The organism is Variovorax sp. P1_H2, from assembly GCF_056405295.1.
In genome coordinates, this window is record NZ_JBFUCJ010000010.1 from 1 (window position 1) to 55,288 (window position 55,288).

Sequence of the window (55,288 nt, forward strand, 5' to 3'; positions counted from 1 at the left end):
GTACAGCACGCCGGCCCAGAGCACCGTGCGGATGCGCCAGCTGAAGTGCGAGGCCTGCCAGCTGCCGGCGGCGTCCTCGCGCTTGACCAGGTCGATGACCAGCGCGATCACCAGCAGGCCGATCGAGGCCTGGGCGCCCGGCAGCACGGCGCCGACCGCCACCGCCAGGTGCAGGATGTAGCTGACCCAGCCCCAGGTCTTGAGCGAGTCGTCGGGCTCGGTGGTCACGATGTCGTTGGGCATGGCAGGCGCTCCTTTCAGTCGTTGGAAGCTTCGCGATCCTGCGCCTTGCGCAGGGCCTTTTCCTCGATGCCGMTGGTGCCTTCGCGGCGCTCGAGTTCGGCCACCACGTCGGCGGGCGAGAACCCGTAGTGCGCGAGCGCCACCATGCTGTGGAACCAGAGGTCGGCGACTTCGTTCACCAGTTTCGTGCGGTCGCCGCCGTGATCGGCATCCTTGGCGGCCATCACGACCTCGGTGGCCTCCTCGCCGATCTTCTTCAGGAAGGTGTCCGGACCGCGTTGCAGCAGGCGGGCGACGTAGCTCTTCTCGGGGTCGCCGCCGCGTGCCGGCAGCCGGCTCTCGATGACGGCGGCCAGGCGCGCCAGGGCGTCTTCGGCGTTGCGGGATTCGGTGCTCATCTCGGTGACGATGTATAGATCGAGGCCGGGTCTTTCAGGACCGGCTCGGTGACGGTCCATTGGCCGTTCACGTACTTGCTGAAGAAGCAGCTGTGGCGCCCCGTGTGGCAGGCGATGCCGGGCTCGTGGCCCTGCTGCGTGACCTTGAGCAGCACCACGTCGTTGTCGCAATCGATCCGGATCTCGTGCACGGTCTGCACATGGCCGGATTCCTCGCCCTTGAACCACAGCTTCTTGCGCGAGCGGCTGAAGTACACGGCGCGGCCGGTCTCGGCCGTCTTGGCAAGCGCCTCGCGGTCCATCCAGGCGAACATCAGCACGTCGTTGCTGCCCTGCTCCTGCGCGATCACCGGCACCAGGCCGTTCGCGTCCCATTTCACTTCGTCGAGCCAGTTCATAGCGGGCTATTGTCGGTCACAGGCGCACCGGGATGCCGCGCGCGGCCATCTGCCGCTTGGCGTCGCCGACCGTGAACTCGCCGAAATGGAAGATGCTGGCCGCCAGCACCGCGTCGGCGCCGCCGGCCTGGATGCCGTCGGCCAGATGCTCGAGACTGCCGACACCGCCGGAGGCGATCACCGGCACGCTGACGGCGTCGCTCACGGCCCGCGTGAGCTCGAGGTCGAAGCCGCTCTTGGTGCCGTCGCGGTCCATGCTGGTCAGGAGGATCTCGCCGGCACCGCGGCGCGCCATCTCGACCGCCCACTGCACGGCGTCGAGGCCGGTGTTCTTGCGCCCACCGTGACTGTAGACGTCCCAGCCGGGCCCGCGCCGCTCGGCGTCCTCGGGCGTGCGCCGCTTGGCGTCGATCGCCACCACGATGCACTGGGCGCCGTACTTCTGGGATGCGTCCTCGATGACCTGGGGATTGGCGATCGCGGCCGAATTGAAGCTGGTCTTGTCGGCCCCGGCATTGAGCAGCCGGCGGACGTCCGCCACCGTGCGCACGCCGCCGCCGACAGTCAGCGGAATGAAAACCTGGGAGGCCACCGCCTCGATGATCGGCAGGATCAGGTCGCGGCCGTCGCTGGTGGCGGTGATGTCGAGGAAGGTCAGCTCGTCGGCGCCCTGGGCGTTGTAGCGGGCCGCGATCTCGACCGGGTCGCCGGCGTCGCGCAGTTCGACGAAGTTGACGCCCTTGACGACGCGGCCGCCGGTGACGTCGAGACAGGGAATGATGCGTTTGGCAAGCATGGTGGAAATTCGGACGGTGAAGGGTTCAGACGACCTTGAGCTGCTGCCAGCCCTGCCACTGGGCGCCGGGCGCCAGCAGCACGGCTTCGTCGATGCGGGCGGCCTCGACGCAGAGCATGTGGCGCCAGCCGTCGTCGGGCAGGTCGTCGAGCTGGGCGGAGAGTGCCGGGCCCGGATTCCAGACCACGGTCTCGGTGCAACTTGCGCTTTGCGAAATCTCGAGTGTGCCCGAAGGCTGCACCAGCCGAAGCGGCCGGGCGGGCGCGGCGTAGACGCTGTCGAATTCGGCGCCGAAACCCAGCGCCGGCGCCATCTCGACATGCTGGTCGTCGCGCACCGCATCCCAGCGGTTGGCGCCCTGCAGGCCCTCGAGCCGAACCCGGGTGACATCGTCGACCCGCAGGTAGCTATGGAGCGCGGCCGCGAAGGGCCAGGGCTCGCCGCCCATGTTGTCGATCGACAGCACGATGCGCAGCGCGTGCGGCGCCAGGGTCACGGCCAGGCGGGCCCGGAACGCGTGCGGCCAGAGGGCGCGGGTGGCCGTATCGTCGCGCAACGCCAGCACGACGGTGTCGCGCCGGTCGTCGGCCTGCGCCTCGGCTGTCCAGGCCAGGTTGCGGGCGAAGCCGTGCTTGGGCAGCAGGCCACGCTGGTTGAACTGCGGCCAGCAGACCGGCACGCCGCCGCGGATCGGGCTGCGGCCGTCGAAGCGGGCCTCGGGGCTCAGGTAGAGCCGTTCGACGCCATCGGCGGTCATCCAGGACAACACGTGGGCGCCATGCAGCGCGACGGTGCAGCTGTCGCCGCCGGGCAGCGCCAGGCGCACGGCCGGCTGGCCGCGATAGGCGAGGGCTTGGAAAGTCATGGCCCGATTCTAGGTTTGGCCGGTGCTTGCGTGCGGGAGCGCCGACACGCGCGCTGGTTTCCGTGCCGGACGCCATCCGGCGCCCGCCTCGACCGGCCCCGGGGCGAGGCTATGCGGCGTCGGCGAGTTCGTCGGCGCGGGCCTGGGCGGCGGCGAAATCCAGGTCGCCCGAATAGATGGCCCGACCACAGATCACGCCCTCGATGCCGTCCGCCTCGACCGCGCAGAGCTTGTCGATGTCGGCCATGTTCGAGAGCCCGCCAGAAGCGATCACGGGGATGGTCAGCGCCTGGGCCAGCCGCACCGTGGCGTCGATGTTGATGCCCGACAGCATGCCGTCGCGGCCGATGTCGGTGTAGATGATCGACTCGACGCCGTAGTCCTCGAACTTCTTGCCGAGATCGGCGACCTCGTGCCCGGTCAGCTTGCTCCAGCCGTCGGTCGCCACCTTGCCGTCCTTGGCATCCAGGCCGACGATGATGTGGCCGCCGAAGGCGCTGCAGGCATCCTTCAGGAAGCCGGGGTTCTTGACTGCGGCGGTGCCGATGATGACGTAGCGCAGGCCGTCGTCGATGTAGCGCTCGATGGTGTCGAGGTCGCGGATGCCGCCACCGAGTTGCACCGGGATGTCGTCGCCGACCGCCTTCAGGATCGCCTTGATCGCCGCATGGTTCTGCGGCTTGCCGGCAAAGGCGCCGTTCAGGTCGACCAGGTGCAGTCGGCGTGCGCCGGCTTCGAGCCACTTGCGTGCCATCGCGGCCGGGTCTTCGCCGAAAGTGGTGGACTGGTCCATATCGCCCTGCTTGAGGCGAACGCAGTGGCCATCTTTGAGGTCGATCGCAGGAATGAGGAGCATGGTGATGCGGGATTGCGTGGCGTACGGAGAGGGATGGGGACGGTGGACGGAATAAAGCGCGATGGTACCCAACCCGGCAAGCCAGCGAACGCGGGCCCGGTCGAAGCGTGGGAGCGTTCAGTGCGTCAGGGATTCCAGTGGAGGAAGTTTCGATAGAGCTGCAACCCGTGGTCCGCACTCTTCTCCGGGTGGAACTGGGTGGCAAAAATGTTATCGCGTGCCAGGGCGGCGGTAAAGCGCCCGCCGTAGTCGGCCTCGCCGGCGCTGTGCGCCGGGTCGGCGGGCTCGGCATAGAAGCTGTGGACGAAATAGAAGTAGCTCTGGTCGGGCACGCCGGCCCAGACCGGGTGCGCCCGCGTCTGCAGCACTTGGTTCCAGCCCATCTGCGGCACCTTGTAACGGCTGCCGTCCGGCTGCAGGCGTCCTTGGAGCTCGAACTTGCGGACGTTGCCGGGGATCAGGCCCAAGCCGTCGGTCGGCCCTTCGTCGCTGTGCGACAGCAGCATCTGCATGCCGACGCAGACGCCGAACAGCGGTTTGCCGGCGGCCGCCTCGAGCACCGACTCGAGCAGGCCCGAGTCGGCCAGCTCGCGCATGCAATCGGGCATCGCGCCCTGCCCCGGCAGCACCACGCGGGTGGCCCGGCGAACCACGTCGGGATCGGAGGTGACGAACACCTCGACGCCGACCTGGTCGGCGGCGTGCTGCACGGCCTGCGACACCGAGCGCAGGTTGCCCATGCCGTAGTCGACGACGGCGACGGTATTGGAGGTCATGAGAGAGTTCGGCGGCTCAGAGCGAGCCCTTCGTCGAGGGAATGACGCCGGCCGAGCGCGGGTCGAGCTCGAGCGCGGCCCGCAGCGCCCGTGCGAAGGCCTTGAACACGGTTTCGCACTGGTGGTGCGCGTTGACGCCCTTGAGGTTGTCGATGTGCAGGGTCACGAAGGCGTGGTTGGCGAAGCCCTGGAAGAACTCGTAAGTCAGCTGGCTGTCGAAGGTGCCGATCATGCCGCTGGTGAAGGGCACGTCCATCACCAGGCCGGGGCGGCCCGAGAAGTCGATCACGACACGGCTCAGCGCCTCGTCGAGCGGCACGTAGGCATGCCCATAGCGTCTGATGCCCTTCTTGTCGCCGACCGCCTTGGCCACCGCCTGGCCCAGCGTGATGCCGACATCCTCGACCGTGTGGTGGCCGTCGATGTGCAGGTCGCCCTGGCAGTCGATGTCGAGGTCGATCAGGCCGTGGCGGGCGATCTGGTCGAGCATGTGGTCGAAAAAACCGATGCCGGTCGACAGTTTCGCGCGGCCGGTGCCGTCGAGGTCGACCTTGACCGTGATCCTGGTTTCGGCCGTGTTGCGCGTGACGCAGGCCGAGCGCGCGCCGGCGGCGACGACGGCTTCGGGTGCCAGAGGGGTGTTCATAGTGAGGCTTCGAGGGCGGCGAGCATCTGCGCGTTCTCGTCGGCGGTGCCGACCGTCAGGCGCAGGCAGTTCGCCAGCAATGTGTGCATTTTAGAAACGTTCTTGACCAGCACGCCGCGAGCCTTCATGCCCTCGAAGGTCTTTGCCGCGTCAGGGACCCGGATCAGGATCATGTTGGCCTCGCTCGGCCAGCTCCGGACCGCCGGCAGCCGGGCCAGCCGCTCGACCAATCCGGCGCGCTGGCTGCGGATCTCGGCCGCCTGGGCGTCGAACACCGCGGCGTGTTCGAGCGCGAACAGCGCGCACTCGCAGTTGAGCACGCTGATGTTGTAGGGCGGGCGCACCTTGTCGATCTCCGCCACCAGCGCCGCCGGCCCCATCAGGTAGCCCAGGCGGGCCCCGGCCAGGCCGAACTTGCTGAGCGTGCGCATCAGCAGCACGTGGCCGTGGCGCGCCACCCGATCGATGTAGCTGCGGCCCGCGAAGGGCTGGTAGGCCTCGTCGATGACCACCAGCCCGCCCTGGGCGCCCTGGGCCTCGACGATCTTCTCGATCACGGCGTCGTCCCAGAGGTTGGCGGTCGGGTTGTTCGGGTAGGCCAGGAAGACGATGGCAGGCTTCTCGCTGGCGATGGCGTCGAGCATCGCGCCCTCGTCGAGCTCGAAATCGGCGGTGAGCGGGACGCCGACGAAGCGCAGGCCCTGCAACTGCGCGCTCATGGCGTACATCACGAAGCCGGGCACCGGCGCCAGGATCGTGGCGCCGGGCAGGTCGCAGGCGATCGCCAGCAGGGAGATCAGCTCGTCCGAGCCGTTGCCGAGCATCAGCGCGAAGCCCTCGGGCATGCCGGCATGGGCAGCCAGGGCCCGCTGCAGATCGGCGCCGCGCTCGCCGGGATAACGGTTCAGCGCCACGGCGCCCAGCCGCTGGCCAAGCGCCGCCTGCAGCGCCGACGACAGGCCGTGGGGGTTCTCCATGGCATCGAGCTTGATCAGGCCGCGGGCATCCTGCACGGCATAGGCATGCATGGATTGCACGTCGGCGCGGATGCGCGCCAGCGCACGGCGGGTGTTGTCGATGGCGGTCATGGCAGGGTCGGTCAGTTGCAGGGGTAGCTGTTGCGCAGCGCGGCCGAGAGCACCAGCTGGACCGGCATGTCCGCCTCGTAGCTTTCGGCGTTGCGCGTCAGTTCGGTTTGATAGAGGGAGCGTGCCATCACCGGTTCGAGGCGGCGCCCGTTGATGCAGAACAGCGGCTTCTGGCCGGCACGCCGCTCAGCCTCGCTGGCTTCGCGCAGGCCTTCCATGACGCCGACCAGGTAGTAGTTGGCGTAGAGCTTGCCGTCCTTCTCGTTGGCCTCGAGCATGCGAATTTCTCGGATCGACATCGCCTGCGCGAATGTCGACAGCGCAAACAGAAAGACGCCGGCCGCCCCGAAGAGGATCAGTCGCGCGGGCGGGGCTTGATCAGCACGCATGGGTTCCCTGCAAAAACCGCCCAGCCTTCGAGATCGCGGGTGACGACCGAGCGGGCCCCCACCACGGCACCGTCGCCGATCGTGACGCCGGGCGCAACGAAGGATTCGGCGGCCAGCCAGACGCCATCGCCGACCTGGATGTCGTCCCAGATCAGCGGAAAGTTGGGCAGCTTGTAGTCGTGCGTGCCGGTGCACAGCCACACCCGCTGCGAGACGCAGCAGTTCTTGCCGATGCGGACCTGGCCGTAGTTGTAGATCTCGACCCCCTCGCCGATGGCCGTGTACTCGCCGATCTCGAGGTTCCAGGGCATCAAGACCTTGACGCCGGTGCTGACCAGCACCCGCTCGCCGATCCGGGCCCCGAAAAGCCGCAGCAGGAACAGCCTCAGCGGCGAGAACGCACGCGGTCCGGCACGGCCCAGCAGGCCCCAGACCAGCATCCAGGCAACGCGGCGCAGCTTCTGGCCCAGGCTCCAGGGATGCCCGCGGCTGGACTTCAGGTCCATGGCGCCCTGTGTCATGGCTTTGCGTCGCGCAACCGCATTTCGGCGGCCCGCGCATGCGCCTGCAGGCCTTCGCCGTGCGCCAGCACCGAGGCCACCTGACCCAGCGTCTGGGCGCCCTCCTCGCTGACTTCGATCAGGCTCGATCGCTTCTGGAAATCGTAGACCCCGAGCGGCGAGCTGAAGCGCGCCGTGCCGCTGGTGGGCAGCACGTGGTTCGGACCGGCGCAGTAGTCGCCGAGGCTTTCGCTCGTGTAGGCGCCCAGGAAGATCGCGCCGGCATGCCTGAGCAGCGGCTCCCAGCGGTGCGGCTCCCGGCTGCTGACTTCGAGGTGCTCGGGGGCGATGCGGTTGCTGATCTCGCAGGCTTCCTCCATGCTGCGGGTGTGGATCAGCGCGCCCCGGCCGTTGAGCGAGGCGGCGATGATTTCGGCCCGCGGCATCGCGGGCAGCAGGCGGTCGATTTCCTGTTGCACGCGCTCGATGTAGCCGGCGTCGGGGCTGAGCAGAATGCTCTGCGCGAGTTCGTCGTGCTCGGCCTGGCTGAACAGGTCCATGGCCACCCAGTCGGGCGGCGTGCTGCCGTCGGCCAGCACCAGGATCTCGCTCGGACCGGCGATCATGTCGATGCCGACGGTGCCGAACACCCGCCGCTTGGCGGCCGCCACGTAGGCGTTGCCGGGGCCGGTGATCTTGTCGACCGCCGGAATCGTCGCCGTGCCGTAGGCCAGCGCCGCCACGGCCTGGGCGCCGCCGATCGTGAAGGCGCGCGTGACGCCCGCGACGTGGGCGGCGGCCAGCACCAGCGGATTCTTCTCGCCACCCGGCGTGGGCACGACCATGATGATTTCGCCGACGCCCGCCACGTGCGCCGGGATCGCGTTCATCAGGACGCTCGACGGATAGGCGGCCTTGCCGCCTGGGACGTAGATGCCGACACGGTCCAGCGGCGTCACCTTCTGGCCCAGCAGCGTGCCGTCGGCATCGCGGTAGCTCCAGCTCTCGCCACTGGCCTTCTTCTGGGCCTCGTGGTAACTGCGGACGCGGCGCGCCGCGGCCTCGAGCGCATCCTTTTGCTGCGCCGGCAGCGACTCGAAGGCGGCGCGCAACTCGACGGCCGTGAGTTCCAGCGCCGGCATGCCGTCGACGTCGAGGCGGTCGAAGCGCCGCGTGTAGTCGAGCACCGCCTCGTCGCCCCGGCGCTGCACGTCGGCCAGGATGTCGGCCACCACCTGCTCGATGGCCGCATCCGCTTCGGCGGACCAATGCAGGCGCGCCTTGAACTCGGCCTCGAAGGCGGCCGAAACGGTGGACAGGCGGGCGGGTGCGGCTTTCAGGTTCATTTCGATGTCGGAATGGCCGATGCGAAGGCATCGACGATGCGGCGGATGGCCTCCTGCTTGAGCTTGAGCGCCGCCTGGTTGACCACCAGCCGGGCGCTGATGTCCATGATGCGCTCGACCTCGACCAGCTGGTTGGCCTTGAGGGTGTTGCCGGTCGAGACCAGGTCRACGATCGCGTCGGCCAGGCCGGTGAGCGGCGCCAGCTCCATGCTGCCATAGAGCTTGATCAGGTCCACATGCACGCCCTTGCTGGCGAAGAACTCGCGCGCCAGGCCGACGTACTTGGTCGCCACCTTGAGGCGCGAACCCTGCTTCACGGCCGAGGCGTAGTCGTAGTCGGCGCGCACCGCCACGCTCAGGCGGCAGGCCGCGATGCGCAGGTCGAGCGGCTGGTAGAGCCCCTGGTTGCCGTGCTCGAGCAACACGTCGAGCCCGGTCACGCCGAGATCGGCGCCGCCGTACTGCACGTAGGTCGGCACGTCCGAGGCGCGCACCAGCACCACACGGACATCGGGCCGGGTCGTCCCGAGGATCAGCTTGCGCGACTTCTCGGGGTCCTCGGTCACCTCGATGCCGGCCGCGGCCAGCAGCGGCAGGGTCTCCTCGAAGATGCGGCCCTTCGACAGCGCCAGCGTGATCACGGCTGCACCTCGGCCGGTCCGGCGACCCGCTCGATGTCGGCGCCGAGGCCGCGCAGCTTGCCTTCCATGCGGTCGTAGCCGCGGTCGAGGTGGTAGATGCGGTCGACCAGCGTCTCGCCGTCGGCCACCAGGCCGGCGATCACGAGGCTGGCCGAAGCGCGCAGGTCGGTCGCCATCACGGTGGCGCCGGAGAGCTGCGCGACACCCTCGATCACCGCCACCTTGCCGTCGGTCTGGATCTTGGCGCCCAGGCGCAGCATCTCGTCGACGTGCATGAAGCGGTTCTCGAAGATCGTCTCGGTCACGGTCGAGGTGCCCTCGGCAATCGCGTTGAGCGCCATGAACTGGGCCTGCATGTCGGTCGGGAAGCCCGGGTATTCGGTGGTGCGGAAGCTCTGCGCCTTGAGCCGGACCTGGCTCTGCACGCGGATGCCGCCGTCGACCGCCGACACCTGGGCGCCGGCTTCGCGCAGCTTCTCGATCACGGCGTCGAGATGGTCGGCCCGGCCATGCTTCAGGAACACGTCGCCGCCGGCCGCGGCCACGGCGCACAGGAAGGTGCCGGCCTCGATCCGGTCGGCCACCACCTGGTGCGTGCAGCCGTCGAGCCGCGCCACCCCCTGGATGCGGATGCGGCTGGTGCCATGGCCTTCGATCTTCGCGCCCATGGCGATCAGCATCTCGGCCAGGTCGGCGATCTCGGGCTCCTGGGCGGCATTCTCGAGAACGGTCTCGCCCTCGGCCAGCGCCGCGGCCATGAGGAAGTTCTCGGTGCCGGTGACGGTCACCATGTCGGTCGTGATGCGGGCGCCATGCAGGCGCTCGCGGCCGCCGCCGATGCGCGCCACCATGTAGCCGTGCTCGACCACGATCTCGGCACCCATGGCCTGCAGGCCCTTGATGTGCTGGTCGACCGGACGCGAACCGATCGCGCAGCCGCCCGGCAGCGAGACCTTGGCCCGGCCGAAGCGCGCCAGCAGCGGACCGAGCGCGAGCACCGAGGCCCGCATCGTCTTGACCAGCTCGTACGGTGCCTCGGGCACCTCGAGTAATCGCGCATCGATGCGCACCGTGCCGTTGTCGTCGCGGTCGGCGCTGACGCCCATGTTGTGGACCAGCTTGAGCATGGTCGCGACATCCTTCAGGCGCGGCACGTTGTGCAGCGTCACCGGACGGTCGGTCAGCAGGGCTGCGCACAACTCGGGCAGCGCGGCGTTCTTGGCGCCGGAAATGAGTACCTCGCCGCGGAGCTTGCGCCCGCCGCGAATCAGGAGTTTGTCCATGAGGAATCCAGCGAAAATCTAGCGGTTCTGGCCTGCCCACTCGGCAGGCGTGAAGGTTTTCATCGAAAGCGCATGCACTTCGTCGGTGTGCATTTTGGCACCCAGGGTGGCATAGACCCGCTGATGCCGCTGGATGGGGCGCTTGCCCTCGAACTCGGGCGAGACGATGGTCGCATACCAGTGGCGGCCATCGCCCTCGAGCGTGATGTGGTCGCAGGCCAGGCCGGCCTCGATGATCGATTGAAGTTCTTCTGCAGTCATGTCAGTGTTCCAGCGCGCGATTGCGTGACCCGCGACGCATGAAGCCGGCCCGGCGCAAGGCCAGGGATACCGCGGAACCGGCTTTGCCGGGCCGCTGGTATCGCCCCCTTGAGGGGGAGGCGCCGCAGGCGCTTCGGGGGTGTTTCATTTCATCCACGAATTTTGTAGCCGATGCGCAGCAGGTGGACCGCAATGGCGCTCACCACCAGCCAGGCACCGCCGACGATCGCCAGGCTCAGCCAGGGCGACGTATCGCTGACGCCGAAGAAGCCGTAGCGGAAGCCATMGATCATGTAGAAGAAAGGGTTCAGGTGGCTCACGGCCTGCCAGAAGGGCGGCAGCGAGCCGATCGAATAGAACACGCCGGACAGGAAGGTCATCGGCATGATCAGGAAGTTCTGGAACACCGCCATCTGGTCGAACTTCTCGGCCCAGAGGCCGGCGATCAGGCCCAGCGTGCCCAGGATGGCGGCGCCCAGGAAGGCGAAGACCAGGATCCAGAGCGGCGCCACGAAGCCCGGCATGGCGAAGAAGGCAGTCACGACGAACACGCCGAGGCCCACTGCCAGTCCGCGCACGATGGACGATCCGACGTAGGCCAAGAACCAGCCCCAGTGGGACAGCGGCGTCAGCAGCACGAACACCAGGCTGCCCATGATCTTGCTCTGGATGATCGACGACGAGCTGTTGGCGAAGGCGTTCTGCAGCACGCTCATCATCACGAGGCCGGGCACCAGGAAGGCGGTGTAGCTCACTGTGCCGAAGACCTTGACGTGGTCCTCGAGCACGTGGCCGAAGACCATCAGGTAGAGCACCGCGGTCAGCACCGGGGCGCCGACGGTCTGGAAGCCGACCTTCCAGAAGCGCAGCGTTTCCTTGTAGAGCAAGGCGCGCCAACCCAGCGCGTTGATCATCATGCGAGCCTCCATGCCCGGCCCGGCGCGGCGCTCATCTCGCGACCTCCAGCGGCGTCTGCTCGCCCGCCATCAGATCGATGAAGACGTCCTCGAGGTCGGCCTTGCGCATCTCGACGTCCTCGACGTCGAGGCCGGCTTCGCGGATCGCGGCCAGCAGCTGCTCGACCTCGTGGGCGTTCTGCGCGGGCAGCTGCACGATGCGGCCGGTGATGCGGGCGTGCTGGGCGATCGACCAGGGCAGCAGGCCGTCGGTCTTGAAGCGCAGCACGTTGCTGGCGGCCGAGCGCAGCAGTTCGCTGGTGCGATCGAGCGCGATCACGCGGCCCTGCTTGAGCATCGCGATCCGATGGCAAAGCGCCTCGGCTTCCTCGAGGTAGTGGGTGGTCAGCAGCACCGTGCTGCCCTGCTTGTTGAGCTTGGCCACGAACTGCCACAGTGTCTGGYGCAGCTCGACGTCGACGCCCGCGGTGGGCTCGTCCAGCACGATCACCGGCGGCTTGTGGACCAGCGCCTGCGCAACCAGGACGCGCCGCTTCATGCCGCCCGAGAGCTGGCGCATGTTGGCGTTCGCCTTGTCGGCCAGGCCCAGGCTTTGCAGCAGTTCGTCGATCCAGGCGTCGTTGTTCCGGATGCCGAAATAGCCCGACTGGATGCGCAGCGCCTCGCGGACATTGAAGAAGGGGTCGAAGACCAGCTCTTGCGGCACCACGCCGAGATGGCGGCGCGCCTGCGCGTAGTCCTTCTGGACGTCGAATCCATGGACCCGGATGGTGCCGCTGGTCGGCCGGGACAGGCCAGCGAGCATGCTGATCAGGGTGGTCTTGCCGGCGCCGTTCGGGCCCAGCAGGCCGAAGAACTCGCCTTCCTCGATCTGGAAGCTCACGTCATCGACGGCACGAAGCCCGGGCTTGCCCTGGTTTCGTTGTTGGCGTGAGGGGGGATAGGTCTTGGAGACCGACTGGAAGGAGATCGCGGGCATGACAGCCCGCCATTTTAAGCGGCCGCCGGTTTTCTAGGGGGCAGCGGGCAAAAGGCCTGCGATTCCGTAGAGCGCGGCCAATTCGCGCAGGCGCGCCGGGAGGCCCTTCACCGCGAAGCCGCGACCGAGGGCGCTGGACTCGCGCCGGCACTCGAGCAGTACCGCCAGCGCCGAGGAGTCGAACTCGACCAGGGCGCTGGCATCGACCACGGTGCCGGTGTCGGTCTGCCCGGCCAGCCCCTGCTGGAGCATGTAGGCGCAGGCAGGCGCTTCGTCGTGCGTCAACTTGGGGGGCAGCACCAGCATCGCCGACTCAGCTCTTGCCGTTGTTCTTGTTGCGCGCTTCCAGGACGGCGATCAAGCCGTCGATGCCCTTGCTGTTGATCTGCTGCGCGAACTGGGTGCGGTAGGTATCCACCAGCCACACGCCCAGCACGTTGATGTTGTAGATCTTCCAGCCGCCGGCCTCCCCCGGGGTCTTCTCGAGCCGATAGTCGAGTTGCACCGGATCGCCGCTGCCTTTGACTTCGGTGCGCACCAGCACTTCCTTGTCGTCGGGCGAGCCACGGAAGGGGCGCACGCTCACCGTCTGGTCGCTGACCTGGTCGAGCGCACCCGCGTAGGTGCGCACCAGCAAGGTCTTGAACTCTTCCTCGAGGCGCTTCTGCTGCTCCGGCGTGGCCTGGCGCCAGGCCGGGCCGACGGCCGAAGACGTCATCCGCAGGAAATTCACGTTCGGCATGATCTTGCTGTCGACCAGCTGCATGATCTTGCCGATGTCGCCGGCCTTGATCGACTTGTCGGCCTTGATGGTGTCCAGCACGTCCGAAGACAGGCGCTTGATCAGGACATCGGGCGCCTCGTCGGCGGCCTGGGCCGCCGGCACGAATCCGACCGCGGCGCCGACCAGCAGCAGGCCGGCGAGCGCCAGGCGTCCCAATGCACGGCGTTGAAGATTCTGGTTCATCGAGTCAATCCCTTGTATCAAAAGTCGGGCAAACGCCCTGACGGGTTGGAGCCCTGCGACACCGGCGGGGTTCCACGGCGCGCACCAGGTGCTGCGACCGAATGCAACGAAGCCGGGTCGGGCGCGACCGCCCCTAGTTGCCGTCGTCGGGCGGATTTCCATCGTGAACTTCACTGCGTCGGCGCTGCAGGAAGGCATCACGGGTGAAGGTGTATCGGTCGAGCGCCGCGTCCTCGAGCAACTGCCCCACCCGCAGCAGGTTGGCGCGGATGTCGATCAGGCGCAGAGCGTACATCGAATTGCGCACCGGGATGTCGGCGATCTGGCTGACCAGATCGCCTTGCACATCGACCGGCAGCGCGACGGTGTCGCGCAGGGTCGACGGGCCCAGGAGCGGCAGCACCAGGTACGGGCCCGCCGGAACACGCCAGCGGCCCAGCGTCTGGCCGAAGTCCTCGCTGTGGCGGTCGATGCCGAGCTCGGTGGCCACGTCCAGCACGCCGCCGAGGCCGAAGACCGTGTTGACGTTCACGCGCATGAAGGTCTGGGCACTGTCCTGGAGCTTCAGCTGCGCCACGCTGTTGGCAAAACTCCAGACGTCCGACAGATTGCCGAAGAAGTTGTTCACGCCGGTGCGGATCGGCGAGGGCAGAACCTTGACATAGGCCGTCGCGGCCGGCTTCAGCAGCGCGTCGTCGAGCGCGTTGTTGAAGCGATAGACCTGTCGATTGAGCGGCTCAAGGGGGTCCGCGGGGTTGGCGTTCGGACCGGTCGCACAACCCGTGGCGAGAACGAGGACGCCAGCGGCGAATGTCGCGCGCACGCCGGTGGCGAAGCGGGCACGCGCGGCCGAGCCGGCGAAAGAAGATCGTGGTTTCATTTCTTGTTGTTGGCGGGAGCGGGACCGGATGGAGTGCTTCCTTCTGCCGCCTTGCTGTAGAGGAACTGGCTGATCAGATTTTCCAGCACGACGGCTGATTGGGTATCGGTCACGACATCGCCGGCTTGAAGGGTCTTTTCGTCGGCGCCGGCTTCGATCCCGATGTACTGCTCGCCGAGCAGGCCGCTGGTCAGGATCTTGAAGGAGCTGTCCTTGGGGAAACTGTAGCGGTTCTGCAGCGCCAGCGTCACGGCCGCCTGGAAGTTCTTGTCGTCGAACGTGATGGCTTCGACGCGTCCGACCACCACCCCGGCGCTCTTGACTGCGGTCTGCGGCTTGAGGCCGCCGATGTTGTCGAAGCGCGCGGTCACGTTGTAGGTCTTCTGGAAGTTCAGGCCCAGAAGGTTGGCCGACTGCAGCGCCAGGAAGAGCAGCGCGGCGCCGCCGATCAGCACGAACAGGCCGACCCAGATGTCATTGTTGGAACGTTGCATGTGTTGCACTCTCTCTGAACGATTGGCCTAGGGCCGCCTAAATGCTGAACATCATGGCGGTCAGCATGAAATCGAGCCCGAGCACGCTGAGCGAGGCGACCACCACCGTGCGCGTGGTGGCGCGCGACACGCCCTCGGGCGTCGGCTGCGACTGGTAGCCCTGCAGCAGCGCGATGAAGGTCACGGCGACGCCGAAGACGATGCTCTTGACGACGCCGTTGCCGACGTCGCGCCAGACATCGACGCCACCCTGCATCTGGCCCCAGAAGGCCCCGGAGTCGACGCCCAGCATCAGCACGCCCACCACGTAGCCGCCGATCACGCCGACCGCGCTGAACACCGCCGCCAGCAAGGGCATGGTGATCACGCCGCCCCAGAAGCGCGGCGCCAGGATGCGCTGCACCGGATCGACCGCCATCATCTCCATGGCGCTGAGTTGCTCGCCCGCCTTCATGAGGCCGATCTCGGCGGTGAGCGAGGTGCCGGCGCGGCCCGCGAACAGCAGCGCCGCCACCACCGGGCCGAGCTCGCGCACCAGGCTCAGTGCAACCAGCAGGCCCAGCGCCTCCGACGAGCCGTAGCGCTGCAGCGTGTAGTACCCCTGCAGCCCCAGCACGAAGCCGACGAACAGTCCCGAGACGGCGATGATCGCCAGCGAATAGTTGCCCAGGAAGTGGACCTGGTCGCGCACCAGCCCGAAACGGCGCAGGCTGTGCGCACCACGCAGCAGGAGCTGCAGGAACAGGCGCGCGCCGAGCCCGAGGTCGGCCAGTTTGCTTCGCACGGCGAAGCCCACGTCGGCCGGCTTGTACCAGCTCATTCGCGTCCCCCCTGCGCATTGCCGAAATCGGCCTCGACGCCGACCGCGGGATAGTGGAAGTGCACCGGCCCCTCGGGCAGCGCATTGACGAACTGGTGGACCAGCGGATCGGTGCTGACGCGCACCTCTTGCGGCTTGCCCTGCGCGGCAATGCCGCCATTGGCCAGGATGATCACGTGGTCGGCGATGTGGAAGGTCTCGTCGAGGTCGTGCGACACGACCACGCTGGTGAGGCCCAGCGTGTCGTTGAGCTGCCGGATCAGCCGCGCCGCGGTGCCGAGCGAGATCGGGTCGAGGCCGGCGAAAGGTTCGTCGTACATGACGAGGTCGGGGTCGAGCGCGATCGCGCGCGCCAGCGCCACGCGCCGCGCCATGCCGCCCGACACCTCGCTGGGCATCAGTTCGCGCGCGCCGCGCAGGCCGACCGCGTCGAGCTTCATCAGCACGATGTCGCGGACCAGCCCTTCGGACAGGCGCGTGTGCTCGCGCAGCGGAAAAGCCACGTTGTCGAACACGCTCATGTCGGTGAAGAGCGCGCCGAACTGGAACAGCATGCCCATGCGGCGCCGGGCCGCATAGAGCGCTTCGGGTGCCAACTGGCCCACATCCTCGCCGTTGACCAGCACCTGGCCGCGGCGCGCACGCACCTGGCCGCCGATCAAGCGCAGCACGGTGGTCTTGCCGCCGCCCGAAGCGCCCATCAATGCCGTCACCTTGCCGCGCGGCACCGAGAACGAGACGCCGTCGAGGATCGCGCGATCGCCGTAGCCGAAGGCGACGTCGCGGAATTCAACGAGGGAAGAGGAAGGTGCAGGATTCATGACAATGAAAAAGCCGGGGCACCCCTGAGGACATCCCGGCTCGCGGTAACGCTCAATGATAAGGGAAGCACGAAGCTTGCCCGCGCCGACCGCCCCAAGGCAGGCACGCGCCCCCTCGAGAGGCAGCGAACCACACGAAGCGGGGAGCGTGGGGGCCCAGGCCGGCGCCGGGCCGCCCCAAGGCGGCCTGCGCCCCCTCGGGGGGCAGCGACCACACGCAGTGAGGGAGCGTGGGGGTCAGTTCAGCGCGGCAGGTCGCTGAAGCCCATGAGGAATTCGTCGACCGAGCGCGCAGCCTGGCGGCCTTCGCGGATCGCCCACACCACCAGCGACTGGCCACGGCGGATGTCGCCGGCGGCGAAGACCTTCGGCACGTTGGTCGCATAGCCGCCGATGAAGTCGACGCTCGCCTTGGCATTGCCGCGGGCGTCCTTCTCGACGCCGAAGGCATCCAGCACGCTGGCGACCGGGCTCACGAAGCCCATGGCCAGCAGCACCAGGTCGGCCTTGAGCACCTGCTCGCTGCCGGCGACCTCGACCATCTTGCCGTCCTTCCACTCGACGCGGACCGTCTTGAGGCCGGTGAGCTTGCCCTTCTCGCCGATGAATTCCTTGGTCGAGATCGCGAACTCGCGCTCGCAGCCCTCTTCGTGACTCGAACTGGTGCGCAGCTTGTACGGCCAGTAGGGCCAGGTCAGCGGGCGGTTCTCTTCCTCGGGCGGCTGCGGCATCAGCTCGAACTGGGTCACGCTGGCCGCGCCATGGCGGTTGCTGGTGCCCACGCAGTCGGAGCCGGTGTCGCCGCCGCCGATCACGATCACGTGCTTGCCGTCGGCGCGCAACTGGCCCTTGACCTTGTCGCCGGCGTTGACCTTGTTCTGCTGCGGCAGGAACTCCATCGCGAAATGGATGCCGTCGAGGTCGCGGCCGGGCACCGGCAGGTCGCGCGACTGCTCGGCACCGCCGGTCAGCAGCACCGCATCGAATTCCTTGCCGAGCTGTTCGGGCGTGACGGTTTCCTTGGCCCAGTTGGTGACCTTGGAGCCTTTGCCCAGCGGATCCTTGGCCGCGCCGACCATCACGCCGGTGCGGAAGCTCACGCCTTCGGCCTTCATCTGCTCGACGCGGCGATCGATGTGCACCTTCTCCATCTTGAAATCGGGAATGCCATAGCGCAGCAGGCCGCCGATGCGGTCGTTCTTCTCGAACAGCGTGACGTCGTGGCCGACGCGCGCCAGCTGCTGCGCCGCCGCCATGCCGGCCGGGCCGGAGCCGACCACCGCGACCTTCTTGCCGGTCTTGTGCTTGGCCRGCCGGGCCGCGACCCAGCCTTCGTCCCAGGCACGATCGATGATCGCGTGCTCGATCGACTTGATGCCGACCGGATCGTCATTGACGTTCAGGACGCAGGCGGCCTCGCAGGGTGCAGGACAGATGCGGCCGGTGAACTCGGGAAAGTTGTTGGTCGAATCGAGCACCACGAAGGCGCTTTCCCAGTCGCTGCGATACACCAGATCGTTGAAGTCCGGAATRATGTTGTTGACCGGGCAGCCGCTGTTGCAGAACGGCGTGCCGCAGTCCATGCAGCGCGCGCCCTGCACCTTGGCCTGCGCCTCGTCGAGGCCGACCACGAATTCCTTGTAATGCTTGACCCGCTCCTCGACGGGCTTGTAGCCCTCCTCGATGCGCTCGTGCTCCATGAAGCCGGTGATTTTTCCCATCGTGCTTTCCTGTTCTATTCGTTGTCGCTGCTCAGACCGCCGCCACCGGCTTGGCGGCCGCATGCGGCTCCATGCCCGCATGCGCGTTGTTGCCGCTGCTGGTGAGCTCGACCTCGCGGTCGTGGATCTCGGCCAGCGCGCGCTTGTATTCGTTCGGGAAGACTTTGACGAACTTGGTCCGCGAGACGGCCCAGTTGTCGAGCAGTTCGCGCGCGCGCTTGCTGCCGGTCCAGCGGTGGTGCTCCTCGAGCAGCTTGCGCAGCTGCGCCTCGTCGGTCTCGCCTTCGTGCCAGACCTTGCGATGCACGCTGGCGGTCTGCTCGGCCGAGGTCAGCACCTTGTCGAGCGACACCATCGAGAGGTTGCAGCGCGAGGCGAACTGGCCGTCCTCGTCGTAGACGAAGGCGACGCCGCCGCTCATGCCGGCCGCAAAGTTGCGCCCGGTCTTGCCGAGCACCGCGACCGTGCCGCCGGTCATGTACTCGCAGCCATGGTCGCCGGTGCCTTCGACCACCGCGGTGGCCCCCGACAACCGCACCGCGAAGCGCTCGCCGGCGACGCCGCAGAGGTAGGCCTCGCCGGTCGTCGCGCCGTACAGCGCCGTGTTGCCGACGATGGTGTTGCGCGCCGCCTCGCCGCGGAAGTCCAGGCTCGGACGCACCACCACGCGGCCGCCCGACAGGCCCTTGCCGGTGTAGTCGTTGGCGTCGCCGATCAGGTACAGCGTGATGCCGCGCGCCAGGAAGGCGCCGAAGGACTGGCCGCCCGTGCCTTCGAGCTGGATCCGGATCGAGTCGTCGGGCAGGCCCTGCGGATGCACCTTGGTCAGCGCGCCCGAAAGCATGGCGCCGACCGAGCGGTTGACGTTGCGCGCCACCTCGATGAACTGCACCTTCTCGCCCTTGTCGATGGCCGGGCGCGAGCGCTCGATCAGCTTGACGTCGAGGCTCTTCTCGAGGCCGTGGTCCTGGTTCTCGACATGGAAGCGCGGCACGTCGGCCGGCACGTTGGGCTGCGCGAACAGACGGCTGAAGTCGAGGCCGCGGGCCTTCCAGTGCTCGATGCCGGTCTTGGTGTCGAGCAGGTCGGAACGGCCGATCAGGTCGTCGAACTTGCGGATGCCGAGCTGGGCCATGATCTGGCGCACTTCCTCGGCCACGAAGAAGAAGAAGTTCACCACGTGCTCGGGCTTGCCCGAGAACTTCCGGCGCAATACCGGGTCCTGCGTCGCGACGCCGACCGGGCAGGTGTTCAGGTGGCACTTGCGCATCATGATGCAGCCCTCGACCACCAGCGGCGCGGTCGCGAAGCCGAACTCGTCGGCGCCCAGCAGCGCGCCGATGGCGACGTCGCGGCCGGTCTTCATCTGGCCGTCGGCCTGTACCCGGATGCGGCCGCGCAGGCGGTTCAGCACCAGGGTCTGCTGCGTTTCGGCCAGGCCGATTTCCCACGGGCTGCCGGCATGCTTGATCGACGACCAGGGCGAGGCGCCGGTGCCGCCGTCATGGCCGGCGATCACGACGTGGTCGCTCTTGCACTTGGCGACGCCGGCCGCGATCGTGCCGACGCCGACCTCGCTGACCAGCTTGACGCTGACGCTGGCATGCGGCGCGACGTTCTTCAGGTCGTGGATCAGCTGGGCCAGGTCTTCGATCGAGTAGATGTCGTGGTGCGGCGGCGGCGAGATCAGGCCGACACCGGGTACCGAATAGCGCAGCTGGCCGATGTAGTTGGAGACCTTGCCACCCGGCAACTGGCCGCCCTCGCCGGGCTTGGCACCCTGCGCCATCTTGATCTGCAGCTGGTCGGCCGACGAGAGGTACTCGGCGGTGACGCCGAAGCGGCCCGACGCGACCTGCTTGATCTTCGAGCGCAGCGAGTCGCCATCCTTCAGCGGCAGGTCGACCTCGACGTTGGCCTCGCCGATCACGCTCTTGAGCGTGTCGCCCACCTTGATCGGAATGCCCTTGAGCTCGTTGCGGTAGCGGTTGGGGTCTTCGCCACCCTCGCCGGTGTTGCTCTTGCCGCCGATGCGGTTCATCGCGATCGCAAGCGTCGAGTGCGCCTCGGTGCTGATCGAGCCGAGCGACATCGCGCCGGTGGCGAAGCGCTTGACGATCTCGGCGGCCGGCTCGACCTCGTCCACGGAAATGGCCTTGGCCGGATCGATCTTGAACTCGAACAGGCCGCGCAGCGTGAGATGGCGGCGGTTCTGGTCGTTGACCAGCTGCGCGTATTCCTTGTAGGTGCTGAAGTTGTTGGCGCGCGTGCTGTGCTGCAGCTTGGCGATCGCGTCCGGCGTCCACATGTGCTCCTCGCCACGGGTGCGCCAGGCGTACTCGCCGCCGGCGTCGAGCATGTGGGCGAGCACCGGGTCGTCGCTGAAGGCCGCCTTGTGCATGCGGATCGCTTCCTGGGCGATCTCGAACACGCCGATGCCCTGCACCCGGCTCGCGGTGCCGGTGAAGTACTTGTCGACCGTTTCGGTGTTCAGGCCGATGGCCTCGAACAGCTGGGCGCCGCAATAGCTCATGTAGGTGCTGACACCCATCTTCGACATGATCTTCGACAGACCCTTGCCGACCGCCTTGACGTAGTTGTAGATCGCCTTCTCGGCGCTCAGGTCGCCCGACAGGTCCTCGTGCATCGCGGCCAGCGTTTCCATCGCCAGGTACGGGTGCACGGCCTCCGCGCCGTAGCCCGCGAGCACGCCGAAGTGATGCACCTCGCGCGCCGACCCGGTCTCGACCACCAGGCCGGCCGTGGTGCGCAAGCCTTCGCGCACCAGGTACTGGTGGATCGCCGACAGCGCCAGCAGGGCGGGGATCGCGACTTGCGCCGGCCCGACGTTGCGGTCGCTGACGATCAAGATGTTGTGGCCGCCCTTGATCGCATCGACCGCCTCGGCGCACAGCGAGGCCAGCTTGGCTTCCACGCCTTCATCGCTCCAGGCCAGCGGATAGGTGATGTCGAGCGTGTAGCTCTTGAACTTGCCCTGCGTGTAGGTGCCGATGTCGCGCAGCTTCGCCATGTCGGCGAAGTCGAGGATCGGCTGGCTCAGCTCGAGCCGCATCGGCGGGTTGACCTGGTTGATGTCCAGCAGGTTCGGCTTCGGCCCGACGAAGGACACCAGCGACATCACGATCGCCTCGCGGATCGGGTCGATCGGCGGGTTCGTCACCTGCGCGAACAGCTGCTTGAAGTAGTTGTAGAGCGGCTTGTTCTTGTTCGAGAGCACGGCCAGCGGGCTGTCGTTGCCCATCGAGCCGATGCCCTCCTCGCCGGCCGCGGCCATCGGGCTCATCAGGAACTTGATGTCTTCCTGGGTGTAGCCGAAGGCTTGCTGGCGATCGAGCAGGCTGACCGGGCTCGTCGGCGCCTGCACGGTCTCGGCTTCGACGCTGTCGAGCTTGATGCGCAGGTTCTCGATCCACTGCTTGTAGGGCTTGCTGTTGGCCAGCGTCGCCTTGACTTCCTCGTCGTCGATCATGCGGCCCTGCTCGAGGTCGATCAGGAACATCTTGCCGGGCTGCAGCCGCCACTTGCGGACGATCTTCTGCTCCGGCACCGGCAGCACGCCGGATTCGGAGCCCATGATGACCAAGTCGTCATCGGTCACGCAGTAGCGCGACGGCCGCAGGCCGTTGCGGTCGAGCGTGGCGCCGATCTGGCGGCCGTCGGTGAAGACGATCGAAGCCGGGCCGTCCCAGGGCTCCAGCATCGCAGCGTGGTATTCGTAGAACGCGCGGCGGCGCGTATCCATGGTCGCATGCTGCTCCCAGGGCTCCGGGATCATCATCATCACGGCCTGGCTGATCGGGTAGCCGGCCATCGTCAGCAGCTCGAGGCAGTTGTCGAAGGTGGCGGTGTCGGACTGACCCGGGAAGCTGATCGGATAGAGCTTCTGCAGGTCGGCGCCCAGCACCGGCGAGGACATCACGCCCTCGCGCGCCTTCATCCAGTTGTAGTTGCCCTTGACCGTGTTGATCTCGCCGTTGTGGGCGACGTAGCGGTACGGGTGGGCCAGCGGCCACTCGGGGAAGGTGTTGGTCGAGAAGCGCTGGTGCACCAGGCCCAGCGCCGAGACGCAGCGCTTGTCCTGCAGGTCGAGGTAGTAGGTGCCGACCTGGTCGGCCAGCAGCAGGCCCTTGTAGACCACCGTGCGGCTCGACATGCTCGGCACGTAGTATTCCTTGCTGTGCTTGAGCTTCAGGCGCTGGATGTTGGCGCTGGCGGTCTTGCGGATCACGTAGAGCTTTCGCTCCAGCGCGTCCTGCACGATCACGTCGTTGCCGCGGCCGATGAACACCTGGCGCAGCAACGGCTCCTTGGCGCGCACGTTGGGCGACATCGGCATCTCGCGGTTGACCGGCACGTCGCGCCAGCCCAGCAGCACCTGGCCCTCGACCTTGATGGCGCGCTCCATCTCCTGCTCGCAGGCTTCGCGCGAGGCGTGCTCCTTCGGCAGGAAGATCATGCCGACGCCATATTCGCCGGGCGGCGGCAGGGTCACGCCCTGCTTGGCCATCTCTTCGCGGTAGAGCAGGTCGGGCAGCTGGATCAGGATGCCGGCGCCGTCGCCCATGAGCTTGTCAGCGCCCACTGCGCCGCGGTGGTCCAAATTCTCGAGAATCTTCAAGCCCTGCAGCACGATGGCGTGGCTCTTTTCGCCCTTGATGTGGGCCACGAAGCCAACGCCACAGGCGTCGTGCTCGTCAGCGGCGGAATAAAGACCGTGTTCTTGGAGATGCTGGATCTCGGCAGCCGTCGTCATGGGGGCGTGCTCCTTCAGTTTTCGCAGGGAAAAGGAGCATATTGCTTTGCACAAATAATGCCAAACTCTTTAATTGGGGTCAGATTCCAATTAAATCCCGATTAATCCTGTCGACTAAAAATTAGGGTCACATCAATAACGATAGCAGCAGCACGAGCAATGGTGCGCCTTTGACTGCTTTCGACTAGGGCACTCGGGGCAGCGGCGGCCTGCCAGCGCGCACTTTCGATGTCCGGCGACCTGTGGTTTTTTGTAACGAATCGATGAAATCACGATCGCCGGCAGCCCAGCCGTGCAGGGTGGTCTCGGTCAGCAGCGCCTGCGCGGCGACCGGGACGCCCGCGCGCACCATTTCGGCATAGGCGGCCTCGCGCGCGAAAGGCGTGTTGCCGAGGGTCCAGTAGAGCGGATGCGGCGTCAGCAGCTTGTCGTGCGCCAGCCCGGCGTAGTGCGCATGGCTGGACCAGGGATGGTCGCGCGCCTCGGCCACCATCCCCGCGCGCACCGGATTCAGGTCGATGTACGCCATGCAGGCCAGCAGGTAGCGCTCGGTCTGGATCAAGGTCGACTTGTAGCGCCCTTCCCACAGGGTCCCGCTGCGGCCGTGCCGATCGTTGAAGTAGCGCACGTAGCGCCGCCCCACCGCCTGCATCCACTGCGGCAGTCCCTCCGCGGTCGACGGCGTCGCCAGCAGATGGAAGTGGTTGTCCATGAGCACATAGGCGTGCAGAGCGATGCCGAAGCGGGCGGCGTTCTCGCCCAGCAGGCCCAGGAACATCTCGCGGTCGGCACGGTCCATGAAGATGGGCTGCCGGTTGTTGCCGCGCTGGATGACGTGGTGCGGCTGGCCGGCGAGCGTGAGGCGGGGCAATCGTGCCATGGCGAAAACGGCTTCGGGAAGGTCGCGGGGCCGGCGCGCCTCAGGGCAGCCGGAAGCGGGTCTCCAGCAGCGACGCCAGGCCGAACTGGTCGAGCAGCTCGCGCAGGCGTTCGGCCGCGCTGGCTTTGCGCTGGCCCGTGTGGCGCGCGATGATGAGCTCGTTCTTCATGCTGTGCTCCCAGCCCACCAGTTCGGTCACGGTGACCTGGTAGCCATGGGCTTCGAGGTACAGGCAACGCAGCACATTGGTGAGCTGGCTGCCGATTTCGCGCGTGTGCAGCGGATGGCGCCACAGCTCCGCCAGCGGCGTGCGCGAAAGCGCCAGCGCCTTGGATTCGCGCAGGCAGGCGGCGACCTCGGCCTGGCAGCAAGGCACCAGCACCATGAAGCGGGCCTTTTTCGCCAGCCCGAAGGCGATCGCGTCGTCGGTGGCGGTGTCGCAGGCATGGAGCGCCGTCACGACATCGATGTGCGGCGGCAGTTCCGCCGCCGTCGCGGATTCGGCCACCGTGAGATTGAGGAAGGCCATCCGGTCGAAGCCCAGGCGCTCGGCCAGCGCCCGCGACTTCTGGACCAGGTCGGCCCGCGTCTCGATGCCGTACACATGGCCGGCCCCGCCCTGCTTGAAGAACAGGTCGTAGATGATGAAGCCGAGGTAGGACTTGCCGGCGCCATGGTCGGCCAGCGTGGCCTGGGCGCCCTCGCCGGGCAGCTCGCGCAGCAGCTTCTCGATGAACTGGAACAGGTGGTAGACCTGCTTGAGCTTGCGGCGCGAGTCCTGGTTGAGCCGGCCTTCGCGGGTGAGGATGTGAAGCTCCTTGAGCAACTCGACCGACTGGCCCGGCCGCAGCTCGCTCCGGACTTCGGCCTCGGCCCTGGACGCCTTCGCAGCCTTGTTCATCGCGCGCTCCCGGGCCCGACATCGAGCCTTTCCCAGCCGTCCGCGCCCAGATTCTCCAGCGTCTGGATGTTGCGGCCGAAGATCGCCTCGGCATCCGGAAAGGCATCGACCGCCCGGCTCACGCTGTCCTCGCGCAGCAGGTGCAGCGTGGGATAGGGTGCGCGATTGGTGCAGTTCGTGACGTCGCCGGCCTCGGTGCCGCCGAACTGGAAGCGCGGATGGAAGCTCGCCAGTTGCAGCAGCCCGTCGAAGCCCGCGCGCGCCAGGCGCCGCTCGGCGCGTGCCGTGAAATCGTTGAAATCGAGAAAATCGGCCAAGGTGTTCGGTCCCATCAGAAGGGTCGTGTCGCGCTCGGAGGCGGCGCTGGCCGCGAGCGCCTCGGCTTCGAGGAGCATCGCATCGATCAGGCCGGATTCGTCGCTCGGCAGATAGGCAGCGTAGTGGATCTGGCCGCGCACGTGCACCGCCTTGGCGAAAGGGCACAGATTGAGCCCGATCACTGCGCGCTCGAGCCAGCGCCGGGTGTCGGCCTCGGCCTGCGAGGCCGAAATCGTCGCGTCGTTCCTCATGCGGCGCCCCTCCTGGAAGCAGGCTGCACAAGCCGGGCTGCGAGGGCCAGGCCCGCGAGCGAGCACGAAATGGTCACGATCCAGGTCCATTGCCAGCCGCCCACGCGGTGCGCGAGCCAGGCCACCATCGGGGGTGCCGCAAACTGGCCGAACGAGGAGGCCTGCTGCATCATGCCGACGGTCGTCGAGACGGTCGCAGGTCCGGGCGCCAGCCGCACACTCAGCATGAACAGGGTCGCCGGCACCATGCCGCCGCCGAGCGAAAACAGGCAGATCGCCAGATAGCGCAGCGCCGGCGGCAGGCTCCACGCCGCTTCGGGCGCACCGATCCGGACGAAGGCCGCGACGCTGCCGAGCGCCATCACGACAAATCCCCAGCGCAGCAGCCGGACCGGCGCCACGCCTTGCTGGAGCAGCCGGCCGCCCACCACGTTGCCGATGATGTTCAGGCCGGCCGCGAGCGCGGTCAACCCCGCGTTCCAGCCACTCGGCACGCCGGCATCGGCGTAGATCGCGGGCAGAAAACCGATCACTGCCATCCACTGGGACGAGTAGACCGCGAATGCCAGTGCCAGCGTCCACGGGCCCTCGGCGCTCACGGTGTCCCGCAGACGGATCGGCCAGCCTTCGGCCACGCGGGCGGCTCCCGGGTCGCGGCGCGTGGTATCGGCCGGCGCCGCCAGCGCCACCCAGACCGCGGCAGCCGCGGATGTCGTCGCCAGCGTCGACCACCAGCCCGGCCATCCGACCCAGGCGATCAGCGCCGGCCCCGACAGGAGCCCCAGCGCGACGCCGAGCGGCATGTAGGCGCCCCACAGTCCGATCGCGGCTTTTTCCGAACCGGCCGGCGCAATGGCGCGGATCAGCCCGGGCCCCGGCATCACGGCCAGCAGGAAGCCGACGCCTTCAAGCGCTCGAAGCGCGAGCAGCCAGGCGAAGGCCCGGGCCGGATCGTCGACCCAGGCGCCAACGCCGCCACCGAGCGCGCTCGCGAGACTGAGCAGCGCCAGGCCGGTCAACATGCTGCGGCGAAGGCCGAGGGTGTCGGCCGCAAGACCGACGCCGAGACCGAGCGTCATGCCGGCGACCTGCACCAGCGACAGCAGAAATCCCGCCTGCACCAGGCCGATGCCCAGCGTCTGCTGCAGGGCCGGCACGGCCGGCGGCAGCTTGCCGATGTGCAGCGCGGCAGCGACACCGCCGGCGACGACCGCGAGGACCGCGACCGGAACCCTGGCGCCGCTCATTCGACCCACCGCTGCCCCGTGAGGCGTTCGTATTCCCGGATCGCGAACCGGTCGGTCATGCCGGCGATGTAGTCCGCCACGCCGCGATGGCGGTCGTCGCGCAAGGCGAAGGCTTCCGGCAATTCGGCGGCATCCGAGAGGTAGGCCGCAAACAGCGCCCGCACCACGTGCTGCGCCCGGTCGGCGGTCTGCGTCACCTGCGGATGGCGATAGAGATTGCGGAACAGGAAGCGCTTGAGTTCGGTCGAATCCGCTCTCATGGTGGCGCTGAAAAGCACCAGCGGGTCGCTTCGGCGCACCGCGTCGGCGTCGGCCGGCGTGGTCGATTCCAGTGCGCTGCGGGTGGCGTCGATGACGTCGTAGACCTGGGCGCTGAGCATCCTGCGGATGGTTTCGTAGAGCAGGCGCCGTCCCTGCAGGCCGGGGTGCTCGACCAGCGCCTCGCGCCGGTAGCGATCGAACAGCCCGACCTCGCCCACGTGCTCGATGCTGATCAGCCCCGAACGCACGCCGTCGTCGATGTCGTGCGCGTTGTAGGCGATTTCGTCCGCCAGGTTGCACAGCTGCGCCTCGAGCCCGGGCTGCGTGCGATCGATGAAGCGCCGCCCCACCCCGCCCGGCTCCTCGGCTTCGATCCGCTCGGCATTGGCACGCGAGCAGTGCTTGAGGATCCCTTCGCGAGTCTCGAAGCTCAGGTTGAGGCCGTCGTATTGCGGATAGCGGTGCTCGAGCGCGTCGACCACGCGCAGGCTCTGGAGGTTGTGCTCGAAACCGCCGTGCGCCTGCATGCAGGCATCGAGCGCATCCTGGCCGGCATGGCCGAACGGCGTGTGGCCCAGGTCATGGGCCAGCGCGATCGCCTCGACCAGGTCCTCATTGAGGCGCAGCGCCCGCGCGATCGAGCGGCCGAGCTGGGCGACTTCGAGCGAATGCGTGAGGCGGGTCCGGAACAGGTCGCCTTCGTGGTTCAGGAACACCTGGGTCTTGTAGACCAGGCGCCGGAAGGCGGTCGAATGCACGATGCGGTCGCGGTCGCGCTGGAAGGCGTCGCGGGTCGGCGCCGGCGCCTCGGCGTGGCGCCGGCCGCGCGTGCGGGCCGGGTCGCTGGCGTAGGGCGCGAGGCTCATCGGCGCACCGCCCGGACGTTCAGGCGGTGGCGCATTGCGCCAGCACCTCGCGCACCATCGCATCGGGCGCGGCGCGCACGACCGCCGAGCCGGGCTTGTCGATGACCACGAAACGGATCTCGCCGGCCTCCGACTTCTTGTCGACGCGCATCAGTTCGAGATAGCGCTCGACGCCGAGCGCAGGCGCGGTCACCGGCAGGCCGGCGCGCCGGACCAGCGCGGTCAGCCGTTCGACGAAGGAGGCATCGATGCCGCCGAGCCGCTGGGACAGGTGCGCCGCCATGACCATGCCGCAGCCGACCGCCTCGCCGTGCAGCCACTCGCCGTAGCCGAGGCCCGACTCGATCGCGTGGCCGAAGGTATGGCCGAAATTGAGGATCGCGCGCAAACCGGCTTCTCGCTCGTCCTGACCCACCACCTCGGCCTTGATTTCGCAGCTGCGCCTGACCGCGTGCGCCAGTGCGCCCGGTTCGCGGGCGACGAGCGCATCGATGTGGGCTTCGATCCAGGCCAGGAATTCCATGTCGTAGATCGGGCCGTACTTGATGACCTCCGCCAGCCCGGCGCTGAGCTCGCGCGGCGGCAGGGTCGCCAGCGTCGCCAGGTCGCACAGCACCAGCTGCGGCTGGTAGAAGGCGCCGATCATGTTCTTGCCCAGCGGGTGATTGATCGCGGTCTTGCCACCCACCGAGGAGTCGACCTGCGCCAGCAGCGTGGTCGGCACCTGCACGAATGGCACGCCGCGCATGTAGCTGGCGGCCGCGAAGCCGGTCATGTCGCCGACCACGCCCCCGCCCAGCGCGAACAGCACGGTCTTGCGGTCGGCGCCGCGGGCGAGCAGGGCGTCGAAGATCAGGTTCAGGGTCTGCCAGTCCTTGTGCGCCTCGCCGTCGGGCAGTTCGAGCACGTGCACCTGCCGGTAGCGGCCGGCCAGCGCCTCCCGCAGGGCTGCGGCATAGAGCGGCGCCACGGTGGTGTTGGTGACGATCAGGGCACTGGCAGCCGCCGGGACGGCAGCGAAATGGCGCGCATCGCCGAGCAGTCCGCTGCCGATCAGGATCTGGTAGCTGCGCTCGCCGAGCTGGATCTCGACGCGTTCGGGGGGGGCGATCAATGGCATCCCCCGAGTTTAGGTGCATGCCGAAGGGACCTCGCCCAGTCCGTCGGCGGCATGACGAACCCGGAGGGCTTTCAGTCGAGCGGATGCCCGTTGTCGTCGGGCACCACGACCCCGGCAAGCTCGAGCTGCATCACGATGATGTTGACCACCGCCGCGATCGACGGCCGGCCGGTCTCGACCGTTTCATGGGCGGTCTCGCGATAGAGCGGATCGCGCGCGTCGTAGAGCTCGCGCAGCCGCCCCAGCGGGTCGGCCACCTGCAGCAAGGGACGCTTGACATCGTGGCGCAGCCGGCGGAACAGGTCTTCGGGCAGCGAACGCAGGTAGAGGACGTGGAAATGCGCGCGCAGGACCTGCCGATTGGCCTCCCGCAGCACGCAGCCGCCACCGGTGGCCACCACGCCGTGGGGCGCCGCGGCGAGTTCGGTGATGACCGATTGTTCGAGATCCCGGAAGCTGGCCTCGCCTTCGCGCTCGAAATAGTCGCGGATCGAGCAGCCGATCCGCTCCTCGATCACGTGATCGCTGTCGACGAAAGGAAGCTGCAGGCGCTGCGCGAGGCGCCGGCCAATCGCTGATTTGCCGGCGCCGGGCAAGCCGACGAGTGCGACCGCCACGCGGTGCGGGGAACGCCGCGCGTCAGCGCGCGGCGTTGCGATCGGTAATCATCTTCGGGGTGATAAAGACGAGCATTTCAGTCTTGTTTGCAACGCGATTGCGCGTCCGGAACAGCGCCCCGAGATAGGGCACTTCACCGAGCACCGGGATGCGCGATTCGTCGTTGGATTCGGTGAGTTCGAAGATACCACCAATGACGACCGTGCCGCCGTTCTCGACCAGCACCTCGGTCTGCACGTGCTTCGTGTTGATCGCGTAGCCGGCCGTCGTGATCTGGCCGACCGTGTCCTTGTTGACGTCGAGCGTCAGGATGATGTTGCCCTCGGGCGTGATCTGCGGTGTGACCTCGAGCTTCAGGTTGGCCTTGCGGAAGGCGATCGAGGTGGCGCCGCTGGAGGTCGCGACCTGGTAGGGCAGCTCGGTGCCCTGCTCGATCAGCGCCTTGGTCTGGTCGGCGGTCACGACGCGGGGGCTCGACACCACCTTGCCCTTGCCGTCGGCTTCGAGCGCCGAGATCTCGAGGTTCAGCATGCGCGAGAAGGTCGAATTGAACAGCGAGATCGCGAAGGTGCCCGGCGCATTGCCGTTGCCCGACACGCCCGTCGACGGCAGGTTCACGAAGTTGGAGTTCGTGAAGGTGGTGATGGCCTGGGAGGGGTTGCCGTTCAGGCCGGGGGTGACGATCGGCATCACGCCGGCATTGCCGAAGACGTTGCTGCCGTTGACGGATCCGACCGAGCCGCCGGCGATACCGCCGCCGAGCTTCACGCCGAGCGACTTGCCGAAGGTGTCGRCGGCTTCGACGATGCGGGCCTCGATCAGCACCTGGCGCACCGGAATGTCCAGCTTCTGGATCAGTTCGGCCACCTGCACCAGCCGCGACGGAATGTCCGACACGAACAGCTGGTTGGTGCGGGCCTCGGCGATCACGCTGCCGCGCGGGCTCAGGATGCGGGTCGCGGTGCCGCTGCCGCCGCCGCTGGAGGCGCCGGTGCCGGTCAGGCCCTGGGCGATCTGCAGCGCCTTGGTGTAGTTCAGCTGGAAGGACTGGGTGCGCAGAGGTTCCAGGTTCTGGATCGCGGCCTGGGCCTCGAACTCCATCTTTTCCTTGGCGTTGATCTCGTCCTTGGGCGCGATCCACAGCACGCTGCCGTTCTTGCGCATCCCCAGGTTCTTGGCCTGCAGGATGATGTCCAGCGCCTGGTCCCACGGCACGTCCTTCAGGCGCAGGGTCAGCGAACCGGTGACCGAGTCGGAGGTGACGATGTTGAAGTTCGTGAAGTCGGCGATGACCTGCAGCAGCGAGCGGACCTCGATGTTCTGGAAGTTCAGCGACAGCTTCTCGCCGTTGTAGCCGGCACCCTGCGTCAGCTTGGTCGGGTCGATCTTGCGTGGGCGCACCTCGACCACGAACTGGTTCTCGCTCTGGTAGGCGCTGTGCTCCCACTCGCCGCGCGGCTCGATCACCATCCGCACGCGGTCGCCGACCTGCTGGGTGGTCACGAGCTGCACGGGGGTGCCGAAATCCGAGACGTCGAGCCGGCGGCGCAGCCCTTCGGGCAAGGTCGACTTGGTGAATTCGACCACCAGGTTCTTGCCCTGCTGGCGGATGTCCACCCCCACCTGGTTGTTGGCCAGATCGACGATCACGCGTCCGGTGTTGTCGCTGCCGAGGCGGAAATCGACATCGCGCAGCGGCAGCATGTCGCGGTTGCGGTTCTCGGCGAAGGCCGCCGACGGTGCCGTGCTGACCAGCGCGGCACCGGCCACCGGTTCGAGCGAGATCAGCAGCGACTTGCCCTGGATCTCGGTCTTGTAGGCGGTGGCCTGTTTCAGGTTCAGCACGAGACGGGTGCGTTCGCCGGCCTGGACCACGTTGACCGAGCGCAGGTTGCCCTGGTTGACTTCGATCGCGTTGCGGCCGATGGCGTTCGTGACGCCCGGGAAGTCGAGCGCGACGCGGGCCGGCGACTGGATCGCGAAACCGGTCGGCGCCGCGGCCAGCGGCTGGCTGAAATCGACCCGTACCACTTCGGCACCCGACTGCATCGAACTCGTGACGGATTCGATCGCATTCTGCGCGTGCACGACGGCCGCCGCGCCGAACGCCACGACCGCCGCACCGGCCACGCGCAGCCAGTGCGCCAGCATTGATTTTTGTTGGTTCATTTCGACCTCTCTTGCAACTGCAGCGTCGCCACGCGTTCGATCCATTCACCGGCGGCGTCCTGCACGATTTCACGCAAGCCGAGTTCGGTTTCGCTGATACGGGTGATGCGCCCGTAATTGAGTCCCAGATAGTTGCCGACCCGCACCTGGTAGAGCAGCTTGTCGACGCTGATCAGCGCCACCGGCTGGCCGCTGCGGCTCAGGCTGCCCACCATCGCCATCGCGTCGAGCGGGAAGGCTTCCAGCGCTTCCTTGCGACGCGCCAGCTCGGGCGCGATCAGGCCCGAGGTGCTGGGCTGGGCCGAGTCGCGGCGCAACGCCTGCGTCAGCTTCTGCATGTTGAAGGGGTCGACAGCCGCGGCTTCGGTGTAGGCCTGCGGGGTGAATTTTTTCGGCTCGGTGATCGGAGGCACGCTCGGCTTCACCTGCGCACGCTGCTCCGCCATCCAGCGCTGGAGGTCTTCCTGCTCGGAGCCGAAGCACCCGGTCAGGCCGACCGCCGCAACGGCAATCCATAGAAAGCTGAGCGTTCTCATTTCTTCTTCGCCCCCGCCGCCGCCGCAGCCGCACGCTTCTGCGCGGCCTGCTCTTCCTCGTCCAGGTAGCGGTAGGTCCGCGCCGTGGCATCCATGACCAGCACCCCGTCCTTCTGCGGCGCGATCCCGATGTTGTTGAGGGTCACGATCCGCGACAGGTTCGCGATGTCGGCGGCGAAGGCGCCCATGTCGTGGTACCGCCCGGTCACGCGGACGGCGATCGGGAGCTCGGCGTAGTAGTCCTTGACGGACACCTGGCCCGGACGGAACAGCTCGAACTGCAGGCTGCGCCCGAGCCCGGCCTGGTTGATGTCCGACAGCAGGGCATCCATCTCGGCCTTGCTGGGCAGCTGCTTCTCGAGCAGCGTGACGTACTGCTGCACCTGCTCGCGCTGTTTCTTGAGCAGATCGAGATTGGCGGCCTGGGCCACCTTCTTCTGGTAGTCCGCCCTGAGCGTGACTTCCTTGGCGCGCTCGGCTTCGAGCTCGTCGTTCGAGTTGGTGAGCCAGACGAACCACAGCGCCGCCAGCACCGCTGCGGCCACCGCGACGCACAAGGCGTAGCGCGGCACCGGCGGCCAGACCGACGGATCATTGGGATTCAGGCCCTGGAACTGCTGGCCGAAGCGCCGCAGGGACAGCGCCAGGTCGAACCTCTCGGAAGGGCGTTTCTTTGCCATGCGCGCTTACCCCTTCGCCTTGACGGCCGCCGGCACGCCGGCGGCGGGTTTCTGGGCGTCGGTCGGCCGCTTGAGGCCGATGCGCATCCTGAAGTTCGCGACGCGCCGTTGGTCGCGCGCGCTCAGGTTCACCGTCGCCGAGGTGATCTCGATCAGTTCCGGCTTGACCAGCCACGGGCTGCTGTTGCCGAGGTTGCGCAGCAGCTCGGAGACCCGCTCGTTGGACTGCGCCATGCCTTGCAGCGTGACCGTCTGGTTTTCCTGCTTCATGCTCGTGATGTAGACGCCGTCGGGCAGTTGCCGCACCAGCTCGTTCAACAGGTGGACCGGCAGATTGCGGTCGCCCTGCAGGTCTTCGACCGCCGTCTGGCGCGCCCGCAAGGCGGCGATCTCGGCCTGCAGGGTGGAGATTTCCTTGATCTCGGCCTCAAGCTTGGTGATCTCGGTCTTCAGCAGGGAGTTCTTCGACTGCTGGCTCGAGATCTGGGCCTGGAACCAGAGGAAGGCGGCACCCGCGACGAGGACGCCCAGCACGGCCGAGAAGCCCAGCGTGGCATAGAAGGTCTCGCGCCGGCGCTTGCGCGCGGCTTCCCGGTGCGGGAGCAGATTGATCAGGATCACTGCAGGAACCTCCGCATCGCCAGGCCGCAGGAAGTCAGATAGGAAGGCGCCTCGCGCCGCACCTTCTTCTCGCGGATGCCACTGCCGATCTCCATGCCGTCGAAGGGGTTCACCAGCGAGCAGGCAAAGGAGGTCTGGCGAGTAACCGCACTGGTGAGGCCCGGCAGCGCCGCCGACCCGCCGGCCAGCAGCACGTAGTCGACGCGGTTGTGCGGSGTGCTGGTAAAGAAGAACTGCAGCGCCCGGGCAATCTCCTGCGCGATGCTGGCCACGAAGGGCTTGAGCACGCCGGCGCCGTAGTCGTCGGGCAGGTCCCCGCTGCGCTTCTTGGCTTCGGCCTCTTCGGCCGAGAAACCGTACTGGCGAACGATCAGCTGCGTCAGCTGGGCCCCACCGAAGGCCTGGTCGCGGTCGTACAGCACTTCCTGGTTGCGCAGCACCTGCATGCTGGTGGTGAAGGCGCCGACCTCGAACAGCGCAACCACCGCATCCCGGCCCTGGCCCGGAAGCTGCTCGATCAGGCGCGCCGTGGCGAGCCGCGACGCATACGATTCGACGTCCAGGATCACCGCCTTGAGGCCCGAGGCCTCGGCCAGGCCCTGGCGGTCCTGCACCTTTTCCTTGCGCGAAGCGGCGATCAGCACTTCGACGTCGCCGGCCGAAGTGGCGCTCTGGCCGATGACGCAAAAATCGAGACTGACTTCGTCCAGCGAGAACGGGATGTACTGGTTGGCCTCGGACTCGACCTGGATCTCGAGTTCCTGCTCGCTCATGCCACCCGGCAGCACGATCTTCTTGGTGATCACGGCCGAAGGCGGCAAGGCCAGGGCGACATTCTTGGTGCGGGTGCCGCTCTTGCGAACGACGCGCCGCACGGCTTCCGCGACCTCGTCGAACTTCTCGACATTGCCGTCGGTGATCCAGCCGCGTTCGAGGGGCTCGATCGCACAGCGCTCGAGCACCAGCCTGCCGCTCGCGTCACGGCCCAGCTCGACCAGCTTGACGCTGGACGAACTGACGTCCAGCCCGAGCAAAGGCGCGGGCTGGCGGCGAAACAACGATCCGAGAGCAGTCAAGTTCGATCCCATCCGTTTGTAACGATTGGAAATAATTGCGTGTGGTTGCATGCTAGCAGCAAGGTGCAAGCCCAACCAAGCGTCCCATCCCCAGGGAGCGAGCAATCGTTGTCAAAAGTCGACGTGAATGTTGAGAACTGCAACTTGCGTCACAAATAAGAGTACTTGGGTCCTAACTGCTACCGTGACGCCGTCCAGCGGCGGCGCGTTTTTTATAATGCGCTCAGACTCCAACCGCCTCAATGCCCGAAACCTCACGACCCAAAGGGCCTGCCAAGGCACCCGTTCCCAAACGCCCGGCCTGGCTGACATGGTTGCTTCGCTTCATCCTCTGGGGCCTCGGGATGGTCGTGGCAGGGGCGGTCGCGCTGCTCTGCGTCATCGCGGTCGCGCTCGCGGTGGCCTACCCCAACCTGCCTGACATTTCCGAGCTCGCGGACTACCGGCCCAAGCTGCCGCTGCGGGTCTTTTCGGCCGAGGGAATCCTGATCGGCGAATTCGGCGAGGAACGCCGCAACCTGACCCCGATCGCGACCATCCCGAAGGTGATGAAGGACGCCGTGCTGGCGGCCGAGGACGCCCGCTTCTACGACCATGGCGGCGTCGACTACAAGGGCATGCTGCGGGCCGGCATCGCCAACATGAACCGCGCCAAGAGCCAGGGCGCTTCGACCATCACGATGCAGGTGGCGCGCAACGTCTACCTGAGCTCCGAGAAGACGCTGACCCGAAAGATCTACGAAGTGCTGCTGACCTTCAAGCTCGAGCACCTGCTGAGCAAGGACCAGATCTTCGAGATCTACCTGAACCAGATCTACCTCGGCAACCGCGCCTACGGGTTCGCCGCCGCTTCCGAGGCCTATTTCGGCAAGCCGCTGCAGGACATCACGATCGCCCAGGCGGCGATGCTGGCCGGCCTGCCGAAGGCGCCGGGCGCCAACAACCCGGTCAACAATCCGACGCGCGCGCGCGGACGCCAGCTCTACGTGATCGACCGCATGCAGGAGGCCGGCTTCATCACGGCCGAGCAGGCCGAAGCCGCACGCAAGGAAGACCTGCACCTGCGCGATGCCGCCGATCCGACCCGCCTGCATGCCGAGTACGTGGCCGAGACGGTGCGCCAGTTGATGTACGCCCAGTACGGCGACAGCACCTACACGCGCGGGCTCAAGGTCTACACCACGCTGGTCGCCGCCGACCAGGCCGCGGCCTATCGCGCGCTGCGCCGCGGCATCATGGACTACGAGCGGCGCCAGATCTATCGCGGCCCCGAGAAGTTCGTCGACCTGCCGAACAATCCCAAGGAACTGGACGAGGCCGTGGACGACGCGCTGGCCGAGCATCCCGACAACGGCGACGTGATGTCGGCGGTGGTGCTGAAGGCGAACGCGAAGGAGATCCAGGCGGTGCGCGGCAACGGCGACGCGGTGCAGATCACCGGCGAAGGCCTGAAGCCGGCGCAGTCCGGACTCTCCGACAAGGCGCCGCCCAACATCAGGATCCGCCGCGGCGCGGTGATCCGGGTCGTGAAAACGCCCAAGGGCAGCTGGGAAATCACTCAATTGCCCGAAGTGGAAGGCGCCTTCGTGGCCATGGACCCGCGCGACGGCGCGGTCAAGGCCATGGTCGGCGGCTTCGACTTCGACAAGAACAAGTTCAACCACGTGACGCAGGCCTGGCGCCAGCCGGGCTCGAGCTTCAAGCCCTTCATCTATTCGGCCGCGCTCGAGAAGGGTTTCACGCCCAGCACCGTGATCAACGACGCGCCGCTGTTCTTCGATGCCGGCACCACCGGCGGCCAGCCCTGGGAGCCGAAGAACTACGACGGCACCTTCGAGGGCCCGATGCCGATGCGCCGGGCGCTGATGAAGTCGAAGAACATGGTGTCGATCCGCATCCTGCAATCGATCGGCACGCGCTACGCGCAGGACTGGATCACCAACTTCGGCTTCGAGCGCGAGAAGCACCCGGCCTACCTGCCGATGGCGCTGGGCGCCGGCTCGGTGACGCCGATGCAGATGGCGACCGCCTACTCGGTGTTTGCCAATGGCGGCTATCGCGTCAATCCGTACCTCGTGACGCGGGTGACCGACCACAAGGACAAGGTGCTGGTCGACAAGCAGCCGCCGCTGCTCAACGAGACCCTGCGCGCGGTGCCCCAGCGCAATGCCTTCCTGATGGCCAGCCTGCTGCAATCGGTGGCCAGCGGCGGCACCGCGGCCAAGGCGCAGGCGACGCTCAAGCGCACCGATATCTACGGCAAGACCGGCACCACCAACGATTCGCTCGACGCCTGGTTCGCGGGCTTCCAGCCGACCATGGCGGCGGTGGCCTGGATGGGCTACGACACCCCGCGCAAGCTCGGTGACCGCGAGACCGGCGGCGGGCTGAGCCTGCCGATCTGGATCAACTTCATGGAGACCGCGATCAAGGGCGTGCCGGTGGCCGAGGTGCCGACGCCGCCGGGCGTGGTGAATGTCGGCGGCGAGTGGTACTACGACGACTACGCACCGGGCCGCGGCGTCGCCGCCCTGGGCGTCGAGAGCGGGCCGACGCAGCCGGCGGAAGCGATTGCCGCGCCGCCGATCAGCGCGCCCGCGCCGGTCGAGGAACGCAGCCGCATCCTCGATCTATTCAGAAATTAGGCTCGCCCCCAGGTTGGCTCACTTTGTGTAGCCGCCCACCCCCTGCCGGGGGCAACACCAGCGGCCCGGCAAAGCCGGTTCCGCGGTGTTTCACGAAGGGGCCTGGCTGCGCCGGCCGCGAATCAAGCGGCGAATGTGAGGGTCTGGCCGGCCTGCAGCGTGGCTTCGCGCGACAGGTTGGCGAAGAACTCCTCGCGGGTCTTGGTGTCGACCCAGGCCTGGCCGTCGTGCCGGTAGTGGTAGCCGCCGGAGCGGGCCGCAAGCCAGATCTCCTGCAGCGGCTTCTGCAGGTTGACGATCAACTGGCTGCCGTTGCGGAACGTGATCGTGATCATCCCCCCGACGCGCTGATTGTCGATGTCGACGTCGCTTTCGTCGTTGATTCGGTCGCAGCTGCGCTCGATCGCTGCAAGCGCGGCTTCTGCGCGGTCCATGTACTCGGGGTCGGTCATTACAATTTCGCCATGTTGAATGTTCGCCAAATTCTAGTGAGCGCCTTAGGCCTCGCGCTCGTTGGGGTCGGCCTGACGGCCTGCGGCCAGAGGGGCCCTCTGGTTCTGCCCACCGATCCGGCCGCCAAGGACCGCGCCACCCTGCCGGGGCTCTTGCTGCCCACGCCGCCCGCATCCGCCTCGAAAGACACGGCCGCGCCGGCACCGGGAGCCGCCAGCAGCGCCCCCGCGGGAGCCTCGAAGTGAGCGCGGTGGCGATGCTTCCGGGCCATCCTCACATCGCACGCAAGGACGGCACGCTGCAGGTCGAAGGCCTGCCGCTCTCCGCGCTCGCGCAGCAGTACGGCACCCCCCTCTTCGTCTACTCGAAGCAATGGATGCTGGACGCCCTGGCCGCCTACCAGCGCGGCTTCGAAGGCCGAGACGCCATGGTCTGCTACGCCATCAAGGCCAATTCCTCGCTCGGCGTGCTGCGCGTCTTCGCCGAGGCCGGCTGCGGCTTCGACATCGTCTCCGGCGGCGAACTGGCGCGCGTGCTGGCCGCTGGCGCCGATCCGGCCAAGGTGATCTTCTCGGGCGTCGGCAAGACGCGCACCGAGATGCGGCAGGCGCTGGCGGCCGGCATCGGCTGCTTCAACGTCGAGAGCGAGGCCGAGCTCGACGTGCTCAACGCGGTCGCACTCGAAGAGGGCCGCCGCGCCGCGGTCAGCATTCGCATCAATCCCAACGTCGATCCGAAGACGCATCCGTACATCTCGACCGGACTCAAGGGCAACAAGTTCGGCGTGGCGCACGACCGCGCCGTCGCGATCTACCGGCACGCGGCCTCCCTCAAGGGGCTGCAGGTGGTGGGCATCGACTGCCACATCGGCTCGCAGATCACCGATGCCTCGCCCTACCTGGAAGCGCTGGAACGGGTGCTCGACCTGGTCGAGGCGATCGAGGCGGCCGGCGTGCCGCTGCACCATCTCGACTTCGGCGGCGGCCTGGGCATCGACTACAACGGCGACACGCCACCCGCCGCCGATGCGCTCTGGCAGCAGCTGCTGGCACGCCTCGACGCTCGCGGCTTCGGCCGGCGGCGGCTGATCGTCGAACCCGGGCGCTCGCTGGTCGGCAATGCCGGCGTCTGCGTGACCGAGGTGCTCTACCTCAAGCCCGGCGAGGAAAAGAACTTCTGCATCGTCGATGCGGCCATGAACGATCTGCCGCGGCCCGCCATGTACCAGGCCTTCCACCAGATCGTGCCACTCGCCGAACGCGCCGGCGAGGCGGCTACCTACGACGTGGTCGGGCCGGTCTGCGAAAGCGGCGACTGGATCGGCCGCGACCGTTCGCTGCGGGTCGAGTCGGGCGACCTGCTGGCGGTGCTGTCCGCGGGCGCCTACTGCATGGCCATGGCCAGCAACTACAACACGCGCGGCCGCGCGGCCGAGGTGCTGGTCGGCGGCACGCAGGCGACGCTGATTCGCCGCCGCGAATCGATCGACGATCAGCTGGCGAGCGAGCGCTTCAGCGACTGACCGGCGCCCGGGGTGCTGCGGCGGCAATCGGCCGCGGCACCTTCTTGTTGCGCGCGAAGTTCCAGACGCGCCAGCCCAGCAGCGCACCGATGATCGCCGCGTAGACGAACACCTCGGCGAAGTTGTTCTTGCCCGCGCGCATCCAGAAGAAGTGCAGCAGGCCGAGGCCGGCGATCCCATAGACCAGCTTGTGCAGCGCCTGCCAGCGCTTCGCGCCCAGCGCCTTGATGGCGCGGTTGAACGACGTGGCTGCCAGGGGCGTGAGCAGCACGAAGGCCGAGAAGCCGACCAGAATGAACGGCCGCTTGGCGATGTCCTTGGCGATGTCGGCGAACTCGAAGCCCATGTCGAACCAGGCGTAGCTCAGCAGGTGCACGACCACGTAGAAGTAGGCGAACAGCCCCAGCATGCGGCGAAAGCGGGCCAGCGCGTTGGCCTTGGTCATGACGCGCAGCGGCGTCACGGCCAGCACGATGCAGACGAAGCGCAAGGTCCAGTCGCCGGCCGAGCGGATCAGGTACTCGGCCGGATTGGCGCCGAGCCCATCGGTCAGTGCGCCGTAGAACAGCCACGCGAAGGGCAGCAGGCACAGCACGAACACCAGCGGCTTGGCGCCCGGGTGCAGCAGCAGCTTGTTCATAGTTTCTGATCAGTTGAGGACAGAGCAAAAACTGCTGCGCAGTTTCTTGGTTTGTCCCGCAAGGTCTCAATAATTCTTCTTCAGGTCCATGCCGGCGTAGAGCTGACCGACCTGCGCCTCGTAGCCGTTGAACATCTGGGTCTTGGTGCGCTTGGCGAACAGGCCGCTGCCGTCGCCGATGCGGCGCTCGGTCGCCTGGCTCCAGCGCGGGTGGTCGACATTCGGGTTGACGTTGGAATAGAAGCCGTACTCCTGCGCCGCGGCCTTGTTCCAGGCCGTGCCGGGTTCCTTCTCGACGAAGCGGATCTTGACGATCGACTTGGCGCTCTTGAAGCCGTACTTCCAGGGCACCACGATGCGCACCGGCGCGCCGTTCTGGTTCGGCAGCACCTCGCCGTACATGCCGAAGGTCAGCAGGGTCAGGGGATGCATCGCCTCGTCCATGCGCAGGCCCTCGGCATAGGGCCAGTCGAGCACGCGCGAGCCGACGAAGGGCATGGTCTTGGGGTCGGCCAGCGTCAGGAACTCGACGTACTTCGCGTTGCCCTGAGGCTCGACCTTCTTGATCAGCTCGGACAGCGAGTAGCCGACCCACGGAATCACCATCGACCAGCCCTCGACGCAGCGCAGGCGGTAGATGCGCTCTTCCTGGGCGCTGAGCTTGATCAGGTCCTCGATGCCGTACTTGCCGGGCTTCTTGACCAGGCCCTCGACCTCGACCGTCCAGGGCCGGGTCTTGAGGCTGCCGGCGTTCTTCACCGGGTCGCCCTTGTCGGTGCCGAACTCGTAGTAGTTGTTGTAGCTGGTGRCGTCCTTGTAGTCGGTCAGCTTTTCCATCGTCTGGGCCCCGGGCACCGCCGACTTGGCGCCCGGCAAGGCTGCCAGCTTGCCCGGTGCGGTCGCCTGCGCCAGGGCGTCGCGCGCGGCCCAGGAGGCCATGGCGGCACCGGCAGCGCCGCCGGCCAGCCAGCGCAGCATGTCGCGCCGGCCTTCGTAGACGGCCCGGGGGGTGATCTCGCTCGAACGCGGATGGATGAAGCCGTCGTCGCGGGAGTGAATCAACATGATGGAATGCCTTTCGCCTGAATCGTGTGTCAGGGTGAGTTCGTTGCCGACGCCGATCCGGTTACGCGCCCAGGGTGCCCGCGGATCATTTCGCAAGCGAAAGGCCGGCGTGCGCCTACAGGGTGCCGTAGCTGTGCAGCCCGCTCAGGAACATGTTCACGCCCAGGAAGGCGAAGGTGGTCACGGCCAGGCCGCCGAGCGCCCACCAGGCCGCCACGGTGCCGCGCAACCCCTTCACGAGCCGCATGTGGAGCCAGGCCGCGTAGTTGAGCCAGACGATCAGGGCCCAGGTTTCCTTCGGGTCCCAGCTCCAGTAGCCGCCCCAGGCGTCGGCCGCCCAGAGGGCGCCGAGGACCGTGGCGATGGTGAAGAAGGCGAAACCCACGGTGATCGACTTGTACATCACGTCGTCCAGCACCTCGTTGCCCGGCAGCCGCGCGGCGATGCGCTTGCGGCCCATCAGGATGCCGGCCGCGATCAGCGCCGAGATGGCGGCATAGCCGACCCAGTAGCTGCCGCCCGCCTCCTGCACCCGCTGGCGGAAGGCCACCGGCACGAAGCACAGGGCCACACCCAGCAGCCAGATCGGCGTCAGCTTGTACCAGCGGGTCTCGTCGGCCTGCTCCTTGATCAGGTAGGCGAAGGCGACCATGGCGGCCAGCGAAAAGGTGCCGTAGCCGATGAAATTGGCCGGCACGTGCAGCTTCATCCACCAGCTCTGCAGCGCCGGCACCAGCGGCTGGATCTCGTGGGCCTCGCGCACCAGCGTGTACCAGAGCAGGAAACCGACCGCGGCGCTGACCACCAGCATCACGAAGGCGCCGAGCGCGCGCGTGCGGTAGCGCGATTCGAAGTAGAGATAGAAGGTGGCGGTGAGCCAGCAGAAGAGGACGAACACCTCGTACAGGTTGCTGACCGGAATATGGCCGATGTCCGGGCCGAGCTGGTGGCTCTCGTACCAGCGCACCATGCTGCCGATCAGCGCCATCGTGACCGCGGCCCAGGCCAGCCGCGAGCCGATCAGGTCCATGGCGTCGCCCTGCCTGCCGCCGAAGAAGCCGATCCAGTAGAACAGCGTGCTCATGAAGAACAGCACGCTCATCCAGAGGATGGCCGACTGGCTCGACAGGAAGTACTTGAGCCAGAAGACGCTGTCGGCGCGCGCCAGGTCGCCCTGGTAGGACACGATGGCCAGCAGCGCGGCGGCCGCGACCACCATCGCCAGCACCCGCAGCGGGCGCCAGAACCAGCCGAGCCAGATCGCGGCCGGCGCGGCCACCACCAGGATGGACTGCTCGTAGTAGTCCATCGCGCCGTGATAGCGCGAGAACGCGAAGAAGGCCCCGGCCAGCACCAGCAGCGCGAACACCCAGTCGAGGGCGTTGCGGCGCGAGAGCCAGCTGTCGTTGAGCGTGAGCGTGGTGGTCGTCATGACGCGGTGTCTTTCCTGATGGCGAGCAGCTTGTGCTTCAAGTGCTCGAATTCGCGGTCGCTGTCGATGGTCTTGCGGTTGACCGAGAAGGCCAGGGTCGCCGCGGTGCCCTGGGCGTTGTCGCCGTCTTTCGCGAGCCACACCCACAGCCGGCGCTCGCGCACGTACAGCATCGCAAAAATGCCCACGATCAGCAACAGGCAGCCGAGGTAGACGATGTTCTTGCCCGGCGCGCGCGCGACCTGGAAGACGCTGGCCTGCACCTGCTTGAAGTCGCTCATCATCATCGCGACCGGGGCCGGATAGAAATGCGCGTCGCTGATCGCCAGCACCGCCTGCGTGAGGTAGGCCTGCGACTTCTCGTCGGCCGGCATGGCCGCCAGCCCGGCCTGCTCGCGGCTCAGGTTGAGCACCTCGAACAGCACCTCGTTGAGGATGCGCACCAGCACCGCGGCCGCGCGTTCGCGCTCCGCCTCGGGCACGTTGGCCTCCATGAACTCGGCCACCGCCTGCCAGCCGCCGCTGCTGACCGCGTCCGCCTTGGCGCGCTCGGTGCCTGCGAACAGCGCCAGGGCCCGGGCGGCCGAACCGCGCAGCTGGGCCGCCAGCTCGGGGCGCTTGGGATCGGTGGCGCGCGCGATGTAGCGGTCGAGGGCGCGGTCGCGCAGCTTGGCATCGGCCAGGGCGGCGCGCATGCGCACGAAGCCGTCCATCGAGCCCTGTTCGTCGGCCGGCACGCGCAGGTAGCGGAAGGGCTCCTCGGGCCGCTCGCGCACGCCCAGCAGGAACACCGGCTGGCCATCGCCGGTGTCGACCGGGACCATGTAGTTCTGGAACTCGCGCGCCTGGCCCGAGGCGTCGCGCAGCTTGTAGCCGATGCTGGGGCCGATGTTGCGCAGCACCTTGGGCTTGTTGGTCTTGTTGGCGGCGCCCAGGCGCGACTCGAGGTCGTGGCGCAGGTCGACCTTGCGCACGTCGGCGCCGCTGGACATCGCGCCGCCGGCGCTGTCGCCGAAGTTCTCGACGTTGATCACGCGCAGCGCCACCAGCTCGAGCGTGAGCCGCTCGCTGCCGTTGGTGATCTCGCTGCTGCCGCCGATGGTGCCGTCGATCTCGAAGGGCTTGGCCGCCGCGCCCATCGGTACCGCCTTCAGCTTCACGCTGGAGCCGCCGTCGTCGAAGCTCGACTGGTAGATCTCGACGCCCTTGTAGCTGGCCGGGTGGTTGACCTCGATGCGCTTCGGCAGCTGCTCGCCGGTCTCGCGGTCGTGCAGCACCACCTCGCTGGCGAACAGCTTGGGCATGCCGGTCGAGTAGTACTCGACGATGAACTTCTTGAGCTCGATCGAGAACGGCAGGTCTTGCAGCAGCACGCCGTCGGACTGGTTCAGGATCGCGACGCTCGCCTGCGCGCCCTCGGGCACCAGGATGTTGCCGCGGAAGGTCGGGTTGCGCGGCGACAGGCGATGCTCTGGCGCCACGTCCGCGATCAGGCCGCCACCGGTATAGACGCTCTTGCCGTTGAACCAGGTCTGGGCCCGCACCACCAGGTCGCCGTCGAACAGGCCGCCGATGCAGACCAGCACGATCGCGCTGTGGGCGGCGATGTAGCCGAGCTTGTGGGCCCCGCCGGCACGCGCGGCGACCATCCAGCCGTCGCCCTGGCGGTGCTGCAGCTTGACCTTCCAGCCGCCGCCGGCGAGCAGCTGGCCGATGCGCCTGGCCGCGCCGTCCGGGGTTTCGTCGAGCACGGTCTCGGCGCGCTGGCCGAAGGCCTTCAGGCTCTGGGCCCGGATTCCTTCCTTGACGGTCCTCAGGTCCCTCAGGATGTGCGGCGTGTTGCGCGCGATGCACAGCGAGGTGCTGATCACCAGGAACAGCAGGATCAGCAGGAACCACCAGGCGCTGTAGATCGAATCGAGCCGGGCGGCATGGAACAGCTCGGCCCAGAAGGGCCCGAACTGGTTGACGTAGTTGCCGAAAGGCTCGTGCTGCTTGAGCACGGTGCCGATGATCGAGGCGATGCAGATGATGGTCAGCAGCGCGATCGCAAAGCGCATCGACGAGAACAGCTCCACCGCCGCGCGGACCGCTGGGGGGCCGCGACGGACACGAAGGCCGTGGGTGGAGACTGACATGGGTGCGAGGCGTGAAAAGCAAACAAGGCGGGCCATCCTGCTGGATCGGCCCGCCTTGTTAGGAGTTTGTTGTCGGCGGTTGGTTCAGGCTTCGAGAGCCGGAGTTCAGCGCAGGCCGGCGATGTAGTCTGACACTGCGGCGATTTCCTTGTTGCTGAGCTTGGCGGCCACCCCGGTCATGACCGGAGAATTCAGTCGGGTGCCTTCGCGGAACAGGGTCAGCTGCTGCGCGGTGTAGTCGGCGTGCTGGCCGCCCAGGCGCGGGTACTGCGCCGGAATGCCGGCACCGTTCGGGCTGTGACAGCCAGCGCAGGCCGGAATCTGGCGATCGGCGACGCCGCCGCGGAAGATGCGCTCGCCCAGGCCGACCAGGTCCTTCTCCTTCGCGTAGCCGGTCTTGATCTTCTTCGAGGCCGCGAACCAGGCGATGTTGCGCATGTCCTCGTCCGACAGCGCCGAAGCCATCGGCTTCATGATCGCGCTCTTGCGCTTGCCGGACTTGAAGTCCTGCAGTTGCTTGAGGATGTACTCGGGGTGCTGCTGCGCCAGCTTGGGGTTCGCCGCGATCGCCGAATTGCCGTCCGCGTTGTGGCAGGAGGCGCAGCTCTGGCTGTTTGCCGGCGTGGCATTGAAGACTGCGTCGCCCTTGGCGAGGTCGGGCTTCGGCGCCTTGGCGGGCGCCTCGGCAGCCGGCTTTGCAGCGGGCTCGTCAGCCGCGAAGCTGGCACTGGCGGCGGCGCCCAACAGGGCTGCAAGCAGAATTTTGGCAAACAACTTCATATCGGGGGCTTGGATTTATGGCGCAAAACCCGGCGATTCTACAATGGCGCCCCAACCCGAAAGCCCATCGATGACCACCCCGACGCGGAAGCCCGCCGTCAGCTACTCCCGCAAGGCGACCGCCGTCGACCCTCAAGCCGCCGAACGCGCCCGCGTGGCGCGCGGCTGGCTGCACACCGCCCACTTCCTCACGAGCGCGCCCCAGCTCGAGCATCTGCCGCCTTTCGAGCTGCCCGAGATCGCCTTCGTCGGTCGCTCGAACGCGGGCAAGTCGACCGCCATCAACACGCTCACGCAGCAGACCCGGCTGGCCTTCGCCTCGAAGACGCCGGGCCGCACGCAGCACATCAACCTGTTCGGCGTCGGCAAGCAGAAGGTCGACGATGCGGTGCTGGCCGACCTGCCCGGCTACGGCTATGCGGCCGTCCCGAAGGAGGCCAAGCTGCGCTGGCAGCGGGTCATGGGCAACTACCTGATGACCCGCCAGAACCTGCGCGGCGTGGTCCTGATGTGCGACCCGCGCCACGGGCTCACCGAGCTCGACGACATCCTGCTCGAAGTGATCCGGCCGCGGGTCGAGGAAGGGCTCAAGTTCCTGGTGCTGCTGACCAAGGCCGACAAGCTCACGCGCTCGGACGGCGCCAAGGCGCTGTCGATTGCGCGACTGCAGGCCGGCGGCGGCGAGGTCAAACTGTTCTCGGCACTGAAGCAGCAAGGCGTGGACGAGGCGGCCGAGCTGCTCTGGCGCTGGGCGCACCCGGAAGACGGTGAGCCCGCGGCAAACCCCGAGCAAGCCCCCATCGACGAGCAGCCCTGAACACAGCGCGGGCGCCTCCTCGCCGCTTGGACCCCTAAGGAGACAACCTGTGATCGAGACTTTCGCCCGTGCGCTGCCGAACGGCACCACCCTGAGCTGCCGCGCGGCCGGTGCCCCCGGCCGGCCGCTGATGGTGTTCCTGCATGGCTTTCCCGAAGCCGCGTTCATCTGGGACGAACTGCTCGCGCATTTCGCAGCCCCCGAGCACGGCGGCTTTCGCTGCGTGGCGCCGAACCTGCGCGGCTTCGAGAAGTCCAGCGCGCCGGCCGAAGTCTCGGCCTACCGCGCCCACCTGCTGGTGCAGGACATCGCCGAACTGGCGGCCAGCGAGAACCCGGCCGGCCGCATCGACACGCTGGTGGCGCACGACTGGGGCGGCGCCTTCGGCTGGGGCTTCGGCAACCGGCACGCCGACCGCCTCGGCCGGCTGGTGATTCTCAATTCGCCGCACCCGGGGACCTTCGCGCGCGAACTCCTGAACAGCCCCGAGCAGCAGGCCGCGAGCGCCTACATGAACTTCCTCGCCCGCCCCGATGCCGAGGCCCTGCTGGCGGCCGACGACTACCGCCGCATGTGGCCCTTCYTCCTCGGCATGAAGGCCGGGCCCGAGGGTTTCGGCTGGCTCACCGAGAAGGTCAAGGACCAGTACCGCGAAGTCTGGGATGCGGGCCTCACGGGGGCTTGCAACCTGTACCGCGTGACGCCGCTGAAACCCGCGATGCCCGGGCAGCCGGCGCCCGCGATGCCGGAACTGCCCCATGACAAGCTGACCGTCGCCGCGCCCACGCTGGTCTTGTGGGCCCTGGACGACAAGGCACTGCTGCCCGGCTTGCTCGAAGGGCTGGAGGACTATGTGCCGAAGCTCGAGATCGTCAAGGTGCCGGGCGCCACGCACTGGATGGTGCACGAACGCCCGGAATTCGTCGCCGGCGAGATCGAGGCCTTCTGGCGGCGCTCTTAGTCAGTTGAGGACAGAGCAAAAACTGCTGCGCAGTTTCTTGGTCTGTCCCGCAAGGTCTCAGAAGCCGAGGACAGAGCAAAAACCGCTGCGCAGTTTCTTGGTCTGTCCCGCAAGGTCTCAGTAGACCGCGGGTTCGCCCTCGGGCCGGGTCTTGAAGCGCCGGTGCACCCAGTAGTACTGGGAAGGCATGGTGTCGATGTAGCCCTGCAGGCGCCGGTTCATGAGGGCGGTGTCGGCCACCGCGTCCTCGGTCGGGAAGTTCTGCCACGGCGGCAGCACCTCGATCTCGTAGCCCTCGCGGGTGAGCTTCGAGACCACCGGCACCACCTTGGCCCGGCCCAGCCGTGCAAAGCGCGACAGCGACGGCACGGTGGCCGCCTGCACGCCATAGAAGGGCACGAACACGGTCTGGTCGCGGCCGAAGTCCATGTCCGGCAGCAGGTACAGCAGGCCGCCCTTGCGCAGCCCCGCGACGATCGGCTTGATGCCGTCGACACGGTTCAGCGTGATCACGTTGCCGAAGCGCTTGCGGCCCTCGCTGACCCACTGGTCGACCATCGGGTCGCGCTGCGTCGTGTAGATCGTGGTCGAGGGCCGGTCGGTGTGCATCGTGAGCGCCGTGGCGGCCGCGTCGAGCCCGTAGAAATGCGGCGCGAACAGGATCATCGGCTCGTGGCCGTGCGCGATCTCCTCGATCACGTCGGCTGCGCCCACCACTTTGAGGCGGCGCGCCACCACCGCCTCCGGCGCGTGCCAGAGCCAGCTGCGGTCGAACCAGGACTGCGCCACGTAGACGAAGGTCTCGCGCGCCATGCGATGCCGCTCGGCCGGCGTCTTGTCGGGAAAGCACAGCGCGAGGTTGGTGTCGACCACCCGCCGCCGCGGCACCGCGACCACATGCAGCAGCCGCCCGAGCAGCGCGCCGAAGCCGCGCACCAGCGGGAAGGGGACGTGCGCCAGCGTGCGCATGAAGCCGATGCCCAGCTTCGAGGTCAGGCGACTCATCGGGCAGCCTCCACCGCCGCCTCGGCACGCGGGTGCTTGTAGCGGGCGTAGTCCCAGACGTACTGGCCCGGCAGGCTGCGGATCAGTTTCTCGATGCCTTCGTTCATTGCGGTGGCGGCGGCCTCGGGCGTGGCCTTGGGGTCGCTCATGGCCGTGCCGTCGAAAGGCACGAAGCGGATCGCGTAGCCGGCGCCGCGCGGCAGCCGCTCGCAGACGCCGAGGAACACGCGGGCGCCGGTCTGTTGCGCCAGGCGCGGCAGCAGGGTCATGGTGTAGGCCGGCCGGCCCAGAAAGGGCGCCCAGACGCCCTGCCCCAACGGCGGCACCTGGTCCGGCAGCAGGCCGGTGTAGCCGCCACTGCGCAGGGTGCGGATCAGGCCGCGCACGCCGGACACCGTGGTCGGCAGCGTCTGCAGGCCGGGGCGGTCGCGCGAGCCGGCGATCAGCTCGGCCATGAATTTCTTGCGCGCCGGCCGGAACAGCGCGGTGATCGGGCCGTAGTCCTTGAAGAAGCGTTCGCCGACGGCCTGACCGAAGGTTTCCCAGCTGCCGAGGTGCGGCGATACCAGGATCACGCCCTTGCGGGCGGCCAGCGCGGCCTCGAAGGCCTCGACACCCTCCCAGCGCACGATGCGCGGCAGCAGGCTTTCGCTGCGCGGCCGGGCCCAGACCCAGGGCAGTTCACCGACCATGGCGCCGGCGGCGGCGATCGCCGGGCGGTACTGCGCCGGCGTGAAGCCCGCCGCCTCGGCGTTCGCCTTGAAGCGCCGGCGGTAGTCGGGGGCGAGCCACCAGACCAGCCAACCCAGGCAGCCGCCGAACGCGTGCATCACTGGCAGCGGAACACGGGCGAGCAATCGGAACAAGGCAATCATCGAAACATGGGGATGTAACAGGACGCGCGCGCAAGGTACAGCGCGGCTCGAATAGAATGCAAATTGTCGCTGAGTTATGGAACTACTTGCAGGGCGACGTTAAACACCACTGCTAAAGCGTTCGCCAGAGCTCCGGAATGGGTCGGCAACGCGCCAATTGACCTGCTGCAACGGAGTTTGAAACACATGGCGAACGATTTTCTCTTCACTTCCGAATCCGTCTCCGAAGGCCATCCCGACAAGGTGGCCGACCAGATCTCGGACGCGATCCTCGACGCGATCTTCGAACAGGACCCGCGCTCGCGCGTGGCCGCCGAGACGCTGACCAACACCGGCCTGGTGGTGCTCGCCGGCGAGATCACGACCAATGCGCACGTCGACTACATCCAGGTCGCACGCGACACCATCAAGCGCATCGGCTACGACAACACCGACTACGGCATCGACTACAAGGGCTGCGCCGTGATGGTCTGCTACGACAAGCAGTCCAACGACATCGCGCAAGGCGTGGACCACGCGAGCGACGACCACTTGAACACCGGCGCCGGCGACCAGGGTCTGATGTTCGGCTATGCCTGCGACGAGACGCCCGAACTGATGCCGGCGCCGATCTACTATGCCCACCGCCTGGTCGAGCGCCAGGCCCAGTTGCGCAAGGACGGCCGCCTGCCTTTCCTGCGCCCCGACGCCAAGAGCCAGGTCACGATGCGCTACGTGGACGGCAAGCCGCACAGCATCGACACCGTGGTGCTCTCGACCCAGCACCACCCCGACCAGAGCGAGACGCCGACCAAGATGAAGGCCTCCTTCGTCGAGGCGGTGATCGAGGAGATCATCAAGCCGGTGCTGCCCAAGGAGTGGCTCAAGGACACGCGCTACCTGATCAACCCGACCGGCCGCTTCGTCATCGGCGGCCCGCAGGGCGACTGCGGCCTCACGGGCCGCAAGATCATCGTCGACACCTACGGCGGCGCCTGCCCGCACGGCGGCGGCGCGTTCTCCGGCAAGGACCCGAGCAAGGTCGACCGCTCGGCCGCCTACGCCGCCCGCTACGTGGCGAAGAACATCGTCGCCGCCGGCCTGGCGCGCCAGTGCCAGATCCAGGTCGCCTACGCGATCGGCGTCGCCCGGCCGATGAACGTCACGGTCTATACCGAAGGCACGGGCGTGATCCCCGACGAGCAGATCGCCGAACTGGTGCAAGCGCATTTCGACCTGCGCCCGAAGGGCATCATCCAGATGCTCGACCTGCTGCGCCCGATCTACGGCAAGACCGCCGCCTACGGCCACTTCGGCCGCGAAGAGCCCGAGTTCACCTGGGAGAGCACCGCCAACGCGGCGGCGCTGCGCGCTGCCGCCGGGCTGTAAGGTCCTCAGGCTTTTTCGAGCAGCCGGCAGACCTCCTCGTCGGAGGTCTGGCCGAAGTCCTGGTACCAGAGCCCGACGGCGTGGAAGTGCTCGGGCGTGCGGAGGCAGACCACCTCGTCGGCGACCGTGCCGACGCTTTGCAGCGCTTCGCGCGACGCCACCGGCACCGCAACCACGATGCGCTGCGGCCGGCCGGCGCGCACCGCCATCGCGGCGGCATGCATGGTGGCGCCGGTCGCCAGGCCGTCGTCGATCAGCAGCAGCACGCGTCCCTCGAGCCTCAGCGGCGGACGCTCGCCACGATAGAGCCGCTCGCGGCGCACCAGCTCGGCCTGTTCGCGCGCCACCACGGCCTCGACCTCCGCCGCGGCCACCGGCCAGGCGAGCGTCGACTCGTCCATGTAGCGCACGCCGCCGGAGGCGATGGCGCCCATCGCGAACTCCTCCTGACCGGGATAGCCGAGCTTGCGCACCACCAGCACGTCGAGCGGCGCGCCGAGTGCATGGGCGACTTCCCAGGCCACCGGCACGCCCCCGCGCGGCAGCCCGAGCACCAGCAGGCCGGGCCGCCCGCGCCAGGCTTCGAGGGCCTTGGCGAGCAAACGGCCGGCATCGCATCGATCCTTGAATTTCATCTGCAGCTCCTGCAGTCGGGATTCAGAAACGATACGCCGCGCTCATGCCGAGCGTCCAGTTTCGCCCCGGTGCCGGCTCGTAGTAGCGGGCATTGCCCTCGTTGACGATCACCGAGCCGACGTACTGCCGGTCGAACAGGTTGTCGATGCGCGCGAAGGCATTCAGGTCCCAGCGCTGCCACTGCATGACATAGCCCGCGAACAGGGCGACCACCGCGTAGCCCGGCGCGCTCACGGTGTTGCGGTCGTTGGCCTCGATGCTCGCCAGTGCGCGCAGCTCGGTGCCGGCGCGCCAGCCCTGGGGCGGCACCCAGCCGAAGGAGGCGAAGAACGCCTGGGGGGCGATGCCCGGGATGCGGTTGCCGGCCGGCACGATGCCGGCCGCGGTGCAGGGCAAGGTCGTGCAGAAGGCGTCGCTGTAGCGTGCGTCGAGCCAGGTGTAGGCCAGCTGGGTGCGCCAGTGGCCCTCGCTCTCGTGCTGCCAGGCGAGCTCGAAGCCGTCGCGCGTGGTCCGTCCGGCGTTCTGGAAGGTGGCCCGGCCGCCGACGTTGGTGGCGGTCACGATCTCGTCGCTGGTGCGGGTCTTGAACAGCGCCGCCGTGAGAAAGCCACCCGCGAGCCGCGCCTTGGCGCCCACTTCGACACTGTCGTTGACGGCCGGCTGCAGCGCGAAGTTGAGGCCGCCCAACCCGTCGGGGCGGTACGAGAGCTCGTTCAGCGTCGGCGTCTCGAAGCCGCGGCCCACCGAGGTGTAGAGCGCCAGGTCGCGCGTGGCCTGGTAGCGCAGCGACGCCACCGGCAGCGTCTCGGCGTAGCGCGCGCTGCCGCTGTCGTCGCGGTTCGCGCCCACGATGTAGTGGTCCTGCGAATCGAAATCCACGGTGCTGCGGCGCACGCCGGCTTCGAGCGTCCAGCGCTCGTCCAGGCGCCAGGTGCCCTGCAGGTAGGGGTCGAGGTCGTAGACCTCGTTGGTCTCGTTGCGGCGCAGCCGCCCCTGCACGCCCAGCACCGGCCGTGCGACCGTGCCGAGGTAGTTCTCGTAGCCCGTGCGCTGCTCGCGCAGCTTGTTGTATTCCAGTCCCGCGACCAGCTCGAAGGGCCGCCCGGCCAGCCGCAGCTGCGAGATCCAGCGCAGGTCGGCACCGCCGAAATCGCGCGCCAGCCCGATCACGCCGCCGGCGCTGGTCGGGCTCAGCTGCGCCGAGGGCGGAATCGCCTGGTACTGCGAGGTCTTTCGCTCGCCGCCGTAGACCAGCATGCGCAGCGTGTTGTCGGCATCGAGGAGGCGCTCGTAGGTCAGCCCGGCCTGCGTCTGGTCGACGCTCTTGCGGGTGTCGAACTGCGTCGCGACGGCCGCGCTGCGCCGGTTCAGCGCGTACTGCTCGGCCGTCAGGCCGAGCGGATCCTGGGCATTCAGATGCACGCTGTTGGCGACCAGCGTCAGCCGGCTGCCATCGTCGAGTGTGAAGCCCAGCTTGCCGTTGACGATGCTGCGATCGGCCGCGCTGTGGTCGCGATAGCCATCGGTCTCGAAACGGCCGGCGCTCAGCAGGTAGTCGACCGCGCCGGAGGAGCCGCTGGCCTTGACGCCGGTGCGCGTGGTGCCGAAGCTGGCCGCGGCCAGAGAGAAGCCCAGCTTCGGCGGCCCCTCGCCGGTCTCGGTGAAGGACTGCACCACGCCACCCGAGGAGTTGCCGTAGAGCGCCGAAAAGGGCCCGCGCAGCACCTCGACGTGGTCGACCGAGCCGATGTCGATGTTGGAGGTCTGCCCCTGGCCGTCGGGCAGCGTGGCGGGAATTCCGTCGACGTACAGGCGCACGCCGCGCACGCCGAAGGTGGAGCGGGCGCCGAAGCCGCGGATCGAGATCTGCAGGTCCTGCGCGTAGTTGTTGCGGTTCTGGATCTGCAGCCCGGGCACCCCGCTCAGGCTCTCCGACAGGTTCACGCCGAGCCGGCTGTCGCGCATGTCCACGCCTTCCACCCGGTCGACCGAACCGGCGACGTCGAACAGCGGCGTCGGACCGGCCGGCGTCGAGACCGTGATCTCGCCCAGCATGGGTGCGCCGCCGGCTTCCTGGGCCCGGGCCGCGGACGAGGCTGCGAGCAGCAGGCAGGCGAAAGCAACGGCGGAGAATTTCATCGCCGAGATTCTGCGGTGCACCGCAGCGCCATCGGCGAAGGGCAAGACCCTATGGCGCGCCGATGCAGGACCGGCCTAGGCGCGTCGCGCGGGCCGGATCCAGCCGAACCACAGGCCGACCGCGACCGGGATGCCGAGGGTGACCCACACATGATGAACGGAAGATGAACAGGCCCGAGCGACCCTGCGGCGCACCCTGTCGGCCGGCCGGCTACGATCCGCTGGCCGTTCGAGCCTGGACGGCCTCTCCTTTTCTGGTTGCCCGCGCTTTCCCGCTGCAAATGCTCCGCTGCCTGGTCCTCTCCCTCGCCTGCCTGCTCTCGGCCTGTGCCGGACTGCCCACCGTTCCGGCAGTGCCGTACGCCCCGGCCATTCCGGCCTCGCCGGCCACCGAGCTGGGCCGGCTTGCCGCGCCTTTCAACGCCCCGTCCGACAGCCTTTCGGGCGCACGCGTGCTGGCGCAGGCCGCGTTCGCACTGGACGCCCGGCTGGAGCTGATTCGTCGTGCCCAGTCCTCGCTCGACCTGCAGTACTACCTGCTGGGCAACGACAAGACCGGCAAGCTGATCCTGCGCGAACTGCGCGACGCCGCCCGGCGCGGCGTGCGGGTGCGCCTGCTGCTGGACGATTTCTATACGGCCAAGCTGGACCCGCTGCTGCTCGGCCTGGCCTCCTGGCCGAACGTGGAGATCCGGCTGTTCAACCCCTTCGTGGCCGGCCGCGACCACGCGGCCACCCGCTGGATGAGCTTCGCGGCCGATTTCCGCCGGCTCAACCACCGGATGCACAACAAGCTCTTCATCGCCGACGGCGCGTTCGCGATCGCCGGCGGACGCAACCTGGCGGACGAGTACTTCCTGCGCAGCGACGGCGCCAACTTCATCGACCTCGACATGCTGCTGGCCGGCCCGGTGGTGACCGGACTCCAGACCATCTTCGACAACTACTGGAACAGCGAGGTGGTCTGGCCGCTGCACGCCATCGTGCCGGCCGTCGAGCCGACGTCGGCACTGCGGGCGGAATTCGACCGCCGGACCTCGCGCACGGAAGCGCCGCTGCCGCCGGCGCTGCCCGAGACCGACATGTTCGGCGACCCGCCGCTCGGCACCCTGATCGCCCAGGGCCGGCTCGAGATGATCCCGGCCCAGGCCAACGCGGTGGCGGACTCGCCCAACAAGGTGCTGCGCGCCGAAGACGACGACACCGCCCGGGAGCGCCGGCCGCCCACGGTGGCCGAGCGCATGCGCGTGGCACTGGACCTGGCCCGTTTCAGCATCGACATCGTCTCGCCCTATTTCCTGCCGGGCGAGGAAGGCATGGCGCAGATCGCGCGGCTGCGCGCGCGCGACGTCCAGGTGAGCGTCGCGACCAACTCGCTGGCCGATACCGACGAGCCGCTGGTCAACATCAACTACAACAACTACCGCGTCGAGATGCTCCGCCTGGGCGTGCAGCTCTACGAGGTCAGCTCGGAGCAGATCAGGCGCAGCCTGAACCTGCGCAAGGTGTTTCGCCAGTCGCGCGGCCGGCTGCACGCCAAGCTGACCTTGATCGACCGCGAATGGGCGCTGATCGGCTCGCTCAACTTCGATCCCCGCTCGGCCCACATCAACACCGAAATGGGCGTGCGCCTGCATAGCTTCGAAGTCGCCCACCGCCTGCTGGAGGCCTTCCAGGTCGACAATGTCGAAAGCGCCTACAAGCTGCAGCTGAAGCCGGGCACCGACCAGATCCAGTGGATCAGCACCGACGGCGAGAACGTGGTGCACGACGACGAGCCCGATGCCAACATGCTGGTGAAGATCAAGCTGCTGCTGTTCTCGTGGTTCGTGCCGAGCGACTTGCTCTAGGAGACTGCGAATGCAGGACATCGTCTTCTTGCTCGACGTCGACAACACGCTGCTCGACAACGACGGCGTGGTCGACGATCTGCGCCGCCAGCTGATCGACAACTTCGGCAGCACCCGGGCCGAGCGCTACTGGGCCTTCTTCGAGGAACTGCTTGGCGAACTCGGCTACACCGACTACCTGGGGGCGCTGCAGCGCTATCGCCTGCGCGAGTTCGGCGACGACATGAACGACCCGCGGCTGCTGCAGATGTCGACCTTTCTCGTGGACTATCCGTTCGCCGACCGGCTGTATCCGGGCGCACTGGAAGTCGTCGGGCACCTGAAGCGCTTCGGCACCCCGGTGATCCTGACGGACGGCGACGTCGTGTTCCAGCCGCGCAAGGTGCAGCGCTCGGGACTCTGGCAGGCCGTCGACGGCCGGGTGCTGATCTACATCCACAAGGAGCTCATGCTCGACGCGGTGCAGAAGCGCTATCCGGCGCGCCACTACGTGATGGTCGACGACAAGCTGCGCATCCTCTCGGCGATGAAGGCCGCGTGGGGCGAGCGGCTGACGACG

Annotated in this window: 54 protein-coding genes and 1 pseudogene (1 of these 55 cut by a window edge); 8 read left to right on the forward strand and 47 right to left on the reverse strand. The window is 67.7% G+C overall.

Annotated features, from left to right (window positions below):
* The 37 genes and pseudogenes from AC1D2E_RS05795 to AC1D2E_RS05975 form a co-directional block, all read right to left on the reverse strand.
* A pseudogene (locus AC1D2E_RS05795) lies at positions 1 to 243 on the reverse strand (DUF4870 family protein); the annotation flags it as partial.
* Between the two features lie 14 nt (positions 244 to 257).
* Positions 258 to 641: a phosphoribosyl-ATP diphosphatase gene (locus tag AC1D2E_RS05800; protein ID WP_478196521.1), complete on the reverse strand. Its 384-nt coding sequence runs from the start codon at positions 639 to 641 to the stop codon at positions 258 to 260.
* The gene (gene hisI / locus AC1D2E_RS05805; protein ID WP_478196522.1) at positions 638 to 1,039 is read right to left on the reverse strand and encodes a phosphoribosyl-AMP cyclohydrolase; all 402 of its coding nucleotides are present in this window, start codon (positions 1,037 to 1,039) and stop codon (positions 638 to 640) included. The genes AC1D2E_RS05800 and hisI overlap by 4 nt, the downstream gene beginning before the upstream one ends.
* A 16-nt stretch (positions 1,040 to 1,055) precedes the next feature.
* Positions 1,056 to 1,835, reverse strand: a complete 780-nt coding sequence (gene hisF, locus AC1D2E_RS05810) for an imidazole glycerol phosphate synthase subunit HisF (RefSeq protein WP_478170799.1) — start codon at positions 1,833 to 1,835, stop codon at positions 1,056 to 1,058.
* Positions 1,836 to 1,860: 25 nt separating this feature from the next.
* Positions 1,861 to 2,700 carry a D-hexose-6-phosphate mutarotase gene (locus tag AC1D2E_RS05815; protein WP_478196523.1) on the reverse strand — a complete coding sequence of 280 codons (840 nt, stop codon included), beginning with the start codon at positions 2,698 to 2,700 and terminating at the stop codon, positions 1,861 to 1,863.
* Positions 2,701 to 2,809: 109 nt separating this feature from the next.
* Positions 2,810 to 3,556, reverse strand: a complete 747-nt coding sequence (gene hisA / locus AC1D2E_RS05820; protein WP_478196524.1) for a 1-(5-phosphoribosyl)-5-[(5-phosphoribosylamino)methylideneamino]imidazole-4-carboxamide isomerase — start codon at positions 3,554 to 3,556, stop codon at positions 2,810 to 2,812.
* Positions 3,557 to 3,681: 125 nt separating this feature from the next.
* Entirely contained in the window at positions 3,682 to 4,332 is a 651-nt protein-coding gene (gene hisH, locus AC1D2E_RS05825) for an imidazole glycerol phosphate synthase subunit HisH (protein ID WP_478170796.1), read from the reverse strand.
* A gap of 16 nt (positions 4,333 to 4,348) precedes the next feature.
* Positions 4,349 to 4,978 carry an imidazoleglycerol-phosphate dehydratase HisB gene (gene hisB / locus AC1D2E_RS05830; RefSeq protein ID WP_478196525.1) on the reverse strand — a complete coding sequence of 210 codons (630 nt, stop codon included), beginning with the start codon at positions 4,976 to 4,978 and terminating at the stop codon, positions 4,349 to 4,351.
* A complete protein-coding gene (gene hisC / locus AC1D2E_RS05835) occupies positions 4,975 to 6,066 on the reverse strand; it encodes a histidinol-phosphate transaminase (RefSeq protein WP_478196526.1) in 1,092 nt (363 codons plus the stop codon). The genes hisB and hisC overlap by 4 nt, the downstream gene beginning before the upstream one ends.
* Positions 6,067 to 6,077: 11 nt before the next feature.
* Positions 6,078 to 6,455, reverse strand: a complete 378-nt coding sequence (locus tag AC1D2E_RS05840; RefSeq protein ID WP_478196527.1) for a Rap1a/Tai family immunity protein — start codon at positions 6,453 to 6,455, stop codon at positions 6,078 to 6,080.
* A complete protein-coding gene (locus AC1D2E_RS05845; protein ID WP_478196528.1) occupies positions 6,422 to 6,961 on the reverse strand; it encodes a WcaF family extracellular polysaccharide biosynthesis acetyltransferase in 540 nt (179 codons plus the stop codon). Before AC1D2E_RS05845 ends, AC1D2E_RS05840 begins: the two co-directional genes overlap by 34 nt.
* An 11-nt stretch (positions 6,962 to 6,972) precedes the next feature.
* On the reverse strand, positions 6,973 to 8,301 hold the full coding sequence (hisD, locus tag AC1D2E_RS05850; protein WP_478196529.1) for a histidinol dehydrogenase: 1,329 nt from the start codon (positions 8,299 to 8,301) through the stop codon (positions 6,973 to 6,975).
* Complete coding sequence (hisG, locus tag AC1D2E_RS05855; protein WP_478170790.1) at positions 8,298 to 8,942, reverse strand: ATP phosphoribosyltransferase; 645 nt, start codon at positions 8,940 to 8,942, stop codon at positions 8,298 to 8,300. The genes hisD and hisG overlap by 4 nt, the downstream gene beginning before the upstream one ends.
* Complete coding sequence (gene murA / locus AC1D2E_RS05860) at positions 8,939 to 10,225, reverse strand: UDP-N-acetylglucosamine 1-carboxyvinyltransferase (RefSeq protein ID WP_478196530.1); 1,287 nt, start codon at positions 10,223 to 10,225, stop codon at positions 8,939 to 8,941. The genes hisG and murA overlap by 4 nt, the downstream gene beginning before the upstream one ends.
* Before the next feature lie 18 nt (positions 10,226 to 10,243).
* Positions 10,244 to 10,486 carry a BolA family protein gene (locus AC1D2E_RS05865; RefSeq protein WP_478170788.1) on the reverse strand — a complete coding sequence of 81 codons (243 nt, stop codon included), beginning with the start codon at positions 10,484 to 10,486 and terminating at the stop codon, positions 10,244 to 10,246.
* A 149-nt stretch (positions 10,487 to 10,635) separates the two neighbouring features.
* A complete protein-coding gene (locus AC1D2E_RS05870; RefSeq protein ID WP_478196594.1) occupies positions 10,636 to 11,400 on the reverse strand; it encodes an ABC transporter permease in 765 nt (254 codons plus the stop codon).
* A gap of 34 nt (positions 11,401 to 11,434) precedes the next feature.
* Positions 11,435 to 12,382 (reverse strand): ABC transporter ATP-binding protein, encoded by a 948-nt coding sequence (locus tag AC1D2E_RS05875; protein ID WP_478196531.1) that lies wholly within the window; start codon positions 12,380 to 12,382, stop codon positions 11,435 to 11,437.
* Positions 12,383 to 12,415: 33 nt separating this feature from the next.
* Positions 12,416 to 12,688, reverse strand: coding sequence for an STAS domain-containing protein (locus tag AC1D2E_RS05880; protein ID WP_478170786.1), 273 nt, complete (start codon positions 12,686 to 12,688; stop codon positions 12,416 to 12,418).
* A 7-nt stretch (positions 12,689 to 12,695) separates the two neighbouring features.
* The gene (locus AC1D2E_RS05885) at positions 12,696 to 13,349 is read right to left on the reverse strand and encodes an MlaC/ttg2D family ABC transporter substrate-binding protein (RefSeq protein ID WP_478196532.1); all 654 of its coding nucleotides are present in this window, start codon (positions 13,347 to 13,349) and stop codon (positions 12,696 to 12,698) included.
* Between the two features lie 133 nt (positions 13,350 to 13,482).
* The gene (locus tag AC1D2E_RS05890) at positions 13,483 to 14,229 is read right to left on the reverse strand and encodes an MlaA family lipoprotein (RefSeq protein ID WP_478196533.1); all 747 of its coding nucleotides are present in this window, start codon (positions 14,227 to 14,229) and stop codon (positions 13,483 to 13,485) included.
* Positions 14,226 to 14,723: an outer membrane lipid asymmetry maintenance protein MlaD gene (gene mlaD, locus AC1D2E_RS05895; RefSeq protein WP_478196534.1), complete on the reverse strand. Its 498-nt coding sequence runs from the start codon at positions 14,721 to 14,723 to the stop codon at positions 14,226 to 14,228. Before mlaD ends, AC1D2E_RS05890 begins: the two co-directional genes overlap by 4 nt.
* Before the next feature lie 37 nt (positions 14,724 to 14,760).
* Positions 14,761 to 15,543, reverse strand: a complete 783-nt coding sequence (gene mlaE, locus AC1D2E_RS05900; protein ID WP_478170782.1) for a lipid asymmetry maintenance ABC transporter permease subunit MlaE — start codon at positions 15,541 to 15,543, stop codon at positions 14,761 to 14,763.
* A complete protein-coding gene (locus AC1D2E_RS05905) occupies positions 15,540 to 16,364 on the reverse strand; it encodes an ABC transporter ATP-binding protein (RefSeq protein ID WP_478196535.1) in 825 nt (274 codons plus the stop codon). Before AC1D2E_RS05905 ends, mlaE begins: the two co-directional genes overlap by 4 nt.
* 242 nt (positions 16,365 to 16,606) lie before the next feature.
* A complete protein-coding gene (locus AC1D2E_RS05910) occupies positions 16,607 to 18,085 on the reverse strand; it encodes a glutamate synthase subunit beta (RefSeq protein ID WP_478196536.1) in 1,479 nt (492 codons plus the stop codon).
* Positions 18,086 to 18,116: 31 nt separating this feature from the next.
* Positions 18,117 to 22,859 (reverse strand): glutamate synthase-related protein, encoded by a 4,743-nt coding sequence (locus AC1D2E_RS05915; protein ID WP_478196537.1) that lies wholly within the window; start codon positions 22,857 to 22,859, stop codon positions 18,117 to 18,119.
* Between the two features lie 184 nt (positions 22,860 to 23,043).
* Positions 23,044 to 23,739, reverse strand: coding sequence for a transposase (locus AC1D2E_RS05920; RefSeq protein ID WP_478196538.1), 696 nt, complete (start codon positions 23,737 to 23,739; stop codon positions 23,044 to 23,046).
* A gap of 40 nt (positions 23,740 to 23,779) precedes the next feature.
* Positions 23,780 to 24,640 carry a class I SAM-dependent methyltransferase gene (locus tag AC1D2E_RS05925; RefSeq protein WP_478196539.1) on the reverse strand — a complete coding sequence of 287 codons (861 nt, stop codon included), beginning with the start codon at positions 24,638 to 24,640 and terminating at the stop codon, positions 23,780 to 23,782.
* Entirely contained in the window at positions 24,637 to 25,209 is a 573-nt protein-coding gene (locus AC1D2E_RS05930; RefSeq protein WP_478196540.1) for a DUF1415 domain-containing protein, read from the reverse strand. The genes AC1D2E_RS05925 and AC1D2E_RS05930 overlap by 4 nt, the downstream gene beginning before the upstream one ends.
* A complete protein-coding gene (locus AC1D2E_RS05935) occupies positions 25,206 to 26,456 on the reverse strand; it encodes an MFS transporter (protein ID WP_478196541.1) in 1,251 nt (416 codons plus the stop codon). Before AC1D2E_RS05935 ends, AC1D2E_RS05930 begins: the two co-directional genes overlap by 4 nt.
* On the reverse strand, positions 26,453 to 27,583 hold the full coding sequence (locus AC1D2E_RS05940; protein WP_478170774.1) for a deoxyguanosinetriphosphate triphosphohydrolase: 1,131 nt from the start codon (positions 27,581 to 27,583) through the stop codon (positions 26,453 to 26,455). Before AC1D2E_RS05940 ends, AC1D2E_RS05935 begins: the two co-directional genes overlap by 4 nt.
* A gap of 19 nt (positions 27,584 to 27,602) precedes the next feature.
* Positions 27,603 to 28,703, reverse strand: a complete 1,101-nt coding sequence (gene aroB / locus AC1D2E_RS05945; RefSeq protein ID WP_478196542.1) for a 3-dehydroquinate synthase — start codon at positions 28,701 to 28,703, stop codon at positions 27,603 to 27,605.
* Between the two features lie 71 nt (positions 28,704 to 28,774).
* Positions 28,775 to 29,320 (reverse strand): shikimate kinase, encoded by a 546-nt coding sequence (locus tag AC1D2E_RS05950; RefSeq protein WP_478196543.1) that lies wholly within the window; start codon positions 29,318 to 29,320, stop codon positions 28,775 to 28,777.
* Between the two features lie 22 nt (positions 29,321 to 29,342).
* A complete protein-coding gene (locus AC1D2E_RS05955) occupies positions 29,343 to 31,490 on the reverse strand; it encodes a type IV pilus secretin PilQ (RefSeq protein WP_478196544.1) in 2,148 nt (715 codons plus the stop codon).
* Entirely contained in the window at positions 31,487 to 32,026 is a 540-nt protein-coding gene (locus AC1D2E_RS05960; protein ID WP_478196545.1) for a pilus assembly protein PilP, read from the reverse strand. Before AC1D2E_RS05960 ends, AC1D2E_RS05955 begins: the two co-directional genes overlap by 4 nt.
* A complete protein-coding gene (locus AC1D2E_RS05965; protein WP_478196546.1) occupies positions 32,023 to 32,706 on the reverse strand; it encodes a type IV pilus inner membrane component PilO in 684 nt (227 codons plus the stop codon). Before AC1D2E_RS05965 ends, AC1D2E_RS05960 begins: the two co-directional genes overlap by 4 nt.
* A gap of 6 nt (positions 32,707 to 32,712) precedes the next feature.
* Complete coding sequence (locus AC1D2E_RS05970) at positions 32,713 to 33,327, reverse strand: PilN domain-containing protein (RefSeq protein ID WP_478196547.1); 615 nt, start codon at positions 33,325 to 33,327, stop codon at positions 32,713 to 32,715.
* Complete coding sequence (locus AC1D2E_RS05975; RefSeq protein WP_478170767.1) at positions 33,324 to 34,403, reverse strand: pilus assembly protein PilM; 1,080 nt, start codon at positions 34,401 to 34,403, stop codon at positions 33,324 to 33,326. The genes AC1D2E_RS05970 and AC1D2E_RS05975 overlap by 4 nt, the downstream gene beginning before the upstream one ends.
* A 242-nt stretch (positions 34,404 to 34,645) precedes the next feature.
* Between AC1D2E_RS05975 and AC1D2E_RS05980 the strand changes: the two genes are divergently transcribed.
* Positions 34,646 to 37,048: a penicillin-binding protein 1A gene (locus AC1D2E_RS05980; RefSeq protein ID WP_478196548.1), complete on the forward strand. Its 2,403-nt coding sequence runs from the start codon at positions 34,646 to 34,648 to the stop codon at positions 37,046 to 37,048.
* A gap of 122 nt (positions 37,049 to 37,170) precedes the next feature.
* Here AC1D2E_RS05980 and cyaY read toward each other — a convergent pair whose 3' ends face one another.
* Entirely contained in the window at positions 37,171 to 37,500 is a 330-nt protein-coding gene (cyaY, locus tag AC1D2E_RS05985) for an iron donor protein CyaY (protein WP_478196549.1), read from the reverse strand.
* Between the two features lie 12 nt (positions 37,501 to 37,512).
* On the opposite strand from cyaY, the gene lptM reads away from it, so the two are divergent.
* Positions 37,513 to 37,746 carry an LPS translocon maturation chaperone LptM gene (lptM, locus tag AC1D2E_RS05990; protein ID WP_478196550.1) on the forward strand — a complete coding sequence of 78 codons (234 nt, stop codon included), beginning with the start codon at positions 37,513 to 37,515 and terminating at the stop codon, positions 37,744 to 37,746.
* An 11-nt stretch (positions 37,747 to 37,757) separates the two neighbouring features.
* Positions 37,758 to 39,023: a diaminopimelate decarboxylase gene (gene lysA, locus AC1D2E_RS05995; protein WP_478196595.1), complete on the forward strand. Its 1,266-nt coding sequence runs from the start codon at positions 37,758 to 37,760 to the stop codon at positions 39,021 to 39,023.
* Here the strand turns inward: lysA and AC1D2E_RS06000 are convergent.
* The 5 genes from AC1D2E_RS06000 to AC1D2E_RS06020 all read right to left on the reverse strand — a co-directional run bounded on the left by AC1D2E_RS06000 (position 39,013) and on the right by AC1D2E_RS06020 (position 45,078).
* Positions 39,013 to 39,663 carry a protein-methionine-sulfoxide reductase heme-binding subunit MsrQ gene (locus AC1D2E_RS06000; RefSeq protein ID WP_478196551.1) on the reverse strand — a complete coding sequence of 217 codons (651 nt, stop codon included), beginning with the start codon at positions 39,661 to 39,663 and terminating at the stop codon, positions 39,013 to 39,015. The genes lysA and AC1D2E_RS06000 overlap by 11 nt on opposite strands.
* 66 nt (positions 39,664 to 39,729) lie before the next feature.
* On the reverse strand, positions 39,730 to 40,728 hold the full coding sequence (gene msrP / locus AC1D2E_RS06005; protein WP_478196552.1) for a protein-methionine-sulfoxide reductase catalytic subunit MsrP: 999 nt from the start codon (positions 40,726 to 40,728) through the stop codon (positions 39,730 to 39,732).
* A gap of 115 nt (positions 40,729 to 40,843) precedes the next feature.
* Positions 40,844 to 42,160 (reverse strand): c-type cytochrome biogenesis protein CcsB, encoded by a 1,317-nt coding sequence (gene ccsB, locus AC1D2E_RS06010; protein ID WP_478196553.1) that lies wholly within the window; start codon positions 42,158 to 42,160, stop codon positions 40,844 to 40,846.
* Entirely contained in the window at positions 42,157 to 44,298 is a 2,142-nt protein-coding gene (locus AC1D2E_RS06015; protein ID WP_478196554.1) for a cytochrome c biogenesis protein ResB, read from the reverse strand. Before AC1D2E_RS06015 ends, ccsB begins: the two co-directional genes overlap by 4 nt.
* A gap of 105 nt (positions 44,299 to 44,403) precedes the next feature.
* Complete coding sequence (locus AC1D2E_RS06020; RefSeq protein WP_478196555.1) at positions 44,404 to 45,078, reverse strand: c-type cytochrome; 675 nt, start codon at positions 45,076 to 45,078, stop codon at positions 44,404 to 44,406.
* 70 nt (positions 45,079 to 45,148) lie between these two features.
* On the opposite strand from AC1D2E_RS06020, the gene yihA reads away from it, so the two are divergent.
* Together yihA and AC1D2E_RS06030 are read left to right on the forward strand one after the other, a co-directional pair.
* A complete protein-coding gene (gene yihA, locus AC1D2E_RS06025; RefSeq protein WP_478170734.1) occupies positions 45,149 to 45,895 on the forward strand; it encodes a ribosome biogenesis GTP-binding protein YihA/YsxC in 747 nt (248 codons plus the stop codon).
* 49 nt (positions 45,896 to 45,944) lie between these two features.
* Positions 45,945 to 46,856, forward strand: coding sequence for an alpha/beta fold hydrolase (locus AC1D2E_RS06030; RefSeq protein WP_478196556.1), 912 nt, complete (start codon positions 45,945 to 45,947; stop codon positions 46,854 to 46,856).
* Between the two features lie 117 nt (positions 46,857 to 46,973).
* Here AC1D2E_RS06030 and AC1D2E_RS06035 read toward each other — a convergent pair whose 3' ends face one another.
* Together AC1D2E_RS06035 and AC1D2E_RS06040 are read right to left on the reverse strand one after the other, a co-directional pair.
* Entirely contained in the window at positions 46,974 to 47,861 is an 888-nt protein-coding gene (locus AC1D2E_RS06035; RefSeq protein ID WP_478196557.1) for an LpxL/LpxP family acyltransferase, read from the reverse strand.
* Complete coding sequence (locus AC1D2E_RS06040) at positions 47,858 to 48,736, reverse strand: lysophospholipid acyltransferase family protein (RefSeq protein WP_478196558.1); 879 nt, start codon at positions 48,734 to 48,736, stop codon at positions 47,858 to 47,860. The genes AC1D2E_RS06035 and AC1D2E_RS06040 overlap by 4 nt, the downstream gene beginning before the upstream one ends.
* A 186-nt stretch (positions 48,737 to 48,922) precedes the next feature.
* On the opposite strand from AC1D2E_RS06040, the gene metK reads away from it, so the two are divergent.
* On the forward strand, positions 48,923 to 50,104 hold the full coding sequence (gene metK / locus AC1D2E_RS06045) for a methionine adenosyltransferase (RefSeq protein ID WP_478196559.1): 1,182 nt from the start codon (positions 48,923 to 48,925) through the stop codon (positions 50,102 to 50,104).
* Positions 50,105 to 50,109: 5 nt separating this feature from the next.
* Here metK and AC1D2E_RS06050 read toward each other — a convergent pair whose 3' ends face one another.
* Together AC1D2E_RS06050 and AC1D2E_RS06055 are read right to left on the reverse strand one after the other, a co-directional pair.
* Positions 50,110 to 50,739: a phosphoribosyltransferase gene (locus AC1D2E_RS06050; RefSeq protein ID WP_478196560.1), complete on the reverse strand. Its 630-nt coding sequence runs from the start codon at positions 50,737 to 50,739 to the stop codon at positions 50,110 to 50,112.
* A gap of 22 nt (positions 50,740 to 50,761) precedes the next feature.
* Positions 50,762 to 52,879, reverse strand: coding sequence for a TonB-dependent receptor domain-containing protein (locus tag AC1D2E_RS06055; protein ID WP_478196561.1), 2,118 nt, complete (start codon positions 52,877 to 52,879; stop codon positions 50,762 to 50,764).
* Positions 52,880 to 53,160: 281 nt separating this feature from the next.
* Between AC1D2E_RS06055 and AC1D2E_RS06060 the strand changes: the two genes are divergently transcribed.
* The gene (locus AC1D2E_RS06060) at positions 53,161 to 54,729 is read left to right on the forward strand and encodes a phospholipase D family protein (RefSeq protein WP_478196562.1); all 1,569 of its coding nucleotides are present in this window, start codon (positions 53,161 to 53,163) and stop codon (positions 54,727 to 54,729) included.
* A gap of 10 nt (positions 54,730 to 54,739) precedes the next feature.
* A protein-coding gene (locus AC1D2E_RS06065) for an HAD family hydrolase (protein ID WP_478196563.1) crosses the window boundary here: on the forward strand, positions 54,740 to 55,288 show its 5' portion. Its footprint extends 144 nt past the window's final position; 549 of the gene's 693 nt are visible here — the first part of the coding sequence; its start codon is at positions 54,740 to 54,742; its stop codon lies off the right edge, out of view.

What these genes read in the sequence shown, in the direction of transcription:
- AC1D2E_RS06060 (WP_478196562.1), top strand. Translation starts at nt 53,161, where the DNA reads ATGCTCCGCTGCCTGGTCCTCTCCCTCGCCTGCCTGCTCTCGGCCTGT.
- lptM (WP_478196550.1), top strand. Translation starts at nt 37,513, where the DNA reads ATGTTGAATGTTCGCCAAATTCTAGTGAGCGCCTTAGGCCTCGCGCTC.
- hisH (WP_478170796.1), bottom strand. Translation starts at nt 4,332, where the DNA reads ATGACCTCCAATACCGTCGCCGTCGTCGACTACGGCATGGGCAACCTG.
- murA (WP_478196530.1), bottom strand. Translation starts at nt 10,225, where the DNA reads ATGGACAAACTCCTGATTCGCGGCGGGCGCAAGCTCCGCGGCGAGGTA.
- ccsB (WP_478196553.1), bottom strand. Translation starts at nt 42,160, where the DNA reads ATGACGACCACCACGCTCACGCTCAACGACAGCTGGCTCTCGCGCCGC.
- lysA (WP_478196595.1), top strand. Translation starts at nt 37,758, where the DNA reads ATGCTTCCGGGCCATCCTCACATCGCACGCAAGGACGGCACGCTGCAG.
- AC1D2E_RS05865 (WP_478170788.1), bottom strand. Translation starts at nt 10,486, where the DNA reads ATGACTGCAGAAGAACTTCAATCGATCATCGAGGCCGGCCTGGCCTGC.
- AC1D2E_RS06050 (WP_478196560.1), bottom strand. Translation starts at nt 50,739, where the DNA reads ATGAAATTCAAGGATCGATGCGATGCCGGCCGTTTGCTCGCCAAGGCC.
- AC1D2E_RS05815 (WP_478196523.1), bottom strand. Translation starts at nt 2,700, where the DNA reads ATGACTTTCCAAGCCCTCGCCTATCGCGGCCAGCCGGCCGTGCGCCTG.
- AC1D2E_RS05930 (WP_478196540.1), bottom strand. Translation starts at nt 25,209, where the DNA reads ATGAGGAACGACGCGACGATTTCGGCCTCGCAGGCCGAGGCCGACACC.
- AC1D2E_RS05940 (WP_478170774.1), bottom strand. Translation starts at nt 27,583, where the DNA reads ATGAGCCTCGCGCCCTACGCCAGCGACCCGGCCCGCACGCGCGGCCGG.
- hisA (WP_478196524.1), bottom strand. Translation starts at nt 3,556, where the DNA reads ATGCTCCTCATTCCTGCGATCGACCTCAAAGATGGCCACTGCGTTCGC.
- mlaD (WP_478196534.1), bottom strand. Translation starts at nt 14,723, where the DNA reads ATGCAACGTTCCAACAATGACATCTGGGTCGGCCTGTTCGTGCTGATC.
- AC1D2E_RS05905 (WP_478196535.1), bottom strand. Translation starts at nt 16,364, where the DNA reads ATGAATCCTGCACCTTCCTCTTCCCTCGTTGAATTCCGCGACGTCGCC.
- AC1D2E_RS05920 (WP_478196538.1), bottom strand. Translation starts at nt 23,739, where the DNA reads ATGGCACGATTGCCCCGCCTCACGCTCGCCGGCCAGCCGCACCACGTC.
- AC1D2E_RS05980 (WP_478196548.1), top strand. Translation starts at nt 34,646, where the DNA reads ATGCCCGAAACCTCACGACCCAAAGGGCCTGCCAAGGCACCCGTTCCC.
- AC1D2E_RS05885 (WP_478196532.1), bottom strand. Translation starts at nt 13,349, where the DNA reads ATGAACCAGAATCTTCAACGCCGTGCATTGGGACGCCTGGCGCTCGCC.
- AC1D2E_RS05925 (WP_478196539.1), bottom strand. Translation starts at nt 24,640, where the DNA reads ATGAACAAGGCTGCGAAGGCGTCCAGGGCCGAGGCCGAAGTCCGGAGC.
- AC1D2E_RS06020 (WP_478196555.1), bottom strand. Translation starts at nt 45,078, where the DNA reads ATGAAGTTGTTTGCCAAAATTCTGCTTGCAGCCCTGTTGGGCGCCGCC.
- AC1D2E_RS06055 (WP_478196561.1), bottom strand. Translation starts at nt 52,879, where the DNA reads ATGAAATTCTCCGCCGTTGCTTTCGCCTGCCTGCTGCTCGCAGCCTCG.
- mlaE (WP_478170782.1), bottom strand. Translation starts at nt 15,543, where the DNA reads ATGAGCTGGTACAAGCCGGCCGACGTGGGCTTCGCCGTGCGAAGCAAA.
- AC1D2E_RS06035 (WP_478196557.1), bottom strand. Translation starts at nt 47,861, where the DNA reads ATGAGTCGCCTGACCTCGAAGCTGGGCATCGGCTTCATGCGCACGCTG.
- AC1D2E_RS05935 (WP_478196541.1), bottom strand. Translation starts at nt 26,456, where the DNA reads ATGAGCGGCGCCAGGGTTCCGGTCGCGGTCCTCGCGGTCGTCGCCGGC.
- cyaY (WP_478196549.1), bottom strand. Translation starts at nt 37,500, where the DNA reads ATGACCGACCCCGAGTACATGGACCGCGCAGAAGCCGCGCTTGCAGCG.
- AC1D2E_RS06000 (WP_478196551.1), bottom strand. Translation starts at nt 39,663, where the DNA reads ATGAACAAGCTGCTGCTGCACCCGGGCGCCAAGCCGCTGGTGTTCGTG.
- hisB (WP_478196525.1), bottom strand. Translation starts at nt 4,978, where the DNA reads ATGAACACCCCTCTGGCACCCGAAGCCGTCGTCGCCGCCGGCGCGCGC.
- AC1D2E_RS05960 (WP_478196545.1), bottom strand. Translation starts at nt 32,026, where the DNA reads ATGAGAACGCTCAGCTTTCTATGGATTGCCGTTGCGGCGGTCGGCCTG.
- AC1D2E_RS06040 (WP_478196558.1), bottom strand. Translation starts at nt 48,736, where the DNA reads ATGATTGCCTTGTTCCGATTGCTCGCCCGTGTTCCGCTGCCAGTGATG.
- hisD (WP_478196529.1), bottom strand. Translation starts at nt 8,301, where the DNA reads ATGAACCTGAAAGCCGCACCCGCCCGCCTGTCCACCGTTTCGGCCGCC.
- AC1D2E_RS05840 (WP_478196527.1), bottom strand. Translation starts at nt 6,455, where the DNA reads ATGCGTGCTGATCAAGCCCCGCCCGCGCGACTGATCCTCTTCGGGGCG.
- hisC (WP_478196526.1), bottom strand. Translation starts at nt 6,066, where the DNA reads ATGACCGCCATCGACAACACCCGCCGTGCGCTGGCGCGCATCCGCGCC.
- AC1D2E_RS05845 (WP_478196528.1), bottom strand. Translation starts at nt 6,961, where the DNA reads ATGGACCTGAAGTCCAGCCGCGGGCATCCCTGGAGCCTGGGCCAGAAG.
- yihA (WP_478170734.1), top strand. Translation starts at nt 45,149, where the DNA reads ATGACCACCCCGACGCGGAAGCCCGCCGTCAGCTACTCCCGCAAGGCG.
- AC1D2E_RS05915 (WP_478196537.1), bottom strand. Translation starts at nt 22,859, where the DNA reads ATGACGACGGCTGCCGAGATCCAGCATCTCCAAGAACACGGTCTTTAT.
- AC1D2E_RS06015 (WP_478196554.1), bottom strand. Translation starts at nt 44,298, where the DNA reads ATGTCAGTCTCCACCCACGGCCTTCGTGTCCGTCGCGGCCCCCCAGCG.
- hisF (WP_478170799.1), bottom strand. Translation starts at nt 1,835, where the DNA reads ATGCTTGCCAAACGCATCATTCCCTGTCTCGACGTCACCGGCGGCCGC.
- AC1D2E_RS05880 (WP_478170786.1), bottom strand. Translation starts at nt 12,688, where the DNA reads ATGCTGGTGCTGCCCCCCAAGTTGACGCACGACGAAGCGCCTGCCTGC.
- hisI (WP_478196522.1), bottom strand. Translation starts at nt 1,039, where the DNA reads ATGAACTGGCTCGACGAAGTGAAATGGGACGCGAACGGCCTGGTGCCG.
- AC1D2E_RS05890 (WP_478196533.1), bottom strand. Translation starts at nt 14,229, where the DNA reads ATGAAACCACGATCTTCTTTCGCCGGCTCGGCCGCGCGTGCCCGCTTC.
- metK (WP_478196559.1), top strand. Translation starts at nt 48,923, where the DNA reads ATGGCGAACGATTTTCTCTTCACTTCCGAATCCGTCTCCGAAGGCCAT.
- AC1D2E_RS05965 (WP_478196546.1), bottom strand. Translation starts at nt 32,706, where the DNA reads ATGGCAAAGAAACGCCCTTCCGAGAGGTTCGACCTGGCGCTGTCCCTG.
- aroB (WP_478196542.1), bottom strand. Translation starts at nt 28,703, where the DNA reads ATGCCATTGATCGCCCCCCCCGAACGCGTCGAGATCCAGCTCGGCGAG.